The sequence below is a fragment of the Pseudoflavonifractor sp. BSD2780061688st1 E11 genome (assembly GCF_005844125.1).
Classification (GTDB): domain Bacteria; phylum Bacillota; class Clostridia; order Lachnospirales; family Lachnospiraceae; genus Sellimonas; species Sellimonas catena.
In genome coordinates this window covers 1-54968 of record NZ_SPHM01000014.1, presented here as the reverse complement: position 1 = coordinate 54968, position 54968 = coordinate 1, and the positions used below count along the sequence as shown (strand labels likewise).

The 54968-nt window shown below is 50.2% G+C and carries 69 protein-coding genes and 2 pseudogenes (1 of these 71 running past the window's edge); 30 read left to right on the top strand and 41 right to left on the bottom strand.

The window, feature by feature from the left end; translation table 11 throughout:
* The 5 genes from FGQ85_RS08340 to FGQ85_RS08320 all read left to right on the top strand — a co-directional run.
* Positions 1 to 1048, top strand: the 3' portion of a protein-coding gene (locus FGQ85_RS08340) for a hypothetical protein (protein WP_138373204.1). Its footprint begins 1070 nt before the window's first position; only the last 1048 of its 2118 coding nucleotides appear in the window; its start codon lies beyond the left edge, outside the window; it ends in the stop codon at positions 1046 to 1048.
* Positions 1045 to 3519, top strand: a complete 2475-nt coding sequence (locus FGQ85_RS08335) for a hypothetical protein (protein ID WP_087221607.1) — start codon at positions 1045 to 1047, stop codon at positions 3517 to 3519. The genes FGQ85_RS08340 and FGQ85_RS08335 overlap by 4 nt, the downstream gene beginning before the upstream one ends.
* Positions 3512 to 4144: a hypothetical protein gene (locus FGQ85_RS08330; protein ID WP_087221609.1), complete on the top strand. Its 633-nt coding sequence runs from the start codon at positions 3512 to 3514 to the stop codon at positions 4142 to 4144. Before FGQ85_RS08335 ends, FGQ85_RS08330 begins: the two co-directional genes overlap by 8 nt.
* Positions 4145 to 4485: 341 nt before the next feature.
* A complete protein-coding gene (locus FGQ85_RS08325) occupies positions 4486 to 5289 on the top strand; it encodes a helix-turn-helix domain-containing protein (protein ID WP_087221899.1) in 804 nt (267 codons plus the stop codon).
* On the top strand, positions 5286 to 5897 hold the full coding sequence (locus tag FGQ85_RS08320) for an alpha/beta fold hydrolase (protein WP_087221897.1): 612 nt from the start codon (positions 5286 to 5288) through the stop codon (positions 5895 to 5897). Before FGQ85_RS08325 ends, FGQ85_RS08320 begins: the two co-directional genes overlap by 4 nt.
* 64 nt (positions 5898 to 5961) lie before the next feature.
* On the opposite strand, the gene FGQ85_RS18800 is transcribed toward FGQ85_RS08320, so the two are convergent.
* From FGQ85_RS18800 to FGQ85_RS08305, 3 genes are all read right to left on the bottom strand, one after another.
* Entirely contained in the window at positions 5962 to 6180 is a 219-nt protein-coding gene (locus FGQ85_RS18800) for a winged helix-turn-helix domain-containing protein (RefSeq protein WP_279233656.1), read from the bottom strand.
* Between the two features lie 222 nt (positions 6181 to 6402).
* Complete coding sequence (locus FGQ85_RS08310) at positions 6403 to 6696, bottom strand: metalloregulator ArsR/SmtB family transcription factor (RefSeq protein WP_087221893.1); 294 nt, start codon at positions 6694 to 6696, stop codon at positions 6403 to 6405.
* Between the two features lie 92 nt (positions 6697 to 6788).
* Complete coding sequence (locus tag FGQ85_RS08305; protein ID WP_227604675.1) at positions 6789 to 7343, bottom strand: helix-turn-helix domain-containing protein; 555 nt, start codon at positions 7341 to 7343, stop codon at positions 6789 to 6791.
* A 169-nt stretch (positions 7344 to 7512) separates the two neighbouring features.
* Here FGQ85_RS08305 and FGQ85_RS08300 point away from each other — a divergent pair, with 169 nt between their 5' ends.
* The 5 genes from FGQ85_RS08300 (at position 7513) to FGQ85_RS08280 (ending at position 11003) form a co-directional block, all read left to right on the top strand.
* Entirely contained in the window at positions 7513 to 7716 is a 204-nt protein-coding gene (locus FGQ85_RS08300; RefSeq protein WP_058963791.1) for a PLDc N-terminal domain-containing protein, read from the top strand.
* Positions 7713 to 8630 carry an ABC transporter ATP-binding protein gene (locus FGQ85_RS08295; protein WP_058963790.1) on the top strand — a complete coding sequence of 306 codons (918 nt, stop codon included), beginning with the start codon at positions 7713 to 7715 and terminating at the stop codon, positions 8628 to 8630. Before FGQ85_RS08300 ends, FGQ85_RS08295 begins: the two co-directional genes overlap by 4 nt.
* Complete coding sequence (locus FGQ85_RS08290) at positions 8627 to 9385, top strand: ABC transporter permease subunit (RefSeq protein ID WP_058963789.1); 759 nt, start codon at positions 8627 to 8629, stop codon at positions 9383 to 9385. The genes FGQ85_RS08295 and FGQ85_RS08290 overlap by 4 nt, the downstream gene beginning before the upstream one ends.
* Positions 9386 to 9651: 266 nt before the next feature.
* Positions 9652 to 10563, top strand: a complete 912-nt coding sequence (locus tag FGQ85_RS08285) for a ParM/StbA family protein (RefSeq protein ID WP_087221891.1) — start codon at positions 9652 to 9654, stop codon at positions 10561 to 10563.
* A gap of 5 nt (positions 10564 to 10568) precedes the next feature.
* Positions 10569 to 11003, top strand: coding sequence for a hypothetical protein (locus FGQ85_RS08280; RefSeq protein WP_087221890.1), 435 nt, complete (start codon positions 10569 to 10571; stop codon positions 11001 to 11003).
* A 38-nt stretch (positions 11004 to 11041) separates the two neighbouring features.
* Here the strand turns inward: FGQ85_RS08280 and FGQ85_RS08275 are convergent, their stop codons facing one another.
* Positions 11042 to 11377 (bottom strand): helix-turn-helix transcriptional regulator, encoded by a 336-nt coding sequence (locus FGQ85_RS08275; RefSeq protein WP_058963758.1) that lies wholly within the window; start codon positions 11375 to 11377, stop codon positions 11042 to 11044.
* 92 nt (positions 11378 to 11469) lie between these two features.
* On the opposite strand from FGQ85_RS08275, the gene FGQ85_RS08270 reads away from it, so the two are divergent.
* The 13 genes from FGQ85_RS08270 to FGQ85_RS08210 all read left to right on the top strand — a co-directional run bounded on the left by FGQ85_RS08270 (position 11470) and on the right by FGQ85_RS08210 (position 22332).
* Positions 11470 to 12054, top strand: coding sequence for an SLOG family protein (locus FGQ85_RS08270; protein ID WP_138373203.1), 585 nt, complete (start codon positions 11470 to 11472; stop codon positions 12052 to 12054).
* A 131-nt stretch (positions 12055 to 12185) separates the two neighbouring features.
* On the top strand, positions 12186 to 12806 hold the full coding sequence (locus FGQ85_RS08265) for a TetR/AcrR family transcriptional regulator (RefSeq protein WP_138373202.1): 621 nt from the start codon (positions 12186 to 12188) through the stop codon (positions 12804 to 12806).
* Between the two features lie 117 nt (positions 12807 to 12923).
* Positions 12924 to 14675, top strand: coding sequence for an ABC transporter ATP-binding protein (locus tag FGQ85_RS08260; RefSeq protein ID WP_347563074.1), 1752 nt, complete (start codon positions 12924 to 12926; stop codon positions 14673 to 14675).
* A complete protein-coding gene (locus tag FGQ85_RS08255) occupies positions 14668 to 16392 on the top strand; it encodes an ABC transporter ATP-binding protein (RefSeq protein WP_138373201.1) in 1725 nt (574 codons plus the stop codon). The genes FGQ85_RS08260 and FGQ85_RS08255 overlap by 8 nt, the downstream gene beginning before the upstream one ends.
* Positions 16393 to 16418: 26 nt before the next feature.
* Positions 16419 to 17012 (top strand): MptD family putative ECF transporter S component, encoded by a 594-nt coding sequence (locus FGQ85_RS08250; RefSeq protein ID WP_087180066.1) that lies wholly within the window; start codon positions 16419 to 16421, stop codon positions 17010 to 17012.
* A complete protein-coding gene (locus tag FGQ85_RS08245) occupies positions 17012 to 17695 on the top strand; it encodes an energy-coupling factor transporter transmembrane component T (RefSeq protein ID WP_138373200.1) in 684 nt (227 codons plus the stop codon). Before FGQ85_RS08250 ends, FGQ85_RS08245 begins: the two co-directional genes overlap by 1 nt.
* 14 nt (positions 17696 to 17709) lie before the next feature.
* Positions 17710 to 19122 carry an energy-coupling factor ABC transporter ATP-binding protein gene (locus FGQ85_RS08240; protein ID WP_138373199.1) on the top strand — a complete coding sequence of 471 codons (1413 nt, stop codon included), beginning with the start codon at positions 17710 to 17712 and terminating at the stop codon, positions 19120 to 19122.
* 10 nt (positions 19123 to 19132) lie between these two features.
* Positions 19133 to 19495 carry a metal-dependent transcriptional regulator gene (locus FGQ85_RS08235; protein ID WP_138373198.1) on the top strand — a complete coding sequence of 121 codons (363 nt, stop codon included), beginning with the start codon at positions 19133 to 19135 and terminating at the stop codon, positions 19493 to 19495.
* A 753-nt stretch (positions 19496 to 20248) separates the two neighbouring features.
* A complete protein-coding gene (locus tag FGQ85_RS08230; RefSeq protein ID WP_243128517.1) occupies positions 20249 to 20662 on the top strand; it encodes a sigma-70 family RNA polymerase sigma factor in 414 nt (137 codons plus the stop codon).
* Entirely contained in the window at positions 20652 to 20834 is a 183-nt protein-coding gene (locus FGQ85_RS08225) for a helix-turn-helix domain-containing protein (RefSeq protein WP_138373196.1), read from the top strand. Before FGQ85_RS08230 ends, FGQ85_RS08225 begins: the two co-directional genes overlap by 11 nt.
* 193 nt (positions 20835 to 21027) lie before the next feature.
* Positions 21028 to 21216 (top strand): hypothetical protein, encoded by a 189-nt coding sequence (locus FGQ85_RS08220; protein WP_138373195.1) that lies wholly within the window; start codon positions 21028 to 21030, stop codon positions 21214 to 21216.
* A 203-nt stretch (positions 21217 to 21419) separates the two neighbouring features.
* A complete protein-coding gene (locus FGQ85_RS08215; RefSeq protein ID WP_006573901.1) occupies positions 21420 to 21623 on the top strand; it encodes an antitoxin VbhA family protein in 204 nt (67 codons plus the stop codon).
* A 19-nt stretch (positions 21624 to 21642) separates the two neighbouring features.
* On the top strand, positions 21643 to 22332 hold the full coding sequence (locus tag FGQ85_RS08210; protein WP_243128519.1) for a Fic family protein: 690 nt from the start codon (positions 21643 to 21645) through the stop codon (positions 22330 to 22332).
* 39 nt (positions 22333 to 22371) lie between these two features.
* Here the strand turns inward: FGQ85_RS08210 and FGQ85_RS18795 are convergent, their stop codons facing one another.
* From FGQ85_RS18795 to FGQ85_RS08030, 37 genes are all read right to left on the bottom strand, one after another.
* Positions 22372 to 22605: a winged helix-turn-helix domain-containing protein gene (locus FGQ85_RS18795; protein WP_279233657.1), complete on the bottom strand. Its 234-nt coding sequence runs from the start codon at positions 22603 to 22605 to the stop codon at positions 22372 to 22374.
* A 219-nt stretch (positions 22606 to 22824) separates the two neighbouring features.
* On the bottom strand, positions 22825 to 23535 hold the full coding sequence (locus FGQ85_RS08200; RefSeq protein ID WP_138373192.1) for a hypothetical protein: 711 nt from the start codon (positions 23533 to 23535) through the stop codon (positions 22825 to 22827).
* Entirely contained in the window at positions 23528 to 25717 is a 2190-nt protein-coding gene (locus FGQ85_RS08195) for a M1 family aminopeptidase (protein WP_138373191.1), read from the bottom strand. The genes FGQ85_RS08200 and FGQ85_RS08195 overlap by 8 nt, the downstream gene beginning before the upstream one ends.
* The gene (locus FGQ85_RS08190) at positions 25714 to 26574 is read right to left on the bottom strand and encodes an ATP-binding cassette domain-containing protein (RefSeq protein WP_138373190.1); all 861 of its coding nucleotides are present in this window, start codon (positions 26572 to 26574) and stop codon (positions 25714 to 25716) included. Before FGQ85_RS08190 ends, FGQ85_RS08195 begins: the two co-directional genes overlap by 4 nt.
* A 134-nt stretch (positions 26575 to 26708) precedes the next feature.
* The gene (locus tag FGQ85_RS08185; RefSeq protein WP_138373189.1) at positions 26709 to 27311 is read right to left on the bottom strand and encodes an alpha/beta hydrolase; all 603 of its coding nucleotides are present in this window, start codon (positions 27309 to 27311) and stop codon (positions 26709 to 26711) included.
* 35 nt (positions 27312 to 27346) lie between these two features.
* Entirely contained in the window at positions 27347 to 27976 is a 630-nt protein-coding gene (locus FGQ85_RS08180) for an alpha/beta hydrolase (protein ID WP_138373188.1), read from the bottom strand.
* Between the two features lie 31 nt (positions 27977 to 28007).
* Positions 28008 to 29528: a HAMP domain-containing sensor histidine kinase gene (locus FGQ85_RS08175; protein WP_138373187.1), complete on the bottom strand. Its 1521-nt coding sequence runs from the start codon at positions 29526 to 29528 to the stop codon at positions 28008 to 28010.
* The gene (locus FGQ85_RS08170) at positions 29506 to 30174 is read right to left on the bottom strand and encodes a response regulator transcription factor (RefSeq protein WP_138373186.1); all 669 of its coding nucleotides are present in this window, start codon (positions 30172 to 30174) and stop codon (positions 29506 to 29508) included. Before FGQ85_RS08170 ends, FGQ85_RS08175 begins: the two co-directional genes overlap by 23 nt.
* Before the next feature lie 111 nt (positions 30175 to 30285).
* Entirely contained in the window at positions 30286 to 30705 is a 420-nt protein-coding gene (locus FGQ85_RS08165) for a winged helix-turn-helix domain-containing protein (RefSeq protein WP_138373185.1), read from the bottom strand.
* A 180-nt stretch (positions 30706 to 30885) separates the two neighbouring features.
* Positions 30886 to 32241: a sensor histidine kinase gene (locus tag FGQ85_RS08160; RefSeq protein ID WP_138373184.1), complete on the bottom strand. Its 1356-nt coding sequence runs from the start codon at positions 32239 to 32241 to the stop codon at positions 30886 to 30888.
* On the bottom strand, positions 32232 to 32891 hold the full coding sequence (locus FGQ85_RS08155) for a response regulator transcription factor (protein WP_138373183.1): 660 nt from the start codon (positions 32889 to 32891) through the stop codon (positions 32232 to 32234). The genes FGQ85_RS08160 and FGQ85_RS08155 overlap by 10 nt, the downstream gene beginning before the upstream one ends.
* An 18-nt stretch (positions 32892 to 32909) precedes the next feature.
* On the bottom strand, positions 32910 to 33275 hold the full coding sequence (locus tag FGQ85_RS08150) for a YccF domain-containing protein (protein WP_077138627.1): 366 nt from the start codon (positions 33273 to 33275) through the stop codon (positions 32910 to 32912).
* A gap of 14 nt (positions 33276 to 33289) precedes the next feature.
* The gene (locus tag FGQ85_RS08145; RefSeq protein WP_138373182.1) at positions 33290 to 34042 is read right to left on the bottom strand and encodes a lantibiotic immunity ABC transporter MutG family permease subunit; all 753 of its coding nucleotides are present in this window, start codon (positions 34040 to 34042) and stop codon (positions 33290 to 33292) included.
* Positions 34035 to 34766 carry a lantibiotic immunity ABC transporter MutE/EpiE family permease subunit gene (locus FGQ85_RS08140; RefSeq protein WP_138373181.1) on the bottom strand — a complete coding sequence of 244 codons (732 nt, stop codon included), beginning with the start codon at positions 34764 to 34766 and terminating at the stop codon, positions 34035 to 34037. The genes FGQ85_RS08145 and FGQ85_RS08140 overlap by 8 nt, the downstream gene beginning before the upstream one ends.
* The gene (locus tag FGQ85_RS08135) at positions 34766 to 35473 is read right to left on the bottom strand and encodes a lantibiotic protection ABC transporter ATP-binding protein (protein WP_138373180.1); all 708 of its coding nucleotides are present in this window, start codon (positions 35471 to 35473) and stop codon (positions 34766 to 34768) included. Before FGQ85_RS08135 ends, FGQ85_RS08140 begins: the two co-directional genes overlap by 1 nt.
* 236 nt (positions 35474 to 35709) lie before the next feature.
* Complete coding sequence (locus FGQ85_RS08130) at positions 35710 to 35910, bottom strand: hypothetical protein (RefSeq protein ID WP_243128515.1); 201 nt, start codon at positions 35908 to 35910, stop codon at positions 35710 to 35712.
* Positions 35910 to 36140: a hypothetical protein gene (locus FGQ85_RS18790; RefSeq protein WP_243128514.1), complete on the bottom strand. Its 231-nt coding sequence runs from the start codon at positions 36138 to 36140 to the stop codon at positions 35910 to 35912. The genes FGQ85_RS08130 and FGQ85_RS18790 overlap by 1 nt, the downstream gene beginning before the upstream one ends.
* 48 nt (positions 36141 to 36188) lie before the next feature.
* Positions 36189 to 36605, bottom strand: coding sequence for a hypothetical protein (locus tag FGQ85_RS18785; protein WP_243128513.1), 417 nt, complete (start codon positions 36603 to 36605; stop codon positions 36189 to 36191).
* Positions 36602 to 37408 (bottom strand): DUF4313 domain-containing protein, encoded by an 807-nt coding sequence (locus FGQ85_RS08120; protein ID WP_138373179.1) that lies wholly within the window; start codon positions 37406 to 37408, stop codon positions 36602 to 36604. The genes FGQ85_RS18785 and FGQ85_RS08120 overlap by 4 nt, the downstream gene beginning before the upstream one ends.
* Positions 37409 to 37664: 256 nt before the next feature.
* Entirely contained in the window at positions 37665 to 38414 is a 750-nt protein-coding gene (locus FGQ85_RS08115) for a hypothetical protein (RefSeq protein WP_138373178.1), read from the bottom strand.
* Positions 38415 to 38439: 25 nt separating this feature from the next.
* Positions 38440 to 38670 (bottom strand): hypothetical protein, encoded by a 231-nt coding sequence (locus FGQ85_RS08110; RefSeq protein WP_087221820.1) that lies wholly within the window; start codon positions 38668 to 38670, stop codon positions 38440 to 38442.
* Positions 38671 to 38784: 114 nt separating this feature from the next.
* Positions 38785 to 39294, bottom strand: coding sequence for an adenylosuccinate lyase (locus FGQ85_RS08105; protein ID WP_138373177.1), 510 nt, complete (start codon positions 39292 to 39294; stop codon positions 38785 to 38787).
* A complete protein-coding gene (locus FGQ85_RS08100; RefSeq protein WP_087235899.1) occupies positions 39291 to 39848 on the bottom strand; it encodes a decarboxylase in 558 nt (185 codons plus the stop codon). The genes FGQ85_RS08105 and FGQ85_RS08100 overlap by 4 nt, the downstream gene beginning before the upstream one ends.
* 42 nt (positions 39849 to 39890) lie before the next feature.
* A complete protein-coding gene (locus tag FGQ85_RS08095; RefSeq protein WP_138373176.1) occupies positions 39891 to 40769 on the bottom strand; it encodes a hypothetical protein in 879 nt (292 codons plus the stop codon).
* Positions 40770 to 40970: 201 nt separating this feature from the next.
* A complete protein-coding gene (locus FGQ85_RS08090; RefSeq protein ID WP_138373175.1) occupies positions 40971 to 41639 on the bottom strand; it encodes a hypothetical protein in 669 nt (222 codons plus the stop codon).
* Positions 41636 to 41941, bottom strand: a complete 306-nt coding sequence (locus tag FGQ85_RS08085) for a hypothetical protein (RefSeq protein WP_138373174.1) — start codon at positions 41939 to 41941, stop codon at positions 41636 to 41638. Before FGQ85_RS08085 ends, FGQ85_RS08090 begins: the two co-directional genes overlap by 4 nt.
* A gap of 22 nt (positions 41942 to 41963) precedes the next feature.
* Positions 41964 to 42569, bottom strand: coding sequence for a DUF6809 family protein (locus FGQ85_RS08080; protein ID WP_138373173.1), 606 nt, complete (start codon positions 42567 to 42569; stop codon positions 41964 to 41966).
* 95 nt (positions 42570 to 42664) lie between these two features.
* Positions 42665 to 43108 carry a hypothetical protein gene (locus tag FGQ85_RS08075; RefSeq protein WP_138373172.1) on the bottom strand — a complete coding sequence of 148 codons (444 nt, stop codon included), beginning with the start codon at positions 43106 to 43108 and terminating at the stop codon, positions 42665 to 42667.
* Positions 43105 to 43293 carry a hypothetical protein gene (locus tag FGQ85_RS08070; RefSeq protein ID WP_138373171.1) on the bottom strand — a complete coding sequence of 63 codons (189 nt, stop codon included), beginning with the start codon at positions 43291 to 43293 and terminating at the stop codon, positions 43105 to 43107. The genes FGQ85_RS08075 and FGQ85_RS08070 overlap by 4 nt, the downstream gene beginning before the upstream one ends.
* Positions 43294 to 43303: 10 nt before the next feature.
* Positions 43304 to 43987, bottom strand: coding sequence for a YkgJ family cysteine cluster protein (locus FGQ85_RS08065; protein ID WP_138373170.1), 684 nt, complete (start codon positions 43985 to 43987; stop codon positions 43304 to 43306).
* Between the two features lie 89 nt (positions 43988 to 44076).
* Positions 44077 to 44322 (bottom strand): hypothetical protein, encoded by a 246-nt coding sequence (locus FGQ85_RS08060; protein WP_087235906.1) that lies wholly within the window; start codon positions 44320 to 44322, stop codon positions 44077 to 44079.
* 53 nt (positions 44323 to 44375) lie between these two features.
* Positions 44376 to 44915 carry a sigma-70 family RNA polymerase sigma factor gene (locus FGQ85_RS08055; RefSeq protein ID WP_138373169.1) on the bottom strand — a complete coding sequence of 180 codons (540 nt, stop codon included), beginning with the start codon at positions 44913 to 44915 and terminating at the stop codon, positions 44376 to 44378.
* 101 nt (positions 44916 to 45016) lie between these two features.
* On the bottom strand, positions 45017 to 45862 hold the full coding sequence (locus FGQ85_RS08050) for a hypothetical protein (RefSeq protein ID WP_138373168.1): 846 nt from the start codon (positions 45860 to 45862) through the stop codon (positions 45017 to 45019).
* A gap of 35 nt (positions 45863 to 45897) precedes the next feature.
* Positions 45898 to 46971, bottom strand: a complete 1074-nt coding sequence (locus FGQ85_RS08045; RefSeq protein WP_138373167.1) for a DUF932 domain-containing protein — start codon at positions 46969 to 46971, stop codon at positions 45898 to 45900.
* A 33-nt stretch (positions 46972 to 47004) separates the two neighbouring features.
* Positions 47005 to 47820 (bottom strand): hypothetical protein, encoded by an 816-nt coding sequence (locus FGQ85_RS08040; RefSeq protein ID WP_138373166.1) that lies wholly within the window; start codon positions 47818 to 47820, stop codon positions 47005 to 47007.
* 110 nt (positions 47821 to 47930) lie between these two features.
* A complete protein-coding gene (locus FGQ85_RS08035) occupies positions 47931 to 48338 on the bottom strand; it encodes a single-stranded DNA-binding protein (RefSeq protein WP_138373165.1) in 408 nt (135 codons plus the stop codon).
* Positions 48339 to 48611: 273 nt separating this feature from the next.
* Entirely contained in the window at positions 48612 to 49217 is a 606-nt protein-coding gene (locus tag FGQ85_RS08030; protein WP_138373164.1) for a hypothetical protein, read from the bottom strand.
* Positions 49218 to 49514: 297 nt separating this feature from the next.
* On the opposite strand from FGQ85_RS08030, the gene FGQ85_RS08025 reads away from it, so the two are divergent.
* The 7 genes and pseudogenes from FGQ85_RS08025 to FGQ85_RS08000 all read left to right on the top strand — a co-directional run bounded on the left by FGQ85_RS08025 (position 49515) and on the right by FGQ85_RS08000 (position 54906).
* Entirely contained in the window at positions 49515 to 50207 is a 693-nt protein-coding gene (locus FGQ85_RS08025; protein WP_138373163.1) for a response regulator transcription factor, read from the top strand.
* Positions 50204 to 51226, top strand: a complete 1023-nt coding sequence (locus FGQ85_RS08020; RefSeq protein WP_138373162.1) for a HAMP domain-containing sensor histidine kinase — start codon at positions 50204 to 50206, stop codon at positions 51224 to 51226. The genes FGQ85_RS08025 and FGQ85_RS08020 overlap by 4 nt, the downstream gene beginning before the upstream one ends.
* A gap of 16 nt (positions 51227 to 51242) precedes the next feature.
* Positions 51243 to 51791: a CD3072 family TudS-related putative desulfidase gene (locus tag FGQ85_RS08015; protein ID WP_138373161.1), complete on the top strand. Its 549-nt coding sequence runs from the start codon at positions 51243 to 51245 to the stop codon at positions 51789 to 51791.
* Between the two features lie 35 nt (positions 51792 to 51826).
* Positions 51827 to 52492, top strand: coding sequence for an ABC transporter ATP-binding protein (locus tag FGQ85_RS08010; protein WP_138373160.1), 666 nt, complete (start codon positions 51827 to 51829; stop codon positions 52490 to 52492).
* A gap of 12 nt (positions 52493 to 52504) precedes the next feature.
* Positions 52505 to 53647: pseudogene (locus tag FGQ85_RS19155) on the top strand (ABC transporter permease); the annotation flags it as partial.
* A 291-nt stretch (positions 53648 to 53938) separates the two neighbouring features.
* A pseudogene (locus FGQ85_RS18775) lies at positions 53939 to 54028 on the top strand (Maff2 family protein); the annotation flags it as partial.
* Between the two features lie 11 nt (positions 54029 to 54039).
* Positions 54040 to 54906 carry a VirB6/TrbL-like conjugal transfer protein, CD1112 family gene (locus tag FGQ85_RS08000; RefSeq protein ID WP_138373159.1) on the top strand — a complete coding sequence of 289 codons (867 nt, stop codon included), beginning with the start codon at positions 54040 to 54042 and terminating at the stop codon, positions 54904 to 54906.
* Positions 54907 to 54968 lie beyond the last annotated feature (62 nt).

Here is a 54968-nt window from a genome sequence, read left to right as displayed (position 1 = left end):
TCCGCGATACGACATTTTGGCAAGCGGGCTGAGTAAGGGAGAGTATGCGGAACTGTTTACCGAGCAGATGCTCCGCTCCCGTGCGGCGATCCCGCTGCGGCGCTGGCTTACGCGGTATCAGGCATTGACTGGTGCGGAGTATATTGAGTATTTTAACGAGCGCCATTGGCATACGCTTCGCAGCTTCGCTTTGCTGGTGGAGCGGAAGGAGATCGATTTGTGGCAGTTTTTTGAGCAGCACAAGGAGGACGGGACTCGTGCCCATCCGCTGGAGCTTTTACAGGAATACGCGCTGAAAATCTCCAGCTGGAGGTGCTTCCGGTTCGCGCAAAAGCTGTTCAGCCAGTACACTTTCTCCCAGCTACAGGAAATTTTCGGAGATAACTTTTATTTCCACCAGAAGTTTGTCAAGAAGGAAAGCTATTATAACAAAAAAGTCCAATCATTCTCTATGGTCCGGCCATTCTTGACAGCGGAGCAGCACCGCCAGCTTTATGACTGGATCGATGCCTCGCTCTTTCAGACAGAGCCGGAATACTATGATTCGTTTGTCCTCTGTGCCCTGAAGGCCCCGGTGATCCAGCGCATCTATGACAAACCGCTGCTGGCGTCTGTGCTGCGGCAGCTTCTGACACACGATGCCTGCGGTGGCTACGAAGTAAATCAGTTAAAGGAGCGGTTCTATTCCAAGGAAGAAATGGAGGCCGACCGAAAAGCCACCGCCGAACAGGAAGAACAGGAAAAGGAACGCCAGTGGCAGCAGCAGGTCATGAAATGTCAGGAGAAACTGGCAAGTTGCTATAATGGCAGCGCGGAATCCCTGATCCAGTTCATGCACGGATATCATTTTGGTGAGATCAGGAAAGCTGCGCTGGGTATGGTCTATGAAAAATTGCTGGAATGGCCGGCAGGCTGCGCTCAGACCCTTGAGGCGGCGGAAATGTGGAAATTTTTTGAGCTGTGCGGAAGTCTTGTGATGTATGAGCCTCGGCCGCGCAGAGAGATATTGACAATGGTGCAAACCATCGTAGGAGGTGAAGCAGCATGACAAACACATTGAAACATTTAGCCCTGCTCGCCCGCATGGAGAGCAGCGGCCTGAAATTGGGATTGACGGGAAAATTCCCGGAGGATGCCCTGGACCAGACCTGCGAGCGGGTGGAGTCTTTTCAATTACAGAACAGGCTCCGCACCGGCAATGACAATGCGCAAATTCAGAAGGAACTTGTACGGACGCCGGAATTTGCGGCGCTCTACCATGCGCTGTGCAATGATGGGGTGGATGACCGGTCGATCACAAGTATGCTCCAGTCGGCTATAACCTGCGATGAGCAGTTGACGCAGTATCCCAAAGAACAAGTGCTGGCGGCAGCGGGAACGGATATCCCTTTGTCCCTGCGATTTTATTACATGAAATTCTACCTGCCGTTTATCAAGTATGAGGAAGAAGGAGAGGCCATCATTGACAACATCAATGCCTTCCCGGCCACAGAACGGGAGGAATTATCCGCATTGACGGACGCACAGAAGAACATGATGCGGCAGCCGTTTCTCGGCCCGTACCTGTTCAACTGGAACAACAATACGCGCGAGGCGCTGGAGCTGCTGGAACAGAACCAGCCTCTTCAGCGGGTCCTGACACTGCTCTACCGGCAGGGGGTGGCGCTTGATCTGAACGCGGCACGGCTCAAAGACCTTTGCTGGGTAGAGACGGCCGATGTGATGAAATTCCGCCGCCTGCTGGCCGCCTTTGAATATGATACCGAAGACCTCGATGCCTTTTTTGAGCGGTGGCTGGAAAATCATGCGGGGCAGTATGACCTTAACTGGTTTATCTCGCACACAGCGCCGCTGGACAAAGGACAGCGGCAGGAGATCCTGCGAAATGACCTGAGCTATCTCAACGCCCTGTACTCCGGGAGGCTCCATCTGGATTTCAGCTCTATCCGGCGCCATCAATTCCCTATCCTCACTTATGCAGTGCGGCATGGGAAGAAGCATTTTCTGGATCTGGTGAGTGAGCACAGCGAGCTGTTCCTTTCGCTGGGACGGTATGCGCTGCTGTTTGAGGATAAGTTCTGTGAACACTGCAACCTCAACAGCCTCACAGCCAGGAACCTGCAGGCGTGCGATACAGTAGAACGCGGCAGCAGCCATTTTGACCTGCTGGAAGACGGCAGGCAGTACACCTTTGAAGAGATGTGGCTGCTGTGGCAGCAGGATGAAATCTATGTCCGGCTCTACGCCATGCTGACGCCCCTTTCCGTGGACAGACGGCTGCTCACTTTGCGCCAGCTATTGAAGCATGGGCTGGTCAGCCACCACATGGAAGACCAGGAACTGGAACAGCTTGCCCGGTGTCTGCTGGAAAAGCCGTTCAGTGAGTGGTATCGAGGCGCTTTTGGACACATCCGCGGCCTGACCAGGAGGACGGCCATGTGGCTTCTGCGGAAATATGAGCAGCTGCGGGTATTTATCCCGGAGATGCAGTCCGAGGCGGACGCGATCTTTGCGCTCAACAACGGGGCGGTGATTGCCGGACAGAAAAACTGGACGCAGGTTCGTGCCGCTGTTTTGACGATGGATCGGGACTGGCTTGACCTGAAAGAAAGGTTTTCCATTACCGATGAATTTGTGGAGCAGCACAGGGAGCCGGTCACCAATTTCCTGCTGCGCGGCGGCAGTGCGATGGTGCGTGCTCTGTACGGCTACCTGCAGGGTGACGATAAGGCTATCGAGGCCCTGAGAAGGATCGTACAGGCCGAACTGATGGGCCAATTCTATGCGTTGAAATATTTTGCCGATGACCTGCAGAGGGAGATTCGCTATCCCATCAGCGAGGTGCAGGAGGCAGCATGGAAACGCAATCTCACGCTGGATAGGGGGCCGTTCTCTGCGGAAGAAGCGGATGATTTCTACTTTACGATGCAGTTAGGCGAACTGCCCCACAGCACCTGCCTCTCCTGCTGGACGGGAAACCAGAGGGACTGCCTGCTGGCAGACTTCGATTCCAACAAGAAGATGATCTTGATTCGGAAAGGTGAAGACATTGTGGGCCGCGCCTGCATCCGGCTGACAAAAGGGGCGTTTCAACGACCTGCGGACTTTAATTTTTCTTTTGCTGATCTGGCTCAAGTGCAGTCGGCGGATAAAAAGCGCGCTGCTGACGAAATGCTGGTTCTGTTTTTGGAGCGCATCTATACTTCCAGATTGAACGATGAAGAAGTGAAAACCGCAATGAAGCTGGCCGTTTCCCTGGTGACGCAGAAAGCGGCGGCCATCGGCGCCATCGCTGTGCTGGCGCGGCGCTATCTGGGCTGCTATGACCGCGATCAGTATGTTGGCAGCCAGTTCTATGTGTATATCTCAAAATCCAAAAACGGACAGCAGTATCTGGATTCAATGGGAGGCGCCGCGGTGACTTCCCACAAAGAGCAATATACGGGGGCTGTTTTCCTCGTAGAACACGCGGCGATGCGCACAGCAGCGCCGCAGAAGGAGGATGAATTTTATGAATGACCGTACTCTGGTAAAATTACGATGCAATAAGGAAATGTTGGATATTCGGACTGTATCCTGGACCCGAAAATCCCCCTACAGTTTTTCCATTTTGAGAAGCGAACTCCAGCAGCTGGAGCAACGGCCACAAAACCGGCTGATTTCCGGTGACTGCGGTTCCTTTGCCGTCCTGCGGCTGACGCAGAGGCCAGGTGACATGAAGATGCTGGAGATCCGGTTCACCTGGCTTCAGGAGATCGGCGCCGGTAAAGTACACGGCTGGCAGGAGAATATTCGGCTACCCTATGAGCCGTTCCATGTCTTTGTGGAAAATGGCGAGGATATGGATGGCGCAGAGTGGCACCACCTTTCCGTCCCGGAAATGCTCATGCCTCGTTATGAGTTCCACAGCCGGAAAAATCTCCATGAGGTTGCCCGGAGGCCCGTTCTCCGGCGCAAGCTGGGACGAGTCCTGGGGCGGCATTTTCAGTGGCGCGGCACAGAAAAGATCGTCATTTATGATGACGGGCTGCCGTACAGCTTCTTCTTTGAAGAATACACGCCTTATGGCAGAGGGATCTGCGGCGGCATCATCCTGCATGGCGCCGAGGACTTGGCAAAGGCCCAGTACAGCGTACATACCTAAACAGTACGCTGATTTCGTGTAACAAGCGCAGCGCCGCCGGGCAGAGGGATTTTCCTTCTGCCCGGCGGTTTTCTTATGGATGGGATTCGACTTCCTGCTCTTATGCTATATCGGCCAGATATTTTGCTTGTTGGGGCATATCCCACCTATTTCTCTTCGTGTTCACAATTTCCATGTTTCAAAAAGTTGCTTTCGCTGATACAATTAAAGAAATAGCTGATTATGCGTTAAAAAGCAACGCCGTAATGGTTCGTTGCGGCGGTTCCCGCTTGTGTTGGTAGAAATAGGGCGTCTTATTTGCTATGATTTTCTCAAATCAAATAGCAGGAGGAAACAAAAATATGACCCTCGGAGAGAAAATACAAAAATTGAGAAAGCAGCGAGGACTTTCACAAGAGGCACTCGCTGAAAAGGTAACAGTTACACGACAGACGATTTCAAAATGGGAATTGGGACAATCGACCCCTGATTTGGATTTTATAGCCCAGCTCAGCGACATTTTCAATGTGTCCTCTGATTATCTTATTAAAGATGAAATGACCGAGCCGGATGAGTTACCATATAAGAAGCGCAATTATCGTTTGTCTGAAAGAGGCAAGCGCATTATTTTGGTAATCGTTTCTGCTGCAGCATTGATTGCTGGCTGCGTATGCCTGATCTGCGACTACTTTACTTCGGACAGGTTATCATGGTCATTGATTGTCGCTGTTTCCATCATCGCTGCATGGCTTATGTTACTTCCAAGTCTGATTTCCAGAACAAAGATCGTTTTGAAAACCTTAGTTGTAATCAGTGCTATCCCTATTCCACTATTGGCAATATTGTCCTTGCTTTTGCAAAAGTCAGTTATATTCACGCTGGGCATTTGCATAACGCTAATTGCGATTGCTGCAATCTGGGTAATATATGGAATTTTCCGCAAGTGCAAGAAAAATATGTGGAGAGCATTTGGTTTTGCCCTGTTGGTTTTGATCCCAGTGCCGATTGCGATTACCCATATTTCAGATTATTTTTTGCCACAAGTCCAGTTCGATTTTACATCTGACATATTCAACAGCGGGATTACCCTTGCACTTTCTCTTGTGTGCTTTGGGGTAGATTATTTGCTTTATCATAGGAAAGGGGATGCAGCAGACGAACAATGAAAACAGTTCTTTTACATGGATTAGGACAAACTGCACAAGACTGGAAAGAGGTAGTCTGTCAACTTTCAACTTCCAATGTTGAATGCCCGGAGCTTTTTTCTTCAACAGGAAATGAAATATCCTATTTCCGGATTTTGGCTGACTTGGAACGGCAGTATTCTAACGCTACAGAGCCGCTTCGTATCTGTGGCCTATCGTTTGGGGCACTGCTCGCCCTCGATTTTACTATTCGTCATGGGAATAAAGTAGATTCATTGATCTTAATCGGCGCACAATATAAAGTACCAACATTACTGATTGATTTTCAAAATTTCTTGTTCCGCTGCATGCCCAACAAGAGTTTTGAGAACATGGGACTATCAAAAAGGGATACGATTAAGCTATCTCACTCTATGCGGTCTTTGGATTTTACCTCACAATTAAACGGAATTACTTGCCCTGTCACTATTTTGTGCGGTGAAAAAGATAGTGCCAACCTAAAAGCATCGAAAAAGTTAAATGGACTACTTCCCCAAGCAACTTTGCAAATCATCCCCGGCGCAGGCCATGAGATTAGCAAAGATGCGCCAGAAGCTATTGCTACCATACTTAATAATTATACTGTTTAAGGAACCTGCACCGACCTATGATAAAGCAGCGCCGCCCCGGTAGAGCCGGGACGGCGCTGTTCTGTTATTTTGGTGTGAAGCGGTAGCCGTGGCCCCGCACCGTTTCGATGATACCGGCGCCCAGCTTACGGCGGAGCTTGTAGACCATGCTGGAGATTCCCGTCCAACTTGCGTCATAGGTGTCCGCGGCAACAGCCTCGTAGATCTGGCGGGCGGAGAACACCTGCCCTGGCCGGCGGGCCAGCAGGAGCAGAATGTCGAACTCCATCGGCGTCAGCTCCACCGCCTGGCCGGACCGCCATACCAGCCTGCGCTGCGGGTCGATTTGCAGAGAGCCAAAGAGCAGCGGGGCATCTGCGGAGGCGGTCACTGTGGAGAAGTTCGCAACAGAAGCAAGAGCCGTCACAGTGTTTGCAAAGATGGCGTCCTCGTCGTCGCTGAAGGATAGAATTATAAATTTCCCAATTTTCCCCCACCTCCTAATTTTTGCTCGAATAATTTACAATCACTTATTTGACTTAGCATTATATAGACCCATTAGCCACAGATACACTTCATCCAATGAGCCGCGATTGATGCTATATATCCTCCGTTTTTCTACTTGACGACAGCAAATTAAGCCACTCCTTTGCAACAGAGAAAGATGATAAGAAATCGAGGCAGGTGTTATCTGAAAATATCCTGCAATCTCTCCGGCAGAGTGCGGTTTTTGGCTTAACCGCATTAGAATTTCTCGTCTGGTTGGATTTGATAACGCATGGAATTTTTTGTCCAGTGCATTTTCGCGTTCATTCTTCATAATGTATCTCCATTATTCCCGATAACAAAATATTACCATTATGGGAATATTAAGTCAAGAGAAAACGCCCTGTGCATATAGGGCGTTTTTCTCTATTCATCCGCCTTATGTTCCGGGGAGATAATCAATCCAACCGTTCTTAATCTGCGACCCGGCTCTGGTTTATTATCTTGAAGTGGATATAAGATTTGAGCAATATCCGATACCACTTTTTCCAGTTCCTCATCTGTCAAATAAACATGAGAAAGGCTAAGACCAGACCGATCCCTTTTTATGTCAATTCCCGGTGTGTCGCAGTATTCTTGAAAAATCTTGGCGAAGGTCAAAAAATACTGAAAGAACATCTGCATATAAATGGCACCGGAATTTTCTCCGAGAACTGATGGAGGATCAGACGGGTCAAAAGTTAATGCGTAAGTCTTTTCAACTGTTCCGCGTATTGGTGTTTCATTAACGATTTTCAATAGTCCATCATCGGTCATTCGTTTCAAATTACGATATAGTGTAGTTTGAGGAATATCTGAGCATTTTTCAGCCAAATACTTTGCGGTAACTTCCCCTCGACGCATTATTTCTATCAGCAGGCGGCTCTTGGCCGGATTTGAAATACATTCCATAATCTTTTCATTCAAATTCTTGCTGCCCATGTTCAACCTCCTTTTTGAAAATATTATCACTTCGGAAATAAAAAGTCAAGGGAAGGTATTGCTTTTTTATTTCCATAGTGGTAATATAACCTATGCGGGAATATTAAGGCGAAAATGTCGAACCCCCGCAAATATCGATACGAATTATAACAATAGGAGGTAAATTGGTATGTCTTTGTTGCAGGAAATATTTCCGCTTCTTATTCCCATCTTTGTGATTGATGTGATCCTTGCCGTGGCCGCTGTCCGGCATATTCTCCGGCATCCGCATTATCGCTTTGGGAACAGGGCTATGTGGCTTGTAATCTCTCTGGTTATCCTTATGTTTGGCCCGATTATCTATTTTGTTTTTGGGAGAGGTGAGGAAAAATGAATGTGCTTTCTATCCGCAATCTATCTAAAAGTTTTGGACAGCAGCAAATTATAAAAGATCTGAATATGTCTGTTCCAGAGGGGAGCGTTTTTGGCTTCATTGGACAAAACGGTGCAGGAAAAACAACAACAATGAAAATGGTTTTGGGGCTTTTGCAGCCCGATCAGGGAGAAATCCTTGTGTGTAATGAACCGGTTCGCTTTGGGCAGACCAAAACAAATCAGTATATTGGATATTTGCCGGATGTGCCGGAATTTTATAACTATATGACTGCAATGCAGTATCTTACACTGTGCGGAGAAATTGTTGGCCTTCCCAAAGAAAGCATTTCTCAAAAGGGAAAAAAGCTACTTTCCCTTGTCGGTCTTGATGGCGTAGAAAAGCGTGTTGGCGGTTATTCGCGTGGTATGAAACAGCGCCTTGGAATTGCACAGGCGTTATTGGCTGATCCTAAACTGCTGATTTGTGATGAACCTACCAGCGCCCTTGACCCGGTGGGAAGAAAAGAAATCTTGGACATTCTTTATAAAATCCGTGGGACAACAACGGTTTTGTTTTCAACGCATATTTTATCCGATGTGGAGCGCATTTGCGATCATGTGGCACTCTTGAATGACGGTAATATTGCTGTTGGCGGAACGCTTTCGGAAATCAAAGCGTTGCATAGCCATGACAGCCTGTTAATTGAATTTTCAACCGAGGCCGATTTACAGCATTTCAAAGAATGTATGACAGGACAATCGCTCCTGAACGGATCAGAAGAAAAGGGGCGGGAAATTGTAATACACAGCCGGGAGATGAAAAAGGCCCAGCATACCATCTTCTCCACTTTAGCCGAAGCAGACCTTGTGCCGGTCAAGGTGGAACTTATGGAGCCGTCGCTTGAAAGCCTATTTTTGGAGGTGATAAAATGAAAGGCTATATTGCATTTGTAAAAAAAGAGTTTGTAGAAAATCTAAAAAACTACCGCTTTTTAATCCTGTTTGCAATCTTTGCGGTTTTCGGAATGTCCAGTGCTTTTCTGGCAAAATTCACGCCGGAAATTATAGCTGCATTTGGAGCCGGATTAGAAATCACCGAGGAACCTGTCGCCCTTGACGCATGGCAGCAATTCTTTAAAAACATATCCGGCATTGGATTTAGCGCATTTATCATTCTGTTTGGAAGCTGTATGTCCAGTGAGTATTCCAAAGGGACATTGCTACTGCTGGTGACAAAGGGATTGGCAAGGCCATCTGTGATTATGGCAAAGTACACCGTAGCAGCAGTATCTATGACGGTTAGCTTTTGGGTGAGCTTTGTAGGTGCCTATGGATATACATATTACCTTTGGCCAGATGCTTCACTTTCAAATGTTGTACCGTCTGCGTTTTTTATGTGGATGATTGGATTTCTCTATCTTAGCATCCTCATACTCGGTTGTGTTCTATTCAAGCAGACTTTTACAAGCATCCTGTTTACTGGCGGGATTGTAGCCCTGTTCTCTGTTTTAAGTGTTGTAAAACCGTTATCTGCCTTTAACCCGGTTGTCCTCACTTCACGAAATGTTGACCTGATTTCAGGTGAGATTTCAATGACGGAGTTTCTTATTCCATTTATTGTTTCAGTGGTTTTATCTGTGGTATTTTTAGCGGCAGCAATCCGGGCATTTAATAAAAAGCAGTTATAAAGCCCGAAATTTTACTCCCTCATTCCCTAAAATAAAGAAAGGTTGCTGTCGATTACACTATTGAGCCAAATTGTTGAACATACCGATATAACAGCAGCGCCGCCCCGGTAGAGCCGAGGCGGCGCTGTTTTGTTATTCTGGTGTGAAACGGTAGCCATGGCCCCGCATGATAAACATGGGTTTCAAAAAATATGCCGTCGCCTGTTGAGAAAGGCGTCATCCAGGCGTAAAGGATATGTATAAAGCAAAAAAGGAGGCATTCACCTATGTTAATTGGTGTCGATCATGGCAATAAACAAATCAAGACGGTTCACTGCGCCCCGTTCGTTTCCGGCCTGCAGCAGAGCATGACCCGGCCGTTTGGGCCGAGCCTGCAATACGGCGGTAACTACTATACGCTCTCCAACGAGCGTATTCCCTACCGTAAGGACAAGACTGGGGATGACCGCTTCTTTATCCTGACTCTGATTGCGATTGCGGAGGAATTGACGGCCCGGGGCGTTGACGAGAAAGAATTGTACCACATCCAGCTGCCGGTGGGGCTGCCGCCCGCCCACTTCGGCGCCCAGGCGGAAAAGTTCACGGCCTATTTCCAGAAGAAAGGGATCGTAGAATTCCAGTACCGGGACAAGCATTACGCCATCAGCATTGATGATGTGGCCTGCTATCCCCAGGCATACGCGGCGGCGGCCACCATGCTCCACACGCTGATGAATGAGGCCAAGGCGGTAGTGGTGGACATTGGCGGCTTCACGGCAGACTATCTGCTGATGAAAAATGGAAAAGCCGACCTCAGCTCCTGTGATTCGCTGGAAAACGGCGTGATCCTGCTTTACAATAAGATCAGGTCCAGGGGCAACGCGGAATTGGATCTGCTGCTGGATGAGGGAGATGTGGACGCCATCCTCACCGGCAAGCAGACGCAATACCCGTCGTCGGTGGTCCGGCTGGTGGAGCAGCTGGCACAGGAGTTCGTCAACGACCTGTTCAGCACCCTGCGGGAGCGGATGCTGGACTTGCGCTACTGCACGGTGGTCTTTGTGGGCGGCGGCGCCATTCTTTTGCGCCGGCAGATTGAGGCATCCGGAAAAGTGGGTAAGCCGTTGTTCGTCTCCAATATCAACGCCAATGCAGCCGGATATGAGTATCTGTACCGCCTTGAAGCTGCGGGCAGGTGACAGCTATGGCGGCCAAGAAAGAACGGGGGCGTTTTTCCCTGCGGTTCAATATCAGCGACCCGATCCATTTAGCAACGGTCGAACTGCTGGAAAAACAACCTGACCACGGGAAAGCACAGTATATCGCCAATGCAGTCGTTTTCTACGATACCCACTTTGCGGATGATCCACAACCGTTAAGAGCAGCGGCACCGGCCATAGACCGGGCCGCCATTGAAGCCATCGTGCGTGAGATTCTGCTCCAGGAGACGAGGCACTCTGAAAAGCCTGCCGCCGCCCCCGCCGCCTGCCCGGATGCAGAAACAACAACGGCCCCGGTGCCGCAGGAGCAGACGCCGGAGCCGGAATATGTGCCGGAGCTGGGAGAGGAACCGGAGGCAGATGATGCGATCCTCGGCCTGATTTCCAGCACAATGGAAGCTTTTCGTCAGGGGAGATGATATAAAAAGAGGTATGAGGGCTGCATTGCCGCTGGCGCTCATACCTCTTTTTCTTCCTGTATAGCCGCGATGAAGTTGTCGATAATATTTTCCAGGTGTCGGTATTGGCAGGGAGTCAACGACGAGACCTTTTGATTGAGCAGGCGTGTGTCGCCTTCCATGACCTGACCGCGCAGGAGATAGTCTGTGCTGATATCAAGCGCATCACAGATCTTCAGCATCGTTTCAGGCCGCATGGCTTTTGTGCCCAGCTCCGCAGTGGAAACGGTCTGGGGCGTGACATGTGCCATCTTGGCCAGAGCCTCTTGTGTCAGTTTTAGTTGTTTGCGCCGGTCCAGCATCCGCTGGCCCATTTCTTTCAAAAGTTCGCCCATTCGTAACCCTCCATGCTATAGCTATATTTTATCCGCTATAACATAAAAAATTAAGCGGCCATGGTTGAACTTCATCAGCCATAGCAAGTATAATGGGCTATATTGAGAAAAAAGTTTCTGGAGGAGATGAGATGTCCCAGTTTTACTCGTGTGCAATTACCAGTCAGCGGCCTACACGGTTCAAATTCAAGTATCAGGAATATATGACCTCGTGCAAGCGCCTGAAGAAACGGCTGCACGATGTTTTTACCGAACTGTACCGGCGCGGTGTGCGCCGGTTCTATGTTGGTGGGGCCCTTGGCGTTGATCTATGGGCCGGCGAGATCCTGCTGGAAATGCGCCGGCAGGAAGAGTACCAGGAGCTGGAGATCGTGCTGGTCTACCCGTTTCCGGGCCATGACGAGCGATGGGACCCAAAGAGTCGGGAGCGGCTGCGCCATCTGAAGGAAAACTGCGACCAGTTTGTAATGGGCAGCAAAATCGTGGGAGCCCAAGGGTATCGGGAGCGCACTGCCTACATGGTAGAACACGCTGATTGCCTGGTGGCCGTGTGTGATGATGAAACAAAGGGCAGCAGCGGAGTAGAGTTGGCAGTGAAATTAGCAGAGCAGCAAAAACTGTCCATAGTGCAAATATGTCCAAGGACAGGAATTGTAAAACGGAATTATATTGGATGAATTTCTCTCGTAAACAAGAAGCAGCAGAAAACGGTAATCCTAAACTAACACTTTTCTCTTGCATTTCTATTTCCTATGTGGTATAGTGAATGACATAAGCTAATTAGATTAACTTACGGGAAGGTTTTTATATGCCAAGAGATAAGACAGATACACATAATAAATTGCTCCCGTGTATTAAGCAGGAATTTTTGGAACATGGATATGAGAAAGCGTCTATGCAAAATATCGCAAGACGAGCAGGAATTACTGCTGCAGGGATATATCGCCATTTTCCAAGTAAAGAGGCTATGTTTACTGCAATGGTAGAACCAGTCACGAGTGACTTTTTGAAGATGTGCGATGTTTCTATGGAAGAAACATATTCTCGACTTAGTGACGATGATTTCCTCAAAAATTTTAACGAGTTCAGAACGGAAAAAAACAGGGAATCTATTAACTTCATGTATGACAATTATGATGTTTTTCGATTATTACTTGTTTGTTCAAAGGGTACACCTTATGAATCTTTTCAGGAGCGTCTTGTGGAAATCGAAATGCAAGGAATTATTGATTTGTTTGGCGTATTTGAAAAGCGAGGACTGCCCCATAAAGCAGTAACAGATAATGAACTTCATATATTGTGTACCACATTTGTCACCGCTCTTTGTGAAACAATTAAACATGAATATACAAGAGAACAGGCATTGAAGCATTTGGACTTCATCGGTAAAATGCTTTACCCTGGTATGCAAGAAGTCCTTGGCTTCTGAAAATTACATAATAAATGACTGCACTGAATTTTAGGGCGTTATCGTCCTAAAATTTTTCTGTTTTATGGGTTAGTTAACGCTAACTAAAATCATTAGCTTATATAGGAGGGATGGACTGTGAAAGTAAAGGGTAGCTTGTATTGGATTTATTCTTTTACAAGTGGATGTAAAGGCAAAATGTTGGTAGCTATTCTATTGGCTGTGATTGGGGTATTGTGTGGAATGGCACCCTATTTTGCGCTCGCAGGAATTTTGTCGGGCTTGATCCAAAACACTTTAACGGCAGAACGCATCTTTTGCTATGTGGGAATTGCTGTGTTAGGCGAGACTCTTAAAATGTTGTTTAATACGGTTTCCTCTTTGAAAGCTCACAGGGTAGCTTATCATATCTTAGGGAATATTCGATGCAAACTGGCTGAGAAAATGATGCGTGTTCCTATGGGAGTTATGGTTGATACCTCATCAGGTAAGTTGAAAGCGATGGTTGTAGATACTGTTGACAAATTGGAACAGCCCTTAGCTCACATGTTGCCAGAGATTACAGCAAATGTTTTCACACCGCTTTGCATTATTATTTTACTTTTCATTTTGGACTGGCGTATGGCACTGGCCTGTATGATTGTGATTCCTATTGGCTTTTTACTCTTAATGGGGCAAATGAAAGACTATAAGAATAGAGCTGATAGATATATTGAAGCCAGTAGCAACATGGACAGCTCTTTGGTTGAGTATGTCAATGGAATTGAAGTAATCAAGACTTTCAGCCAAACAGGGAAATCATTCCAAAAATTCTCTGATGCTGTGAAGAATTACCATGATACGACATTGGATTGGTGGAAAAATACCTGGCTATATTCAGCACTTGGTTTAACAGTAATTCCTGCTACCCTTGTGGGAGGTATTCCCGTTGGAGCATATCTTCTTATGCAAGGAAGTATCAGTTTTTCTATTTATATTACATGCCTTATTTTATCCCTTGGAATTGCCGGTCCGCTGATTCAAGCAACATATTATGCTGATAATTTTGCTGTTATTGATGCCAGTATCCGGCAAGTAGGAAATTTTCTTGATGGACAAGAACTGGTTCGGCCATCAAAAGAAGTTTTGCTAACAGATGATGGCTTTCATTTTGAGCATGTTTCATTCGGATATGATAAGAAAGAAGTGCTGCATGATATAACCTTTTCCCCTGTGCAGGAAGGAAAAACGGCCATAGTAGGACCATCTGGTTCAGGTAAATCAACCATAACAAAATTGATGGCGGGCTTTTGGGATGTAACTAGCGGTCACATCATTTATGGCGGCCAAGATATTCGCAATATTCCAACAAGCCAGTTGATGAAACATATTAGTTTTGTGTCACAGGATAACTTTCTTTTCAATATCAGTATCAAGGAAAACATTCGAATGGGAAACCCTTGTGCTACCGATGAGGAAGTCCTTGCCGCAGCAAAAGCAGCCAGATGTGATGAGTTTATCAGCAAAATGGAATATGGATACGATACTTTGGTCGGAGATGCAGGAGGAAAACTCTCTGGCGGAGAAAGACAACGCATCACGATAGCCCGCGCAATGTTAAAGCCAGCAGATGTTGTAATTCTGGATGAGGCAAGTGCCTATGCCGATCCAGAAAATGAGGTATACATTGAAGAAGCCATAAATGAGTTGGTAAAAGGCAAAACTCTTATTGTGGTTGCTCATCGCCTGGAAACGATTGAAAATTCAGACAAGATTGTTGTTGTAGATCAAGGAAAGATTGTAGCGGAAGGAACACAAAACGAATTATTAGAAAGTTGCTCTCTTTATAAGCGACTGTGGAACGAGACAATATTAACTTCAGAGCGGAAAAGAGGTGATTGCAATGCTTGAAACCATAAAGCGAATTTTGGCAATGGCGGGCAAATATCGTCACAAAATTACAATAGGAATTATCATCAGCCTATTACATTCCTTCTTTTCCGCAATGGACTTATTTGCCATGCTTTATATTTCTTTTTCTATCAATACCCTTACCCAACAGAAAATTGGAGTTGCTGCTGCGATTTTACTTGTGGGTCTTACAGGCAAGATTATTTGTAAGTATCAGATAACTGAACATATATCTGGTTCCAGCTATGATGTCTTTTATGAAAAGCGTTTGGAGGCTGGTGAAAAATTAAAGAGAGCGCCGATGGGTTATTTCAGCGAAAAGAACCTCGGTGAAATCCAGATGGCAATGACTACAGATATGAATGCTTTGGAATCCTCGGCAATGTCTGTTGTAGAAAACATTTTGGGCAGCCTGATCTATGCTGCGGTTTGTACTTTAGTATTGCTTCTTTTTAACTGGAGAATAGGGCTTATTACATTAGCGGGCCTTGGAATCGGAATTCTTTTGCTCCGTGTCGTACAAGAAAACGCAAAAAAAGTAATGCCAGTACGTTTTCAGGCTCAGGAAGAAATGACAGAGAAAACGTTGGAATTTATACAGGGCAATATGGTTATGCGCCTTTTTGGAACAGGGCGGGATGGTTTGAACAGAGTAAAAGAAGCATTCCATAAAAAACAGGAAGCAGACATTCGTCTGGAAAATACAGCAATCTGGCCAATCAGCTTTTACAGATACATATTTCGACTGGCGAGCTGTGGAGTAGTATTGATTTCCGCATTGCTCTATGTAAGACAAGAAATGGCATTTCCTATTTGTGTTATGTTCCTTTTCGCAGCTTTTCTTGTTTACTCACAGATGGATGGACTTGCCTCTAATATTGCTCTGCTACGAATTGTAGATACTGCTCTTAGTCAAGTTGAGTCTGTATTGGAAATTCCGGAGATGTCAGGTAATGACACCATAGATAGAATACAGAATTATAATATTGAACTTCATAATATATCCTTTGGCTATGAAAATCGTCCCATCATTCAGAATGTTACATTAAAAATCCCAGAACATCGAGTAACGGCTATTGTAGGACCGTCTGGCTCTGGAAAAACAACTCTATGTAATTTGATTACAAGATTTTGGGATGTGCAGCAAGGCGAAATTATGATTGGTGGCAAAAATATCAAAGAAATAGAGTTTGAGGAATTGATGAAACTGATGAGCATTGTGTTTCAGAAGGTATACCTGTTTCACGATACTATAGAAAACAATATAAAATTTGGGAAACCTACTGCCACGCATGAAGAAGTTGTTGAGGCGGCACGTCGAGCATGCTGCAATGAATTTATCGAAAAATTACCAAATGGATATCAGACAATTGTTGGTGAAGGTGGTTCAACACTATCTGGTGGTGAAAAGCAACGTATTTCTATTGCTAGAGCAATCCTAAAGGATGCTCCTATTATCATTTTGGATGAGGCCACATCCAGTGTTGATCCTGAAAACCAGCACGCATTGTTGACAGCTATCAACGAACTAACATGTGGCAAAACGCTGGTTATCATTGCCCATCGGCTTTCCACAATCAAGGATGCCGACCAGATTATCGTTCTGGATAACGGGCATGTTGTCCAACAGGGGACACATGAAACATTGCTTCAACAGGATGGCATTTACCGTAGGTTTGTAAAAATACGGCAGACAGCGTCCTCTTGGAAATTATAAAACACAAGGAAAGGATAAAGAGTATTATGGAAAACAACAAACTTAAAGTCAAAGACTTAGTGAACATTGGGATTTTTTCAGCATTGTATATGGCCATCGCAATGGTAGTGATGCTTCCTGTGGGAATCACACCAGTTCTTTGGCTGCTTTGGCCAGGAATCGCAGGTCTGTTCGGCGGAGCATTTTTTACTCTTTTGTTGGCAAAAGTGCCTAAAATGGGATCTGCTCTCCTTCTTGCAATTATCAGCGGTATCCTGTTTTTTGCGACAGGAGAATGCACATGGGTGATTATCGTTACATTTGCTGTTGCCGGCATTCTGGGAGAAATTGCAAGAAAAATATTCGGATATAAATCCTTCAAAGGCATTGCATTAGCTGGCGGTTTTTCTGCGATTGGTTTTATTGGTTCTCCTTTACCTATGTGGCTGTTTCAAGAATCTTATATGAAATCCATTGAAGAAATGGGTATGGGTGTAGAGTATGTGGAAGGGCTACAGTCTATGATCTCAGTTGGCTCATTTATTGGAATGTTGGCGGTTGCTTTTGTTGGCGGTTTTATCGGAACTTTAATTGGACGCAAAATGTTAAAAAAGCATTTTGAAAAGGCAGGAATCGTTTAATGGGTACAATGAAAAAGGGAATTTTGGTTCTTGACCCACGAACCAAAATTCTCCTGCTGTTGGGGATCAATATTTATGTTTTCACAAATAGCTATGTCTGGGCTGAAATAATTGTAATGGCAGCTTTAATTATTCTCCTGTTGTTATGTGGCGTTTATAAGGCTGCCCTAAAAAGCGCGGTTACATATATAGCTCTACTTGCAATCAAATACTTTTTGCTGCCATTTTGCCCGGAAATTATATTAACTTCGCTGAATATTGTTGTCATTACTTTCCGCAAGTTGCTTCCCTGCGTAACATTAGCAACTTTGCTCGTTCAGACGACACCTATTCGGTTGCTTATGCACGCATTGCAAAGGTGGCATTTACCTCAGACTGTAATTATACCGTTAGCAATCACAGTACGCTACTTCCCTACTTTGCGTGAAGAACAACAGGCAATCAGCGATGCGATGAAATTGAGAAATGTACATGGTGTTTTTCAAAAATTGGAGTATATCTATGTACCGCTCATGTTATCAGCCTCGACAACAGCAGATGAATTAAGTCAGGCTATTACTGCACGTGGTATAGATAATCCACGCCCTAAAACCTGTGCCGTATCTATGCAGTTCCATATACAGGATTATGTACTCTGCTTTGTCGCTATTGTACTTGTTATTATTGCTTTTGTGTTGCTTTAAGAAGGGGGGATTTTATGATAACATTTGAAAACCTGTCATTTTCCTACGGAAATACAGGTGAAGAACAGTTAAATTCCCTTGACCTGCAAATAAAAAAGGGGGAATTTGTCCTTCTTTGTGGAAGAAGTGCCTGCGGTAAGACAACTGCAACCAAGTGCATCAACGGATTGATTCCGCATTTCACAGAAGGAAAATATTCTGGCTCTGTTGTTGTTAAAGGAAAAGAAATTGCCAAAACGCCAGTTTATGAAATATCAGAAGATGTAGGCTCAGTTTTTCAAAATCCTAAAACTCAATTTTTTAATCTTGACTCTGATAGCGAACTGGTTTTTGGAATGGAAAATTTAGGAATAGAGCCAAACAAAATAAATGCCCGCGTTCAAGAAGTAGCTCACGATCTTATGATTGAAAATCTGTTGGGTCGAAGTGTTTTTGGCCTTTCTGGTGGCGAAAAACAGATACTTGCTCTCGCTTCTATTTATGCCGTAAATCCGGATATTTATGTCCTTGATGAACCAACGGCAAATATTGATAAAGATGGAATTGACCGGCTGCATGAAATTCTTCTCAAATTGAAGCAAATGGGTAAAACGATTGTGATCTCAGAACATCGCTTATATTTTCTCATGGATTTAGTGGATAAGGCTGTTTATATTGAACACGGCGCTATTCAGAAAGTATATACAGGCGATGAATTTCGTGCGTTAGCGGATTCAGAACGTATTAGGCTTGGATTGCGCTGCTTTACCTTGGACAACGAAAAAGATGAGGTGCCTACGAAGTGTAATTCAGGCATATTGGAGATTGATAATTTATCCGTGAGCTATAAAAATAGAACCATTTTCAGCAACGCATCTTTTGCAGCGGCTCGCGGGGATATTATTGCAGTTACTGGACGCAATGGAAGTGGAAAGTCCGCTTTTCTGCGTGTGCTTTGTGGGCTTATGAAAGAAAAAGCAGGGAGGATTGTGTTTGATGGAAAGCCATATCCATATAAGAAGCGCCGAGAACTGTGTTACATGACGATGCAGGATGTTGTCCATCAGTTATTTTCGGATAGTGTATGGGAAGAATTTTCTCTTCTCAATAAAACTGTTGATGAACAGGAAATCGCAAAAATTCTAAGACGACTGGACTTATTGGATTACAAGGATAAACATCCTATGACACTCTCTGGAGGTCAAAAGCAGCGACTTGCTCTGGCAGTAGCCACTCTTGCAAATAAAGATATTATGATTTTTGATGAACCGACCAGCGGCTTGGATTATGGCAACATGATCAAAGTTTGTGAACTTATCAAAGAGTTATCTTCCAATAGAATAGTATTTGTGGCGACACATGATCGTGAGTTAATGGGATTGTTGTGTACTCGTCGAATGGAAATATCAAATGAATCAATCTCTGTTTACGATCTCACGACTAAATAAGGAGGTTCAGATGAAACTCTATGCGTCCGGGGAGGACTATCTGGAAACCATCCTTGTTCTCCAAAAGAAAATGGGCATGGTGCGTCCAGTTGATATTGCCCGGCACATGGGATTCACCAAGCCGAGCATCACCCACGCCATTACAACACTGCAGACCGGCGGATTTGTCGAGCGGGACGAGGACGGCTTCATTCGCCTGACCGATGTGGGCCGCGAGGTGGCCGAGCGCACCTATGAGAAGCACTGCTTTTTCACCGAAATGCTCATAGAGGCCGGCGTGGATCAAGAAACGGCTGAGGCAGATGCCTGCCGGATGGAACACGCCATCAGCGAGGACAGCTTTCAGCATCTGAAGGTCAAGCGCCAGGGATAAATCTTGTTTAGAAAGGGCGGGCGGAGAAATCAGATCTTTGCCCGCCCCTTTTCTCTGTGTTGAAGCTGCGAGATTTTTGACGGAAGCAACTGCCTGATGGGAAAAATTGCCGTTCAGTCAAAATCCAGCGATCTTTGCCATTTACACTTAATATGGCATTTTGAAGCCATATACGGGTAGAAAGAACGGGAGGGATGTCTATGAGACGGAGAAATCAAAATAGCAGAGGTAATTTCAAGTTACAACAGGCGGTCTTATTCCAAAGAGAATGAGGCCGCCTTTTCTTTTATAATCCGACAAAAATCAACAAAGTTTTCGGAACAACACTGCACCTAAGATGATTGGCAGGCCCGCCGCCTGCTGGTAGCATCGGCGGGCTCGTGTGCAAAGTGTGGTCCAGATGGCAGGGAGCCAGAAGTGCATGATGGAAAGATGGATCATGCACATAAAGAGGTTCGTCCATCTGCTTACATTTCGACACACAGCTTACTTTACAATACGGTTCTTCCGCCGCCCTTTTCACGGGAGTAGGCGGGAACATCGCAAATCGAGCGATAAGCCTCCTCCTGCGGGCGCCGGAAGTCATGACGGACTTCTTTATGTGTATCACTCGGCCGGCAGCTCACCTTTGCGGTGTGCGGCCGGCCGCGTTTCTTTATATGGCAAGGCAAGACGCCCGTTAGTTCGGTGCCGGTCTCCGCCAAAGGTTCAAGAATTCCCTTAAAATTCTTGAACTATTTGGAGGATAAGGCCATGTGGCAACGAAATAATGGACGAGCAGAGGAAGAACTGCAAATCAAGTTTACAGGTTACTTAATCCAGGCAGTCAGGCGCACCCAGCGGGATTATCTGAAGGCCCTTTATGCGTACAGCAATCAGGAGACCTTGACGGATACGATCTTTGCTGTGAGCCGGACGCTGGAGCAGGAAGTGATGGAGCGGCTGCCCCTCTGGGAGAAAATTGAGAGCGGTGCGCTCCTGTATGCCTTAAAACAGCTGGACGAGCGGGAACGGTATGTGTTCCTGGCCCGCGTGCTGGACAAGCGCCCATTCGATGTGATCGGCGTGCAGCTGGGATTGTCGTATAAGGGCGCGGCCGCGGTGTATTACCGGGCCATTCGGAAGTTGAAGAAGAGCATCGAGGGGGTGAACGGATATGACATTTGAACAGATGCTGCGGCGAGCCAAGGGCGGTGACCATGAGGCCATCACGAGCATTTTGCTCATGTACCGGCCCCTGCTGCTCAAGTATGCCGTGATCAACGGCAGACTGGACGAGGATCTGTACCAGGAGCTGTGCATCACGCTGATGCGGGCGATTGACCTGTTCCGGATTTAAGTCTATGAGAAAGGCCCTGAGATCGCTGTCTCAGGGTCTTTCCCGTGGGCTTAAAATGTATTTGCCACCTGAGAATACCTTGCGTTGCAAGCTTTTCCCGTTCAGCAAGTTTACAATTCATCTATTCCAAAAAGCAACTGGTCATAGTATAATAGAGCCAACGATAAAGCTCAATTTAGGGGGATATAGCAATATGAAAAACAATAGATACTTAACTATTGGCTTATTAACAGGATTTATTATCGGTGGTTGCATGGGTGTATTGGGATGGGCGTTTCTGCAAAATCTTTTTGCTATTCCTATTTGTGCGGGTATTGGAATGTTGATTGGAATTGTTATAGGTACATTGATTGATTATGGAAAAAATCATCAAGAGAAATAGCAAAAAAGCGTTATGCTTTTATACTCATCGAGCCACCCTGATCCAAACTTTCAAAATTGAGTACCAACCGCCCATCGGCGGCATCACCGAGCAGGAAATCATTGAGACCTGTTGCTAATTCAGCAAGATTCGCATTGGCCTCGCCTATTGGAAACAGCCCTGTTCTGTGTTATACTAAAATCAATGAAGGGGGTGAAGGCGCGATGAGTCCATTGGAAAAGAAACGGATTGCAGCAGTCAAGACCGCCGACGCGATCAACGCCATCGAGGGTGCGCCGATTTCCAGCTATGCACGGTCACTGTCTGCCAGCTGGGCCCGCGGTGAGCTGACGGGCGAACAGATGAAGCAGGCATTGCTGGCACATCATCGCCGGATCGCGGAGCAGGAGCGCCAGAGCCGTGTCTGACCCGTACCTGTATGAAGATGTGCCTGTCTTGAAAAACAAGCTGGGCATCAAAAAAGAGCAAACACTGGATCGCATCGAGGCTGAGCAATCCAGAGCCAATATGATGCTGTTATACGAGCAGGGCTTTCAGGATTTTTCTCCAAATGGCCTGCGGGAGATCCATCGAACCCTATTTGGCGACATTTACGAATGGGCTGGCCAGTACCGCATCATCAATATCGAGAAGCGGGAGAAGCTGCTGGCAGGCCGAAGCGTTTGGTACAGCAACGACGACAGGATAGAGGAAGATCTCGACGAGGCTTTTGGACGGCTGGGAAATACTCGCTGGGATGGTATCAGCCGGGAACAATTTGTTCATCAGCTTACCAGCCTCTTTCCGCCAATCTGGCAGGTGCATCCTTTCCGGGAGGGCAATACCCGAACGGTTATAATGATGATGACATTTTTTGTGGAGCATCATGGATACTTTATGGATCAGGAGCTGATGGCTGCCAGTGCCGGTTATGTCCGCGACTCCTTTGTGATGGCCTCCCTGGATCAGTTTTCAGAATTTGAGCATTTGGAGCGCATTTTGCTGGACGCTGTTTGTGATGAGCCGATTGATTACAGTGCGGAAAGCCTGGAGGAGCCTGCCGAAGTACCGGAAAAATATCGCAAATACCAGAAGGAGCCCTATGTGCCGGAGCCGCATTACCGGCGTGAGGAATAAAAAAGCGCACAGCGGAAGAAGATCCGTTGTGCGCTTGTCTTATTTTAGTGAGGTGCCTGGGGCGACGAATTTGTAGCCGTGGCCCCGCACTGTTTCTATGATGCCAGTCCCCAGCTTGCGTCGGAGTTTATAGACCATGCTGGAGATCCCCGACCAGCTGGCATCAAAGGAGTCCGCCGCGACAGCTTCATAGATCTGGCGGGCAGTGAACACCTGCCCTGGCCGGCGGGCCAGCAGGAGCAGAATATCAAACTCCATCGGCGTCAAATCCACCGTCTGGCCGGACTGCCACACCAGCCTGCGATGCGGGTCAATTTGCAACGAGCCAAAGAGCAGCAGTGCGTCTGCGGAGGCGGCTACTGTGGACAAGTCTGCGACAGAAGCAAGGGCCGATATTGCTTTGCTAAAAAGGGCTTCTTCATCGTCCCTAAACGATAGAATTATAAACTTCCCAAGCAGCTCACCTCCAATCGTTCAAACTTCGCCCGCTTATTATCTTTTGGAATGTGCGGGACGAATCATCAACAGGACTATGCCCACGGCAAACAATGCGCACTGGACGATAAGAACTGCAGCCGGCATAGAGAAGCCAGGGTCTAAAGTCCCATGCGTTAATGGGTACTCGCCAAAGAACTGTCCATTCCAAATTTTCAAGGCGTCAGGCAATGGTAGGGCCATGCACCCGAAGGGAACTACCATCCATACATAGACCAGCCAAGGCCGGACTTGGCCTAACAGCCAGCCGCTTCCGAGCGCAAATATCAGCGTCGGAACCAGTGTGATCAAAGCCGGGAAAAGCAGTTGTCCCCAACTGTACCAGCTAAAATACTGTCCGTAAAAGAAAACGGTCTCCGCGATACAAACCAAAGCCAGTAATACGGTTCCGGTTAGGGCTGCGGCGCATCGAGCCAGGGCATATCGTCTCGGAGAAACTGGGGTGGCATCCGTAAGGATGTTTACCCGCTGCGCTTTACCGGATGTGAAGAATGTCAAAAAGAAGAGGGCTCCAATCCACAGCAGTGGAATCATGCGGCTCAGGTAATCCCCGAAACTCCAGGGAGAGAAAGGGGCGGTGTGAGACACCCCTAAAATGGTCACGCTGTTCAGCACCTGCCACCCATAGAACAGCAGGATCAGCAAAAGGCCAAAAAAGAATTTGTTCCACAATAGGCGTTTGCACTCATATTGAAATATCTTAATCAAGGTTCAAATCCTCCTCTGCCAGCCCGCAGGCGTTTAAGAAATCCTGATAGGTCAGATAGGGGTACATGGGGTCCAGTTCCCGATTGAACAGACTATTCAGGATTTGATCAAAAGCATCTTCGCCGCCCACCAGCTGCTCTGCTTTCAAAATTTTCAACGGCATCTCGCAGTATTGCCGCACATAAGTCAGGTTACCTGTAATCTCCAGCTGCTTGTCTTCCGGCAGATTCGCCAGGTAATCGGGATTGCGCACATAGAAATCCAAATAGTAGTCGTCCACAGCCTGCTGCCATTGGTCGATGTAATGTTCCTGGGCGTAGGCTTCCCCGTATAGTTCTTTGACGATACGGTAGGTGGTGTAGACGGTCAGACCTTCGGCCGACCAGGGACTTGTGGAATCCGAAGTGTCAAACATATTGCCAAGGCCCCACCATTGGTGGACAAGCTCATGGATCATCACTTCGCCGGCGCCGCCACCCTTATCCGTATTTCCAAGATTATCTGCGGTGAAGTCTGCTTCGTCAAGCAAGCTGGCGCCGTTCGCGGCATAGCCGCCGCCAGTTACCCGGCTTTGGATGAGTTTGAGAGTTTCACCTGTTCCAAAAGACAAAGAACCATAGTGCTCGGTACAATAGTCCACCACAGATTTAACCGCCTCTACTGCACCCGCGGCTTCCATAACAGATTGGTGTTTGCGGCCGTAGTAGAACTCAATGGTCATGCCGCCAGCCTCAATATTCTCACAAATATAATCGCCGGCATAAAGGATGCCGCCAGTGCCATTGGCCTCATAACGCCAGGTTTTGGTGCCGTTGTCGTGCTCCGCAACCACCTCTGCTTCGCTGGAGCCGAACGGGATCGCAGTCATGGACGCAGGCAGCGTAATTTCAATGGTGGCAGGGTATCCATTTTCACCCGGCATAACATTCATCAGGCGCGGGGAAAGAGCCGAGTTCTCCAGACACAGATATTCTGTGCTGATCTCTTTGCTGCCCTGCATCGTGGACATATTGCGGCTCTCCTGTGGAAAACCACTGTATTCCATGACCAGCTCCGCTTGTTCATCGGCGGGAAGGGTCACTTCCAGCATGGCCTCATTGTACTCCTGGTACTCGCTCACCAAGAAGGGTACATCTGCGCCGTTCACCTGCACATTGGAGATGGTATATCCGGGATTGATGCCAAAGGCCACATTTTGCTCCTGACCCGAAGTGTTCTGGAATTGATAGGATGCCGTGCCGGAAAGAGAACCGGTGGAAGTATTGGGGAACACTTGGGCGCTGCGTCTAGTGCAAACTACATTTTCTGCGTAGGGCACCTCATAAAAAGTCATCGCCATTTCGTCCGGATTGCTTTGGTCAACCAGCGGCTGTGCGGCATAAGCAGTGCTGGAGCAGACTAACAGGAGCAGGGCAATGGCTGGACGGTAGATTCGCCGTACACTTGCGGCCAGAGAACCAAGTGCCCCCTTCCCATATTGCCGGATGCAGAGATAGGAGACCGTCCAAACCCCGGCCAGGGCCGCCAGCCAGGTCAGGCGCATCCAGGCAACCGAGCGGAAGATGCGGAAGTTAGAGAAATCGTCCGACAATGCCCAAACACAGGGATTGAGCCAGCAGAGCTGCCAATCATCCGCCCAGACGGTCAGACTCAGAGCCGCAAAGGCAGCAAACAGCACCAGAGACAGGTCAACCCTCCGTGTAAACTGATAGGCGGCTGCAGCGGCCAGAATGGACAGCGGCAGGGCCAGCCCCATCAAAAGCAGATAGGCCAGGACATAATCCATGCCGCCAAATACTGAACCAATGAGGTGCATACTGATGGGGAGCCAAACCAGCATCGTAAGGGCCACAGTTACGACCGCCGCTGCCAGTAGAGCCAACAGGCGAACCAGGGCCATAGTCAGAGGGGATACTGCCGCGTCCATCAGAACATCCGCCCGGCTGCGGCTGACACGATCCAGTTCAAATATTGTGAGCAGGCCAAACAAGATGCCGCCAACAACACCGCCAGCGATGGCAGGATTGGCAAGATAAAGGGAGAGCATTGTGGTGGCTGTGGCCGGCTTGTAGAGGAAAAGACCAGCTGCCGGGGAGACCACAGTCAGCAGAACAATAAGCCAGGTCAGCCGGTTTTGAAGCAGCCGTCCAAACTCCAGGGGGAAAAGGCGGATCGTCTTCATTGTGCCACCTCCCGGGAGATGAGATAGAGGTAAGCATCTTCAAGGGAGGGCTCATCCGCCTGCGCATAGGCCGGGAGTTTATCTGCGACTGCACGGCAGCGGATTCCCTGACTGGTATTGACACGGGCAGTAATATGTAGCCCCTTTTCCTGGACTTCGTCCTTCTCCCAAAAGACGCCCACATGGCCGGCAGCAGACTGAATCAACTGTTCCGGCGTTCCGGTGAACAGGATATTTCCGTGATTGATGACCACGATCTGGTCGCACACCGACTGCACATCCTCGATGATATGGGTGGAAAGCAGCACCAGCCGGTCTTCTGCTGTGCGGGAGAACAGATTGCGGAAGTGAATACGCTCTTCCGGGTCCAAGCCCACCGTGGGCTCGTCAAAAATCAGGAAGGGCGGATTCCCCAGCAGAGCTTGCGCAATGCCTACCCGCTGACGCTGGCCGCCGGAGAGGGTGCGGATTTTGGATTTTGCCTTTTCCTCCAAATTGACCGCTTGAATTGTCTTTTGGATAGCGGCCTTGGGATTTGAGATCCCTTTGAGCGCGGCCATGTAGTCGAGAAATTGTGTGACCGTCAGCTCATCGAACAAGCCAAAGTCCTGCGGCAGATAGCCGAGTCTCGCCTTCAAAAGCCGGTCCGTTTTGGCAAGCGGCTGCCCATCCACCAGGATAGAGCCGCCGGTGGGCATGAGGGCCGCCACCAGGAGCTTCATCAGGGTGGATTTTCCGGCCCCGTTGGGGCCAAGCAGGCCGATGAGGCTTGGAGCTTTCAAATCCAAATTGAGATCCTTCAGCGCTTGTTTTCCGCTGGGGTATGTCATACTAACATTTTGAATATTGATTTCCATATTGTTTAATTCCTTTCTGCTTGGGATGAGAAAAGGATACCAGGGCAATATGGAGCGAAGATGGAGGGAATTTGTGATTTGTATGGAGAAGGGCAGAAAACGGGGCAGGCACATTGGCCTGCCCCGTTCTAACGCTATAAAATTACTCTTTTCACCCAGTTATCCAGATAAGCCAGCTGCTCCTCCGTATGGAACCAGTGCTCACCATTCTCCAGGACGGTGAGCCCGGCTCCGTGTTCTGCTGCGAACCGCTCAACGGTCTGGCGGGACACCAGATGATCGCCCCCTGCATAGAGGATCTCTGTGGGCACCTGCCAAGCGATGGGGTGCTCCCGGACATAGCGCAGGTATTTCCAGGAAAGGGTTTCTCCGAAGTTTGTAGGGATCTCGCCCTTTTCCCGCAGCATTTGCTCTGATACCCCCGCCCAGCCCATCATGTCCAGGATTAGCCGCTCCATGTCAAGCACAGGCGACACGAACAGCGCCTTGTCCGGCTTCTGTTCTCCCAGAGCCAGCATAGAAAAATAGGCGCCGATGCTGTTGGCCAAGAGTATGATGTGTTCATACTGCCTGTTGGCCTCATCATAGGCCGCCGCGATCTGGGGCGCCGCCTCCCAGGGAAACTCCCCTTTGTAGTCCACCCCAAGCACATCGAAACCGGTACAGATGGCACGGAAACGGTCTGCTTCTTTAGCGCTGCCGCCCTTGCCGTGGATGTATAAAATTGCGCTGTTCAAAACCTTCCCTTCTTTTCTGTCTGTGTTTTTTACTCTCAGAGATGCCGCCCATAAAATTCGTTCAACTGCTCTGCCAGCGCCTTCGGATTTTCCTCATTTACCACATGGCCGGTGTTTTCCAGCACCTGCAATTCCGCACCCGGAATGTGTTGGGCCAGGAAATGGGCTGATTTCAGGTTCGCGCTGTCCTTCTCCCCGCAGAGGATCAGGGTGGGGCAGCGGATCTCACCCACCCTGCCGCTGAAGTCCAGATCCTTCATAGTGTTCCCCAGGGCAAAGGTGTTCTTCTTGTCAAAGGCCATAGACTTGAACATGGACTTTGGCAAAAGACGGAACACCATATTCTGGAGGGCAAAGGCCCCCTTTGGAACCTTGTGGGGCGTACCGATCAGCACCAGGGTTCTGACATTTTCCGGGTGCTCCAGCGCATAGTCCAGAGCCAGGATGCCCCCCAGGGAGAGGCCGCACAGGTGGACCGGCCCGCCGATCTGGGCGCAGTATTGGGCGAAAGCAGTACGGAGGTTGGAAAAGCTGGCCTCCCGCCCGTCCAGAAGGTTGGACAGCTCCGGGCTCAGGATGTCCTCCCGGTGCTCCAGATACGAGATGGTCTCTTTCCAGCTGTCCGCCTTGTGACCAGAGCCGTGAATCAAAATTGTTTTTTTCATGGGTGTTTTCCTCAAATTGAATCAGTTTGGTTCATTCTACCATATCCTCGGCGGAAAGTCCAGAAACCGAACCTGCCTCAAACCGCACCACCGCCCGCACTCCATCCGGTATATTCTCAATGTTACACGCCGCTCCGTGTCGTTTCAAGATTATTTTCACCAGATACAACCCCAAGCCGCTGCCGCCAGTAGCCCGGTTCCGGGAGGTTTCCTCCCGGTAGAAGGCTTCAAACAGATGGGGCAGGGCCTCATCACGGATATAGACCCCGGTGTTCTCTACCGTCAGGGTCGGTCGGCCATCCAGGAGGCCGCACCAAACTCGTACCTCCGCTCCATCCGGGGAGTAGAGGGATGCATTGGAAAGCAGATTGCCTGCCATCCGCCCAAGCAACGAGGCGTCCCCAGTGACAACGGTTCCCGATGTCAGATCCTTTACCAGACGCTGGCCTCTTTGTTCCAGAAGAGGCATGTCCAGAGCCAACTGGCGCTCTATGATGGCGGACAGATCCACCGGCTCCCGTTTCACAGCCACAGATCCACTCTCCATACGGGAGATAGCCAGCATCTCCTGCACCAGATTTTCCATCCGTCCTGTTACCTGAAGAGAGCGAAGCAGGTACTTGTCCCGATCCTGGTAGATGCCCACACCCTCCAGCATACCTGAGAGCTGTCCTTTCAGGATGGTCACCGGAGTTTTCAATTCGTGAGAGGCAGCGTTGAAGAAGGCCATCCGCTGGCGGTCTAGCTCTCGTTCCCGTTCCACCTCTCCCCGGAGGGCCTGGTTGGCGCTCTCCAGGTCGGTGAGAGCAGTATCCAACCGGCGGGCCAGCTGATCCAGGCTGCGGCCCAGCTTACCGATCTCGTCCCTGCGCTTTTCTCCACATTCCCAGTGGAAGTCCAGCTCTGCCATTTTCCCGGCGATGCCGCTCATGCGCACGATGGGCCGGGTAATGTATCGTGAGTAAATAAAGGCGCACAGCAGGGAAAATATCAATAACACCAGCAAAAGCCAGGGGGCCATCTGAACCAGTGCCCGTACCGCAAGATTTTCCGCCTCAATTCGTGGGGTAACATAGAGAGTATAGCTTTCGCTCTGGCCGGCAAAGGCTACCTCAGCGGTGATTGTGGCCTGCTCCGACATAGTGACAGCTACCGTATCGTCTTCCCGAGTGTCCCGGCTGTAATCGCTGACGGCGCTCTCCTGCTCCGAGGTAGTGATGATCATGGCGTTATCTTCATACACGGCTTGAACCGTCAGCTTTGCCCCAGTATCCACCAGCCGCCCATCCGGCCCCACCAGCATGGCGTTGGCCCCGGAGGAAAGTACAAAGTCATCCAGCAGCTCACCGCAGTCCGCAGGAGTCGTATCCGCCAGTTTCCCCACCAGGTCATCTACCTGAGCGGTAAGGTCATCATTTACTACGGCGGTATAGGTACTGGGGGAGGCCCAGGCGATAAAACTGAAGGTGACCGCCCCGGCCGCGAGCAGGACACCGGCGGTAATGAGAAAGATACGGGCTGTCAGGCTTTCAGCGATCCTCTTTCGCAGCACGATAGCCCACCCCCCTCACTGTATCAATATAGTCCCGTCCCAGCTTGTGGCGAAGATTTTTGATGTGGCTGTCCACCACCCGTTCATCTCCAAAGAAGTCATAGCCCCATAGTTTCGCCAGCAGCATCTCCCGGGTGAACACCCGGCCCGGCGCAGCCAGAAAGGTGTGGAGCAGTTCAAACTCCCGGGCGGTCAGGTCCAAGAGCTGGCCATCCAGCAGGGCCTCCCGGGTGTCCAGGTCCAAAGTCAGGTCCCGGTAGCGCAGGCGGTTGTCCTCGCTGGTATTTCCACGGCGGCGGAGGATGACCCGGATCTTCTCCAGCAGTACCGGCATGGAGAAGGGCTTGGTCACATAGTCGTCGATGTCCATACCGAAACCCCGGAGCTGCGATTCTTCCCCGTCCAAGGCGGTGAGCATCAAAATGGGAACCTGGGACTGCTGGCGGATCAACTCGCAAACTCCAAAACCATCGATTTTCGGGAGCATCAGGTCCAACAGAACCAGATCGAAAGTCTGTCCGCCAAACAGGGCCAGGGCTGCCACGCCATCCCCAGCTATGGCGGTCTGATAACCGGCGTCCTCCAGGTAGGCACGCAGCAAATCCTGGATGTCCGGCTCGTCTTCAACAATCAAAATGCGTTTCATTAGTAATCACCCAATCGAAGTATATCATGGGATTGTGAATTTATCATGGAGAAAAGAAAGTAACCATCAAAAAGAAGCGCACAGCGGAAGTAGATCCGTTGTGCGCTTGCTTCATTTTGGTGAGGTGTCTGGGGCAACGAATTTGTACCCATGCCCCCGGACGGTTTCGATGATACCAGCGCCCAGTTTGCGCCGGAGCTTGTAGACCATGCTGGAGATCCCTGTCCAGCTGGCGTCAAAAGAGTCCGTGGCAACGGCCTCATAGATTTGGCGGGCAGTGAACACCTGCCCTGGCCGCCGGGCCAGCAGGAGCAGAATGTCGAACTCCATCGGCGTCAGGTCTACCGTCTGGCCGGACTTCCATACCAGCCTGCGCTGCGGGTCGATTTGCAGATTTCCAGCCAATAAAGTAAAAGCAGTGTTTTCTTGAATCTCAATATGCTCTGCCCGAAATGCCCGCACGAGCCGCTGGAGCAAAGCATCTTGTGCCTTTGTTGGATTCGTTATTCGAATAATGACGGTCTTTTCCATCCTGACGCCTCCTTATGAGCCGTCGTGATGTAATAAGGCACGAAAAAGGGCTGCTGCACGACGGCTTTTTTTCTTTTGCCGTCGTCTGGCAGATGATTTCTTATGTGGTTATCATAAATCGGAATTTTGAAGATTTCATAAAGATTTGAAAAAAAGGGCGGCTTTGAGCTGCCCTTAACATCAATATGGAATTGAGATTGTGACCTGTGCGCCGCCAGTTTTTTCGGAATTGCTCAAAATAAGCTGACCTCCGTGTTGAGTAACAATAGAGTTTGCCACATAAAGCCCTATCCCATAATGAGATTTAGAATTTCTGCTTTGATTGTCCATATAAAACTGTTCTGTTGCTCGTTTCAATGCTTCAGAAGAAAAGCCACTTCCCGTATCGGTGATAGAGAATAGTATTGCATTATCTTTTTCATTCACATTAAAGAAAACGGTTCCTTTTGCTGGAGTATATTCTACGGCATTTGAGAGGATATTGACAAAAGCCCTTATCAGTTGTTCCCTGTCCGCAGAGATATATTCCTGATTGAAATTCTGATCCCATTCCAAATGAACATTTTTTACAATGCACAAGCCTTTTGCCTGTGTATGGATTTCCTGCAATAAGGAAGATACTTTCACATTTTGGCGACAAAAAGGAAAATTCTCTTTTGTTTTCGTCATTTCGATCAAGGTTTCAACATAATCCTGCATTTGGATAACGCTGCCCTCGATATAGTCCGTACATTCTTTCTGATTTTCAGCAAGTTCCGTATCATAAAGCAACTCTGCGTTTCCGCGAATGATGGTTAGTGGTGTTTTCAGATCATGGGCCAAAGCCGAAATCTGATCTTGCCGCAATTTATCCGCCTGCCACTGTTCCGCAAGTGACATTCGTAATGCCTGTTTCAAATGTTCCAAAGCATATAAAGCACGGTCTACTTCAAATATACCGCTGCTTTCAATCTTAAAATCCAAATCCTGTTGCTCAATTTTTTGTGTTATGAAAAGCAGCTTGTCGATTTTTTTACCAGTATATTTCCCGAACCAATGGGAAATAAGGAACAAAAGAATGATAACCTCAACAATTATCAATCCGACAAGCAATAGATCAGTTGTCGGACAGATCCGCCGGAGTGTGGCATTACTGAATTGTGAAGTCAAACGGTAGCGCAAAAGAATAACTTCATCTCCACGGTCAATAACCAAAACACGGTATGGGGTAATCCGATCCTTTCCATTTGTGACAGCTTCAACCCAAAAAGTGTTGGCGGTATCTTCTGATAAAGAACCATCCTGAAATACACCCGTAGGAGAATAAACGGCATAGTCGCAAAAGCTGGGGATGTCGGCTTTGTTGAACAATTCATCTGTTTGTATGCTTTCTGCGGCAGCAGCAATCCTATCCTCTATCTGCATAGCGGGGATAATGACCCCAGTGCTTACACAGAGGGAATATAGCCCTAAATTGATGGCGATAATTAAAAGGATGCCGCCAGCAACTGCGAATATATACCGCATGAAGATAGAACGTAGTTTTTTTACTCCCATTTATAGCCCACCCCCCAAACTGTTTCGATAGGGGATAATTTAACAGCAGCCAATTTACCTCGGATATTTTTTATATGGGTGGCAATTACGCTGTCATCACTTTCCCCATCAAAACCAAAAACGGCTTCGTAAATCTGCTCCCTGGAAAAGACCTGACCTCGATGCAGGGCCAGATATTCACAGATTTCATACTCGCTTTTGGTTAAGGGGAGTTTATTCCCATTTACTTCCGCTTCCTTTGCATTGATGTGAAAAAGTATTCCTGAAATAGATACTGCGTATTTCTTTTCTCTGGTATCTCTGCGTAAGTGTGCATTGACACGGGCAAGCAGTTCATTGGTGCCAAAAGGTTTGGTAATGTAATCGTCGCCGCCAATCCCCAACCCACGAACAATGTCGCTTTCCTGCGTTTTTGCGGTCAAGAAAATAATGGGGCAATCTACACGGGAACGAATTTGATTGCACAATTCAAAGCCGTTTACATCAGGCATCATAACATCCAGCAAAATCAAATCGTATCGTCTGAAATCCATATCCAGAACAGCCTTTGCATCTGCTTGAAGTGTTACAATATGAGCGTCTTTTTCAAGAATACGCTTAATCAGTTGCAGCATTGCATTTTCATCATCAACCACTAAGATATTTGCCATGTCGTTCTCTCCCTTCCCTTAGATTTCTATTACAGTGGCCCCAAAAGGCATGAGGGCGAGTTTGGCAATCTTAAAGCATTGCATCCCAAACGGTATGCCGATGATTGTGCAACAAAGCAGAACCCCATTTAGAGCCGCTGATATAGCAAGGGGAATACCGCTTATGACAAGCCATAAAATATTTGCCAAAGTAGACATCGCACCGCCGCCATACTGAATTTCCTTTCCAAAAGGGAAAAAGGCAAGAGATGCAAATTTGAAGCATTGCCGTCCAATCGGTATGCCGATAATAGTTATACACCATAGGATACCCGATATTGTCCATGACAAGCCTTGCCAGAGTCCTCCAAATAAAAACCAAATTACATTTCCTAAACAACCCATATTCGACCACCGAATCAATCATTTGCACATTTTCCGCCATATTTTGAAAACCAAATAAGCAGAATGGCAATAAACAGAACCGTCATACCCAAACACATACCTATCCCCAATTTAAGTTCCGCATTGATGGTTGGCAAAACTTGCAGGACGAATTTAAGCGAAAAATCCGTTAAACGTATCCCAAAACCATACGGCAGTACAAACCACAAGCCGGTGCCTAAGCCTGTTTGAAGAAGTGCAGCCAATAAACTGCCAATAGCGCCTATACCTATGCAGATCGTTCTTCCGAACCGAAAAGCCAGAATGATGTGAACCGCATATAATAAAATATTACTGCTCCACAAAGTCAGAACTGGCAACATAAGGGAAGATACTGGCAAAATCAGTTTGGTTCCTGTCACGGGAAGTACCATAATTAACAGGAATGTACTGAACAATATTGCGAACAAGCCGGCGAAAATAAGCAAGAGGAATTTGGATAAAATGGCCTTGGTTCTGGAACGCAGCACTAAAATATTTTGACAGTGCCCGGCCCGGATTTCCTGCTCTGCGGCAATCTCGCAAACGATACTGATAACAAAAGGATATGCGATAGCAAAAAGCTGAAAAAATACCGCAATTTTATTTATATCACTCACAGCCGCAAAGACCGCATAGAGCAACACAAGTGCTACCCCGGAAATTGGAAATAAAATATGCGCCCCCAAAAACGAGGAATTCCGCAACTTGAAAAAATCGCTTTTTACATAATACCATAACTCAATCATGTTTTCTATCTCCCTTAGCGAATAGCCATGCTGTAAGCCAGAAACACAGTACCGCTAAAACTAAGCTGATCCCAACGACGGGAATGACCGCTCCTGTATTCAAAAGAAAAGAACCGTTTTCAATGGGAATCCCATTAGGGTGCATTTTGAAAAAGGGGCATACAATACGCGCTGGAATAGCAAACGGATTGAGATAAAACAAATTGCTTTCCGCTCCAATCATGGACAAAACAATATTGCAGCCAAAGGAAATCAAAACAGCAATCAGATAATTTGCTTTTTTTGTGAGCCACATAATAAGTGGAAGCTGCCAAATGTAGGTAAGGAACAGCAACATACAGCCACCTAATCCGTTAAGCGGATCAATGTTCATCACAGTAAAAATACCAAAGGCTGTGCAGCCGCCCCACATGACAAGGCTGGTTAAGAAAAGTAATACAGTAACCGCCAGCAGTTTACTGAACCAGACTTTTCTCATGGCAATCGGCAAGCATAAAATGTTCTGATACTGTGTGCGTTTCTCACAGCTAATAATGTTGGCGCACCAAATAGCAATCGTAATTGGCAAGATTAAAGTGTACCACCAATTATAGGCGGTAAGCTGAACAGATTTGCCACTCAAAAAATATCCTAACCCCAAAGTGACAACAGGGGCAGCGATGAATAGCTTTAATGCAAATGTATGACGCATCTTTAATAGTTCGGAGCGGATAAGATGAAACATTAGTTTTTCCCCCTTTCACCATTAGCTGCCACAACACGCATAAAAATTTCTTCCAGATCAGTGTTCTTGTCTATTTTATTTTCATATCCCAATTTTCCAGCAGCAATAATTCCAATGTGATCTGCAATCTGCTCTACCTCGGATAGAATGTGGCTGGACAGAATTACCGTTATCCCATGTGCCGGAAAAGAACAAATAAGTTCCCGTAGTTCTTGAATACCGATAGGGTCTAATCCATTCGTTGGTTCATCCAAAATCAACAATTTGGGAGATGCCAGTAAAGCAAGGGCAATTCCGAGTCTCTGCTTCATGCCTAAAGAGAAATGTCCTGCTTTCTTTTTCCCTGTGTCTGTAAGATCAACGATGTGTAAGACTTCATCAATGCGAGTATTCGGAAGTCCAAGAGCAAGGGTTCGCACTTTTAAATTTTCATAAGCGGTCAAGTTTTCATACAGAGGCGGCATTTCAATCAGTGCGCCAATATCCTGCAAATCGGCACGGCTCCATGCGTGACCGTCCATTTCAATACTGCCGGAACTCGGCTTGAGGATGCCTACTATCATTTTCAGAATAGTAGACTTGCCCGCGCCGTTTGGCCCCAACAAGCCATAGACGGAATTTTTCTGAATGTTCAGCGATACATTATTTACGGCCATCTGCCCTTTGAAGTTTTTGCAGAGGTCAGTTGTTTTCAAAATCATATCCATGCTTTCAAGTCCTTTCTTTGCTTTGCTAAAATGAGAATATCCAAAAATTTTGAAGAAATCATAAAGATATAAAAAATTGAAATAGAAATATTGGACACAATAAGTCCCGTGGCACATTCCAACATTGCTATTTGCGCTCCGTCTACTTTTTTAAAAGGACGCTTAAAAAAGGAAGGTATTTATAATAACAGCCGCAGGCTGGGAAATCCCCAACCTGCGGCCTCGCTGCGGTAAAATTACTCTGCCGCAATCTCCCATTCTTTCAAATTAAACTCGCTCAGCGGATAAATTTCCGAGGCAGATGCCTCAAAGCCAAGCGTAATATCCCCGTTGCTGTTGACGCCCTCCAGGACGCGCTCGGTAGCGCCGTCATCATGGCGCAGCAGCATTCCAGCTTGAATTTCTGTACCATGCTTGTCGTAGTATCTCAGCCGCATTACTTGCCTCCAACAGCCGCCTTATCGTAATAGTGAACATGGACATCGTAATCCCGGGACCGGGTAACCATCCGAATCCAGATATACAGGTAGTCGGTTTCGGAATAAAGGTTGAACTCCGTCGCCACGCTGGTTGCCTGCGCGTACCTGCAGAACCGCCGCATGGTGTCCAGCGTCTTGAAAGCCGGCAGCTTGAACAGGGCGTTCTGGAATTCGTCGATCTCCTTCACCAGCTCCGGCGCCGGCTTTTTTTCAGGCCCATCGTGCCAGGTTGTCCATCACCGATAGCCGTCATAATCCGAGCGGGAGTAAACTACCTCGCTGACAGGCCGGCCAGTAAGCTGCATGGGCGGCGTATTGGTGTGCTGGAATACTTCCTCGAAGGTGCAGGAGGTCTTCAAATAGCAGACACGCTCTTGTGCGGGCGCCGGAAGTCTGCCGCGCTTCACTGCATCCCATTCTGTGAGGGGCAAGGGGGCATGGGCGGCATCCCGAAAGGCCTCATCCATGCCGCAGGCTTCACAGATCTGCACATCCGCATAGCGGCTGAGGGCATTGACCATCAGATGGGCTGCCAGAGGGGCGCCGCACCGCAGGCATTGGGGCGGCTCTGCGGCATCGCCATTTGCGTACAGCTTTCTGTCCTTGCACCAGGCCGCTTCTAACAAGTCCTTGGGATATAATTTGATCTTCATGCTTTAGCACTCCTTCTTCTGGATTTCTTTTTTGCCGCCTTCTGGCGGACTTCGGTTGTTTCTTTGAATGTCTGAGCAAGGGACGGGTCATGCCTTGCGTCACTTTTCCTGCGGCGTTCTTCAGACCAGGGCATATAAACAGGTAATTCGTCTTGATACAGAGCCAGCAGGTCAGACGCCATATCTTCCCGGCGGCGATACAGACTGCTCCGCGCAATATTGGTGTCACAGTCTGTGATGGTGGTTCGCAGCATGATCCCGCGCTGCTCAAAGGTAAAGCGCCGGTGATGTGCCGGATCTTCGGCCTCGATCCGCAGCGGGGGCGTGTCATTGGAATTTTGCAGCCTGCGCCACCCGCTATAATCGGTGTAGTGGAAATCCGGAATGTGGTTTGCCAGCCGCCGAAGTGCCTGATAGAGCCGCTCATATTGCCGGCCGAGTTCTCCCTTTAAGCGCCGTGCATAGTAGGTATAGCCGTCTGGGTCCAGCTTTTTCAGCTTTTTGGCATTGAAGAGGTATTCCACATATTCCACGCCGTCCTCCATCTGGACCTGGCCGGTGCGTTCCCCCAGGCCATTGCGCTTGATCCAGGCATAAAAGCGTTTGCCGGTGGATTTGGTATTGATAAATCCACAATCCTTGGGACACAGGCCGCCCAGATTGACCGTGAGGCTGTCCCAGAATACCAACTGGCCGAAGCTTTCCTGATAGAGTTTGATGGCGAAATTGCCCTCCGGATAGGTGGCAATCTTGATGGTCAGGGCATATTCCGTTCCTTTCATGTTAAATGGTATTGGTTTCATGATTTCCCCCAGAACGAAGACCAGCAGGCCGCAAAGCGCAGCCTGCCGGTCCTTGTGATAAGCCTGCCGTCGAGGGCAGGGTGGAGGAGGCGTTCAGAACGCCCCCGTTTTCTTTGAAGTCTAAAATGGTATTGGGGCATTGCTTGCTGGCCCTTTTGATGCAATCATCAGGCCGCATCAACAGTGCTTTCAAAAAAGCGGAACCCCGGGACACCCATCCTTTACTTTGCCAATGCGGCATAGACTTCTTTGTACTTCATGCGCTGCACCTCCCCGCTGCGGGAGGCCCGCCGTCAGAAGCATCGTCTGTCAGGCCGAGTTTCCAGCACAGGGCAAGAACCTCGGAATCAGAAACACGATAGAGCTGCCGCTTGGCGTACTTGGGACGAAAGCAGAAAATGCCATTATCAAACAGGAATTTCCCGTCCTTACTGCCATAGGTGCAGCTGCAGCCCGCCAGCAGACATTTCATCCGGTCAGCATCTTTTTCGATCTTCTCATGGTCGTACCAGATGCTGTACTGGACGGCAACATCCAGATTGCGGTTTTTCCGGCAGCGGTGTTCCAGAAATTGCAGCAGCCGCCAGCAGACCTCGGCACGCTTTTCCACAGTCTGGTTCTCGTTGAAGTTCAATGTAAAGTAGGAATAATCCCGTCCGGACAGGCCACAGCCATGAAGCGTATTGCTGAAATCATTGCACCAGAAGAAGAGATCCCACTGACAGCTCCCGAAAGGCGCCGGCTCGGTATCCTCATACTGATAGCAGACGAAATTTTGGGCGATGGCGTCCATAACGGGCTCCATAATAGAATTTCGTACCTCAGCAGCCATAACCAGGGCTTGGCCCTCATCAGCCGCTGTATGCGCACGGCGGTTGGCTTTCTTCTGTTCTTCCGTATAGACAAATTGAAAGCGCACGGAATGAACATCGTACATAGCGTAGCCCCGTTCGACCCATTCCGGTCCTGAAGGCGAAATATAGGACTTGTCATGCCATAAGTTCATATTTATCTCTCCCTTGTGGTAATGGTTAAAATTCTCTCCATCCGGTTGTTTTTCCGGTCTTGTTGTGCCGTGCCATGATCAGGCGGGTAGTCGGTGCTGAGGGCTGTACCACCAATTCCCCTTGCTTGTAGGCAGCTTCGGCTGTTTCCAGCGCATGGGAAAGGTCATAAGCCTCCACGGGAAACTCCTGAACGATCTGTTCTTCAATCGTTACGGTGTATTTCCTCAGCATTGGGTGAGATGGTTTTTTCTTCATATTCGACTCCTTTATAAAGAAAGGGACCGGCAGACCGCAGCGGTACGGTTTGTCGATCCCTTTGTAATGATGCCCTCTGCCTATTTGGCAGAGCATTTGGCTGGCGCAGGAAAGCTAAGGCTGTGAAGCCTCCAAATCCTCGGATTTGAGTACACGGCCCTGTTTCTCCCGCAGCTGGGCAATATGTGCCTTCCATTCCTTTCGGGCCTGTTCTGCGCGTTGCAGTTCCACGACCTGTTGCTCCGGTGTGAGAGCGGAAAACTCATATTCCCGTTTGTCAGATTCTAAATCACGAATGACCTTCCGCATAATGGCGAGCGCCATTTCAGAGATGGTGGGAGGATGGTTTTCTATTGCTTCTCTGCCACGGCGGAACAGATCTAAATAGGCATGATACTGCGCCTCGGTGATGAAATCCCAGCCGTAAGCATCCTGAATTTCCGCCTCGCTGTGGTACTGCATGGCGGCTTCAAAGTCAGCTTGTCTTGCGGCGGTCTCTTTATCGATTCTCCGCTGCAGTTTGGCGGATATGCGCTCCATGTCTTTAAGGACCAGGGAGCAGGCCTCCGCCTCCCGCAAATAGCCGTGAGCCTCGCTGCTCAAGTATTTTTGCGGCCGCTTCATGCCGCTTCCTCAGACGGCGCAGGCACCTCATAAATAATCTGCACAGGAATCAGTTCTCCGGGGCGGATATGCTCCGCAAGCTGCCATTCCCCGTTCCGCAAGACCTGTGAAGTGACATCATTATAGATCTCCGGGGGAGTGTGGTAGTCATTCATACACTCCGTAGGAACATACAGGCAGAAAAGCGGCAGGCTGAACACATGCAGGCTCTGCAAAACTACTTCACGGAGCTGCCTTGCCAGTGCCGCGATCTCATCCATGTCCTGTCGCTCAAAGGCGGCCTCGGAGATCTTTTTCAGGTACGGAGTATCTTTGATTGCCTCATTTATGTATTTCACGGCCTCGTCGCCGTAGTGGCTCTTGACGCGGATACCACCGAGGGAAATGTACTGAGTGTATGCGGTGGCAGTCTTACAGATGTTATCTTTCAGGTCTTTGAATGGCTTTGCGTATTTCGCTTTCAGATCTTCCATCGAAACGACCTCCAGGTTGCGCCGGAGCGTATCCAGATGGAATTCCAGGTCTTCACGCAGCTTCTTTTCTTTTTCGTCCATGTAGTCAAACCTCCATTCTATTATAATTTATGTGTCACAGCGTCAGCAGGAGCTATGTTCTGCGGATTGCTGGCGAATCTCTTTCAGCAGAGTGCGTGCCACATCGGACACCGCCTGCCAGTAAGCTTCACCGTAGGCGCAGCTGTGTTCCAGTTGGTTGGCGATCCGCTGCGGCAAATCGGGAGAACGCAGCAGTGCTTCTTTCTGTGTATCAGAGAGCTCTTGAAAATCGTCACGGTTCTCAATATGCTCCCTGAAATCATCCCGCAGGCATTCTGCGCGGTACAATTCTGCCGTGCTGCGGCAAAATGCAGGGGAAAGAGGCAGCGCCCGCTGTTCCAGCGCAATCGAAAAATGGTTCTCACAGTATTCGCCGTCCAGATAGCACTCATAGCTGTTGTCAGACTCTTCTTCGACGAATTGGCTGCTTTCTTTCCAGCGTGGAATGCTTCCAACCAGAAATTCTTCTCGAAGGTCATTGTGAAATTGATGTAGGGCATCGGTGCGCTCCGTGAAGATCGCTTCATAGGAACCATACTCCCCATCGGTAGCCCAGTGGACGACGACTATATAGAGCGTCCCTGCGGGATATACCTGGGCCGGATGCTCAAGGGGAACAATCATTTCAGGCCCCATAATGACCATATCCAGGCCCAGATCCTCGATGTGTTTCTGCTCATGGTAAAGCTGTGAAAAGGTCTGCTCCAGCGCAAGACGGTCCGCAGAGAGCACCGGTGCTTCAAACGCGCAGTAGATGTCCGGCGTGTCGTTGTCCGTCTCCCGGTCATCCTCGGTGCGAATTTCAAGGATATTTCCGAAGAGCCCTGCGTAATCGCTCGCTTCATTGGCGACGATGCGCCCGCCTACTTTGTAGCAGACGCCCTCATGCCAAAATTCTTCTCCAGGCTTCTTGTAAATCATTTCATTCTCTCCTTTGATGTGCGGGTCCAGAGCAGCAGCTTGAACCCGCCTATAGATTGCTGTCACCCGCGCCGGAAGTGGCGGCACCGCTCATGCACATAGCGATGCATGGCAGCAAAAGTGCGGTACGCCTGCAGCCTGCCAGCTTGAGGGTCAGGCCGCCAGCGGAATCGGCTGGAAGTGCCGCCTTTGGGGGCTTTTTTAATCATCATCGTCTTCTTCCCAAGGGGAGTCTGTGTCATCTGCATCAGCGTCCTTTCCTGAAATCAAGCATTTGGCATCCGGTTCATAATTGCTGTGGGGAGTGGGGCCGCCTATCGGGTCGGAGCCTGAACGGTATCCTAAAACGGTGAATGTGTTCCAGCGCCCACAATGGGGGCAGGCAATCTGGCCCATATAACTACGGTTAATCTGTTCCTGGGTAACAGCTCCAGGTTCAGGGCAGCATTCCATGCGCACAAAGACAATGTTCGCAGCGTCCCAAACCTCTGGCCGGTATCTTTTGTTGAAGGGCAAGTATCCGACCCACTGGGGATTATCAAAGATCCGGCTCGTATGGAGCTGCAGGGCTTCTTTGCGTATTTCAGCAGCGGAGTCTCCGGTGAAATTGTGTTCCGTACACCACTGAATCAGTTGTTTCAGCAGATCTGTTTCGCCGGCTCGCTCAATGACGGCCTCTGCCAACTGGCACCAGTCATGTTCTTCGATCTCTCCCAGTTTTGTTTTTGCGCCGCGCCACGGAAAATACTTTTTATCCCGGCCGGCGCCGGTGCTGTTGCAATGGAACACCCCATATTGCCAGCGGATGTCCTCAAATGTAATGGTAGAGAGATCTCTGCCGCCGGGTAGTTTATAGTCCCCATGCTTCATATCCACCGGTCCTCAGTCGGCGCCACAGATGACGGTAATTCTCCGCTTAAAACCGAGGGGAATACTGCGCTCCATAGCCTCAGCGGGATCGGCTGGTGGTCTATTTCCCGCAACGCTTCGTCCATCCAGCACTTTTCGCAGATATATACATGAGCATATCGGCTCAATGAGTTTAAGAAAAAGTACCTGCCGGTATAGAGCTCATGAAGGCCGCATCTTGGGCATAGGGTCTGTTGCTCCGATTCCTGAAGCGGTAAAAGGCACTCAAGGATTTTTTTGATTTCATCTTCGGAAATGTTCATGCTGCATCCTCCTTTGACTGTCCTATTCACACCAGTTCGGCCGGCGCCGGTATAAGGTCAGGCCATTGATGTGGTGGCTCTCTTTGTCATTGGTGACCCGGATGAATCCCTTTTTATAGGCCACCACTTTGACTTTCTCGTTCATTTCAAGGCAAAACACCCATTCTCCATTCATTTTTCTGAGTTCCTGCGTTGTAAGAGGAAGTTCAGCAGCATTATTGCCTTCAGGCCACGCGAGTCCGGCCATCAGCATCTGCATCGCAGTCCGGTAACCGGATTCAAAGGCCTGCTCGGTAACGGCGCCGTGCTGCTCCCCAACAGCGAGCTGATATGCCTCAAACGCTTTTAAAGCCGCCGGAGATTGCTGCAGGACATCCCGCAGGGCCGCTTCGGCTGCGGAAACCGCCTGATTCAGTTCCTTCTGCCCGCTGCTCTGCTTCTTGAACACACTCGGCTCATAGTCGCCGTAGTAGAGATCATGCAGAAAATTGGGATCAGGGGCGATACCCTGCGGCGGGGCAGTTTCCGTGTGGGCAAGGCCGTCGGCAATGCATTCCAGAGCCTTGATGAGATGAGGCAGCTGGGCGTCAAAAAAGCGGCGGCCGCATATCGTTTCGTGAAAATTCAAAGATTGCACCTCCTGTCAATGAAAAGCCCGCCGGCGGCATATGAGCTGCGGCGGCTGTTGATTCAGGCTCCGATGGGGCATGGTTTCTTTCTGGATCAGTCGAAACAATCGTCCTGCATAGCCTTTTCACAGGCCAGAGCCAGGCCATCCAGCAGTTGCGGAACAGCCTCCATATACTGGGCCGTAATGCCCAAAGCATCAAGCGTTTCCTGCACATCGCCGGTATAACTGTACTCATGGTTCTCCAACTCCTGGAGGAACATATCACAGATAAAACCTTGCCCGGTTTTGTCGCCAGCAATGGCATTTTCCAGTTCTTTTCGGTGTCGGGTGAACATTTCATTCAGTTTTGCGACATCGCTTTTACGGCAGTAGCCGCCTCCAAAAATGCTGCATACCTGGCGGGTATCCGAGGGGGACAGGCCCAGCTTGCGCATCCCTTCAGCAAACTGCTGTTTATTAAAAGCGAAGAACATGGGAAATGCGTTTACTTCCGCCTGCTGGCGGTTGCGCATCTCCTGGTATTGATTGGTACTCATGCGGCACTCCTTTCTTCCGGTACGCCTGTTGCCAGAGAAATTACCCTCCATTCCTCCGGCCGGCGCTGGTTTTGGCAGACCTTTTCTAAAATTTCATATTTTCCGCAGATAGCGTACTGTATCCAGCATCGACATGGGCGGCCGCCGGTTCCCTGCGCTGAAAAGTGTTCCAGTGCATACAGCATAGGCGCCGCCTCAGTCCAGAAGCGCCGGCTGACGAAGATCATGCAGCAGGCTGCGGTTGTTCTGTTCATACTGGGGCAGGAACGGCTGATCCAGGTCGAAGTTGTAGTAGTGATAGAACAGGATCTTGAACACAGATGCCCGGCGCAGTTCCTCTGGTATGCGGCGCATCAGCTTGCCGATTTCCGGGATGGCCCGGTACTGCTGCTTCAGGAATTCCTTATCTTCCCGGGAGAAGTTGTAGTACAGCCAGTCTTTGACAAGTACCTTCCCGCCGTTGAAGTGATACTGCTGGTTATCATCAAAACAGAGGCAGTATTCAAAATCCCGGCCGCGCTCACCGGGCCCCGCCGAAAATGGGTAAAGGCGGCAGGTTCGAGGACGGGCGGCATAGATATTACACTGGTTGCCCTGAAGAAAAACACAGGATGCTTCTGCTCCAACTGTTTTGAGTGTGTAAATGGGATACCCTTCATCGGTGAGCGGTGTGGGCTCGCAGTATTGGAGAAGCACATCATCCGTACTGCTGACACCGCAATGCTGCTCTCGAAGGTGTTTTGCCATTCGGTAGGCGTCCAGGCTTTCCACCATGACGCAGCCCTCGATGCGGCGGCAGCAATGGCCACATTGGCTGCACTGGTATGTGACAGACTCCTTGGCGCTTACGGAAACAGCAAGGGTTTTGGATTGTTCCATACATTCCTCCATAAAAAAGGCCGCGGCAGACAAGTGCGCCTGCCACGGCCGGGACCTATGGGGCATTACCCCTTATTATTTTGACTTCTCTACGCGCACGCGGCCAGAACCGTCGGGAGCGGGCTGGCGGCCGCCAGCGGGAAAGGGTCCATCGAAAGGAAGTAGTTGGAGTTGAGCGTTTCAAAATGCACCAGATCCCCGGACTGCTGATGGATCGCCACAACGGGCGAGGTCCGGTAGTCGGAGCCGTTGGCACGCAGGAAGGCGCAGTGGCCGAGAACCAGCGGGCACAAAAGCATTCCGTGCATTACAATGGATTTTTTCGATTTCGTCATAATAATCAGCCTCCATTCATTTTTGACATTGGCCTGCCAGGGACGACAGGCATTTACTCATAGCACAACTCCAGAAACACCGCGCGGACCTCTTCCAGAAGCTCCTTGATGCGTTTCATGGGGAGTTTTTCACGGCTGGCGATCTCACGGATGCCGTAGCCGCAGCCCTTCATGCGGACGATGTTCATTTGCTGCCTGGAAACACGGCCAGCCAGGTCATGAAGCAGCTGCTTCATCTCAAATTCCTGCATCAGATCATCCTGCGCCGGCAGCAGTTCCTCCAGGGGCACGCCGTCCGGGTACAGACCGATGTGAATGCTGAGGATTTCAGCGTTGCGCTTTTTACGGGCCAGCGTCTTAAAATGGTTTGACAGATTACGGGACATTGCTCTCCAGGCAATCGTGGCAAAAGAATACTGACGCAACACTTCTCTGGAAAAATAATCTTGGACGGCTTTCAAATAGCCAAAGATGACCACATCATAAAACTCGTCTTCCGGAAGATGGTTGTCGTTCAAGAATCTATAGACCAGGCCGTGATGTTCAGCGGCAAACTCCTGTTGCTCCTTTGTTAACGGTACTTCACATAACATATATATTTCCTCCAGTCTAAAGCAAAAAAGGGATACCCCCGGCGTAGGCCGAAGGTATCCCTTGATGACATGTCATGCGGCTGAGGCCGCAACAAAACTCATTACGCGGGCAGCTTCTCGTAGTTGCCGTCGATCTCACCGACTACGTAGCTTCCATCGGGGCTGCCGGGCGCTGTAGCGGACTCCGGGATCACATAGTCACAGTCGTTGGTACGCTGCTCCTCGTTGATCAGCGCCCGCTGGATGTTGATGGCCTTGATCTGCTCCTTAAAGCCATTGGCATAGGCGCGGATCTGAGCCAGTTCCTCGCCCTCAAAGTCGCGTAAAAGGCGGAAGGTGGCAACGCTGTAGTCGTTGCTGCCGTTGTTCTCCTTCTTGAGCCCGATCTGGATCAGGCTGCCATAGGTGGCGCGCCGGCGGTAGACAAAGGCCCGGTTCAGGAACTCCTTGAACGGCTTGATGCTGGTAGGCGGCAGAGAAATCAGCAGAGGCATGTATTCGCCGCTGCGCAGCAGGTAGATGTCCCGCATATTCTTGCAGGCCTTGCCGCGGCCGCCGTCTCTGGCCGAACCGTATGCGTTCATCGGGCAGGTGGCGCAGGCGCCGCCCGGCTCACCGATGCCGGTCTTGCCGTCCACGGAAGAGCAGAGCGGCTTGGTGTCCTCATCATACTCGCTGCCTTCCGGCCACAGGGTATAAGCAGAATGATTGTAGAGCACGACACCCTCCAGAGTCCGGGCATAGTCCGGATTGTCGGGGTCTTCCGTGGGGATCTCGAACTGCAGGGCGCCGCCGGCGGGAATTTTCACCCGCTGGAAACTCATCATCTGCAGACCGTCCGCATCCTCCGCAATCTCATCGCTGCTGAAATCACCCTCCACCATCGCAGGGAGCAGGAAAGTGTTCCGCTCAGGAGTGTTCATCATAGAAGTGTTCTGTTCGTACATAGTTCGTTCCTCCTTAAAATTGGATGGTTGGCCACTCAGGCGGCCAGCTGATTGATACGGCTCCACTGCCTTGCCGGCATGGAGAGAATGTTGTAGCCGATGCCCTCAAGCGCGGTTGCTCGGTCATAGTCCGGGACATCCTGGCTGTGGCGGGTCACCGCATTGGATAAACCATAGAGCGTCAGGTCGTTGCCCTCGATCAGCCGCTGCAGCACACCGGAGCTTTCCTCATCAGTGATGTGGAAGTCCCTGCTGACCAGCTTGACAATGCCGGGGACATCGGTGGTATTCATGCGGGCCTCCTTGGCCTCCCGCATCATGTTGATTACACGGGTAAAGCGCACCTCGTCTACCACAGCTCGCACCGTGTCCTGGATCTTCATGGCAAAGGCTTTGTCATCGGCCTCCAGCGTCTTTTCCGAATACAGCTGATAGTTCTCCGAAGCCTCATTGACGCGGCCCACATGGTTGCGGCGCGTCTGGGCATCGTTTACTACCATACCGTTACTGCACACCAGCCGGTAGACCAGCGGCTGGATGTTCACCGAACCGAGGCCCACCTCGCTGTTGCTGATGATAATGCCGGACTGAACGATGTCGCCCGGCACGACCTCGGCCTCCAGGCGGGTGTTGACTACCTTGATATACATGCGGCTTTCCGTGAGCTGGCAGCTCTCAAAGTGCATTCCCTCCATATCCTGCAGGACGGGAAGGACGATGCTCGCAATATCAAGGTTGTCAATGCGCCGGTAGCGGTTGCTCAAAAATGCCCGTGCCGTACCCTCAATGGTGCGGATCATACGGACAGAGGGCTCCCGCTGGAACCAGGCGTTCACATTCTGCGCCAGCAGCTGGGGATATTCCTCCAGCATCTTGTCATAGTAGGCTGCCGGGATCTTCAGGTGTGTGCCGATCTGCCGGTGGGCAATGGAATTGACCTCCAGCGGTTCAAGCGCCGGGACACCGGACTGGTCATAGGCGTTGAGGTACAGCTTCGAGTCAAAAGGCTCCAGACGAAGGCTGCGGGTGTCCAGCATATAGTCGGCTTTCAAATCAGCCTGGCGCTGGATCTCCTTTGCCATGTCTACAAGACTGATCCCTGATTTCATTGTGATTTCACTCCCCTCTCTGGGTGATGGCGGTCACCAGGAGACCTGGATGCCCTGCGCCGTGGTTTCAGCCGACAGGCCCTTGCTTTCAAACACTTCCACCAAGCGGGGCCAGTAGACCTTCGCGGGAAAGTTCGCAAGATGTTCCTGCGGCACCAGTTCATCGTCCTGCTGGATACAGATGTCGCCGTTTTCCCGCAGCGTGAGCTTGCTGTGTCCACGGGAATTCAGGTCGGCGATCAGCGTTTCCATGACTTCGCGCCCGCAGTTTTCATACCAGATGCGCGGATCAATGGGCTGCTTGTTGGGCGGGATATTGGCCTCATCGCCCTGTTCTGTGCCAGCCTTGGACAGAGGCACGATTTTGAGCAGGTCACACTGAATGGTCGCGTCCTGCCCGAATGTGATGTCTGCATGGTCGAATCCATCTACATTGTGAAGCCGGATGCGCCCGGTGCCATTGGTGCGGATCAGCTCTGCCGGCCGCTTCTCACACCACTCAAAGCAGGCATCAGAATACGACGAGCGCAGATAGGCCAGAATCCGGTGGTTGGCATAGCGGAGCAGCAGGTCTTCTGAAACAGGTTCCTCCAGTTCCGGGACCTGGAATGTGCTCTGTGCAATGCCTTCAGAGTGTAGCCGGCGCTCTCTCTGCTGGCGCTGCCGGCGGCGTTTGGCCTGCTGCATATACGGGAGCAGGAGGATCAGAACGACCCAAAGCCCCCAAAGGGTGAATACCCCAATCAGCAGCCACGCCTGCCACGGCCCGCGCACCAGAGCCATGATGGCGATGACAGCACCGATCAAGATGGTGATACTGCCGCTCAAAAGTCCCTTGTCATTACTCATTTTCTTACCGTCCTTCCTTTAGATTTTTGCCTGAAAACAAAAAAAGAGGGACCGCACCAAGCTTCAGATCATTCTGAAAACTTGATACGGTCCCTCTTGGATGCCGGGAGCTATTCCGGCAGGGGTTCACGGTCGCCGTTCATCACCTCGGGAGGTGACGGAACAGGCGCCGCGTCGTCAGGGTCATGCTGTCCACTTTTGGATTTTGCTTTGGAGGACTGCCCGGGGAGAAATCCAAAGTCCGTCAGCCATATTTTCAGCTTCTTGACTGTGGTTCCGTCCTTTTGGCGAACATCCACCAGTTTTTGCGATCCGGTGAGCCAGATCATGCTTCCCTTTTTGACCTTGAGCCGCATGAGCCGGGTAACATCGTCACCGCGGGCCCATACCTGATAGTAGTCCGGCGGGGTGTTGCCGGAACGCTCCATCAGGTCGAAACAGACATATTGCTGTTTTGACTGGCCCTCTTTCGGGACAAGCTCGTGCATGACTCGGCCAAATACAACGATTTGTGCCATAACACTTCCTTTCTTCGCCGTTGGCGTTCATATCTATATATAAAAAGTGCCAGCAGATACCAGCCCCGAAAGGGCGCGGCAATACCACTGACACTTGATACAGCATACAACCTTGACTGCGTGTGCAATGCAGATTTTTAATCTGCGGTACAGAAGCTTAGTCTGTATCCCACATGGGGAACGCACAAAAATCAATTACAAAGTAAGTGTAACACTATATCTTGTATTTGTCAAGCGGTAAAATACTATATATAGATATTTGAGCAAGGCGAATCACAATATATGGTTCATGTAGCGGTAGTAATCATCCAGCAGATAGAATCTGAGTGTACGGGCTGCCGGCGTCCCGTAGCCGAATGTCAGACCATAGAGATTGCCTGTCCCATCCACGCCGAGTGGACCGAGCCAGCGGGCAGCGGTGTTGCCGTTGAGATACCAGAGCTGAATGTCCCGGTAATCATCTTCACTGACAAGCCCGGAAGAAGCCAGACGATAAGCGTCTTCCTCTTCGATCATGGAGTGGGAAAGAAAATGGCGGTAGAGCTCGTCCGACAGCCCAAGAGCCTGCTGGTAGATCAGGGGATTGGGGTGATCCAGCCACCAGCGGGTAATATCTTCAAAGGTGTGCAGACGCGGTTTGGGATCGAGGGCCCGGAAACGCCGGATGAAATCTTTGATTTCTTCCGGGGCGGCCGGCGGCGGGAGCGGGATCTCACGCACTTCGTCATCCAAAAAGCCGAAAGCAAGCTGCTCGCCGGTTTCATCCTCCAGCAAGAGCGAGGTGCGGGACAGCGGTGAAACCAGGAAATGCTCCATCGCAAAGCTTTCGTCCAGAAAACGCTGGATCTTGTATTGCTCAATGGTGTGGGGCTTATACATTGGGGTGGACCTCCTTTTAAGTATTCCGCCTATTAAATAGGGAGAAATAGCGCAAATTCTGCAGTGCATCAAGAATTTTCGCTTTTTCTTTAATGTTGAGTTGAATATCATGGCTATTCGTTGACGGCTGTTTCCTATGAGTTGTATAATAGTCAATGCCATGGCTGAAAAAGTTCAACCGATGGCTATGATTCACCAAGCAGCAGAGATAATCTTCTTTTTAAATCAATCTGATATTTTACAAAGAGAAATCATTTGCTATAATGCTAAAGGAATTCTCTGTTTGAGGTATAAAGGATGGAACGAATCTTAGTGGTAGAGGATGACCTGGCTTTGAGCACAGGTCTTTGCTTTGAGCTGGACAATGCAGGATATTTGACCGTGGCCGCATATAACTGCACCAAGGCGCGGTATCTATTGGAACACGAAAACTTTTCTTTGGCACTTCTTGATGTGAACCTGCCGGATGGAAATGGATTTGATTTGTGTCTGGAAATCAAGGCTGCACGGCCGGAACTGCCTGTCATTTTCCTCACGGCCAATGATCTTGAAACAGATGTGCTGAACGGTTTTGATATGGGGGCCGAGGACTATGTGACCAAGCCCTTTAATATGCAGATTTTGCTGCGCCGGGTGGAAGTGGCCCTTCGCCGGGCGGGCAGCGCCACGGCTGCGCCTGCCGCGGACAAATGGAGCGACGGCTGGCTGACACTGGATTTTTCGGCCCTGACCGCGGTGCGGGGGACAGAAAAGCTGGCGATCACCCCCAATGAGTACAAGCTGCTGAAAACCCTCACTGCCCATGCCGGGCAGATCTTGACCCGCCAGCAGCTGCTGGACCGCCTGTGGGACAGCGGCGGCAATTTCATCGATGACCACACCCTGACCGTCACCATGAACCGGCTGCGGGCCAAGATCGAGGATGACGCCCATCCCTATATCAAAACTGTACGGGGCATGGGCTACATCTGGACAGGAGGAAAGGCATGAAACATCGCAGCATGACGGTCCTGCGCGCCGGGATGTTCCTGCTCTCGGCGGCACTGTTTGTGTCGTTGGTCTGGCTGTTGTGGCAGACGATCCCCTGGGCGGCGGTGCGCTGGGGCATCCTGGGGCTGTGCGCCGCCATCTTTGCCGTGGTGGGCCTGTGGGCCTGGTATCAGCGGCGGCAGGTCAGTCTGTTTGCCGACGATTTGTGCGAGACGCTGGACGCCCTGATGTCCGGCCGGACGGTGGAGGGCTACCAGCCCTACGAGGACAGCCTGACTGCCAAGGTGCAGGGCAAGCTGATGCAGTATTTTGACATCATGAACGAGGGCAAGCGCCAGAGCCAGCGGGACAAGGAGACCATCCAGAGCCTGGTCAGCGATATTTCCCATCAGGTCAAGACGCCCATTGCCAACATCAAGATGTTCACCGGCATCCTGCGGGGCCACGATCTCCCTGCCGAAAAGCGGGCGGAGTTTCTGGCCACGATGGACGGGCAGATCGACAAGCTGGATTTCCTGATGCAGTCTCTCATCAAAATGTCCCGGCTGGAGACGGGTACTTTTACCCTTCATGTGGAGGAAGCCCGTCTCTCCGACACCATCGCCCAGGCCATGAGCACCGTCTGGGCCAAGGCGGAGTCCAAGGGGATCGACCTGTCGGCGGAATGCAATTCGGCCATCACGGTGCAGCACGACCCCAAATGGACGGCGGAGGCCATCGGCAACATCCTGGACAACGCCGTGAAATATACGCCGTCCGGCGGCAAAGTGGCGGTGACCGTGCGGCCCTGGCAGTTTTACACCCGGGTGGACATCACCGACACTGGCATGGGCATCCCGGAGGAGCACTACAACGATGTGTTCCAGCGGTTCTACCGTGCCCAGGAGGCGGCCGGGCAGGAAGGCGTCGGCCTGGGGCTGTATCTGGCCAACGGCATCATCACCCGGCAGAAGGGGTATATCAGTGTGAAGTCGAAAGTGGGAGAGGGAACCACCTTCTCAGTTTATTTATTGAGTTGACAGGAGGGATGGAACTATGTTCACAGACGGAAGGAGTAAAAAGGTTATTTTCATTGCTCATTGCTTGTTGAACCAAAATGCCATCTCGGACGGTACCGCAGTCTATCCGGCCGCCTTTCAGGAACTGATTCAGAGACTGCTGGAGCAGGATGTGGGAATCGTCCAGATGCCATGCCCGGAATTATGCTGTCTGGGTTTGGATCGTGGTGATCCAGCAGGCGCTGCACGCCCCGTTGTAGAGGAGAACACACGGATTCGAGGCGAGATGGAGAAAGCCGAGACTCACACTCGACTGATGTCCCTGGTTGAGCAGGTGATGTGGCAGATTACGGAATATCGCCGACACGGCTTTAAGATATTGGGAATCATTGGAGCCAATCGCTCTCCTAACTGTGGTGTGGATACCACATCAGACCATAACGCAGAAACGCCTGGACGAGGGCGATTTATGGAGGAGCTGCACAAGAGACTTCAGGCGGCTGGCATGGAACTGCCCATGGTGGGATTGAAAGCCTCGGACTGCCTGGAAGACAAGCTATCTACGCTGTTTCCCATCGAGAAGTAAATCGCAGAAAAACGCAAGGAGCGAGACATCCACCTATGAATATCGTAACCGTACATAACCTGAAGAAATATTTTGGTAAAGGAGAAAACCAGGTCAAGGCCCTGGACGGCATTGATCTGGAGATTGAAAAAGGCAAGTTCACCGCCATCATCGGTGCCTCCGGCTCCGGCAAGACCACCCTGCTGAACATGATCGGCGGCATGGACATCCCGGATGAGGGGGAAGTCATTGTGGATGGCGTGAACCTGCGGGGGCTGAAAGAAAAGGAGCTGGCGGTGTTCCGCCGCAGCAAGGTGGGCTTCGTGTACCAGAACTTCAATCTGGTATCCACTTTAACAGTTAAGGAGAACATCCTGTTCCCCCTGAGCCTGGCAGGCAGCACCCCGGACCCGGTATTCTTTGACGAGATCGTAGAACTGCTGCACCTCAAAGAGCGGCTGAATGCCTATCCGGGCGAACTTTCCGGCGGCGGTCAGCAGCGGGTGGCCATCGCCCGTGCGCTGATTGCCAAACCGTCCATCCTGCTGGCCGACGAGCCCACCGGCAATCTGGACAGCAAAACCGGCCAGAATGTGCTGGGCCTGCTGAAGCTGTCGGTGGAGACCTACCGCCAGACCCTGGTGATGATCACCCATAACCTGGAACTGGCGCAGATGGCCGACCGGGTCGTCCGTATTGAGGACGGGCGCATCCGCGTGTAAGGAGGTCCGGCCATGCTTGCAAACAACAACCTGAAAGTCTGCTGGACGCTGGTGCGGCGGGATTTCCGCTTTCACCGGGTCAAAAATGCAGTGTTGGCTCTGGCGGTGGCGCTGGTCACCGGCCTGTACGCCTTTGTGTTCCTGCTGGGCGGGGCGGTGGAGGATGCGTTCCTGCTCAACTACCAGTACACCTACGGCTCCACCAGTCATATTCTTTACAGCGGCCTGACCGAACATCAGGCCGATTTGCTCGCCCAGCATCCCAATATCAAAAGCTCCGTCCGATTGAGTACCATCGGCACCCTCTCTGACCCGATGATGGGCCAGCGACTGGTAAAGCTGGCGGTGACCGATCAGGACTATGCCGAAACCGTCCTGTCCGTCCCTACCACCGGCCGTCTGCCCCAGCAACCCGGCGAGATCGCCCTGGATGAGTTTACAATGGGGTCGCTGGGTATTCTGAAGGAAATCGGTGCGCCGGTGACGCTGCAATGGACGGATACCGGGGGACAGCTCCATACGGACGAATTTACCCTGTGCGGCTGGTGGGCCAGTCCCACCAACTTCACCGAAGCCTGTGCCTGGATCACAGCGGAAACCGCCCGGACGCTGGTGCCGGATTATGACAGCGAGAACGCCGCCAACCTCACCCTGGGCGTCACCCTGCACCAGCCCCGTGACCTGGAGACCCAGGCGGCTCAGATTTTGACCGACCAGGGCCTGCCGGAACTGTCCTTTACCACGAATCTCTCCTACAACGACGCCCGGATGGATCTGGCCGACCAGCAGGCCCGTCCCTACTATGCCCCGGCGCTGCTGGTGCTGGTGTGCGGTTTTCTCATGATTTTTGCCATCGTGCAGGTCACCGCCGAGCAGGACCGGGCCTATTTTGCCGGGCTGAAGGCCCTCGGCCTGTCGCCCCGGCAGCTGCGGCGGTATCTGCTGGAAAAGGGCGTCGCTGTGACGGCGCTGGGCCTGATTCCCGGCTTTCTGATTGGATTCCTGCTGAACCTCGCCATCACGCCCAAGGTGGTGGTGGGCATGGAGCAAAACCCGGCCCTCTACTTTTTGAGCTGGCAGCCCTTCGCCCTGGCGGCAGTGTGTGCTCTGGGCACCACACTTCTGTCCTATCTGCTGCCCACCCTGCGGCTGGCCCGGCTGACGCCCGCCCAGACCCTTCGCCTGAATGCGCCCCAGCCCTCCCACGGCAGCAGAGCCAAAAACGGAATGGTCACATTGCCGCGCCTGGCCCTGCGCACCCTGGGCCGGAGCAAGGGCCGCATGGTCCTGTCAGTGGTCATCCTGCTGGCGGCGGTGCTGCTGCTCACGGACATCCGGCTGCAATATGTGAGCTTACAGGAAGATCTGTACCTGGCGGCGTTTTCTCCCTGGGATTATTCCATTGCCGATGCCTCGGCGGCCACGTCCTATCAGCGGTACAATGAGCAGAACCAGGGCATCACCCAGCTCATGGCGGGCGGCGGCATCATCCTGCTGGGTACTACCCTGATCCCTCTGCTGAGCGGCCTGTTTTAAGGTAACGGCTTATGGGATTTCTCACCGACTGGCTGACCGACTGGCTCAAAAGCCTGCTCATTGAAGGCATTTTAGGCAATCTGAGCGGCCTTTTTGATACGGTAAATGCCCGAGTCGGGGAGATTGCGGGAGAGGTGGGAACAACTCCGGCGGCATGGAACGCCGGAGTTTTCTCCCTCATTCGCCAGATTTCCGAAACGGTAATTTTACCGATTGCCGGGTTAGTCCTAACCTATGTGGCGGTGTACGAGCTCATTCAAATGCTCATAGACCGCAATAATTTACACGACATCGACACTTGGATGTTTTTCAAGTGGATTTTCAAAACGGCGGCGGCCATCCTGATCCTCTCCAACACATTCAATATCGTCAACGCGATTTTTGATGTGTCGCAGAGCGTGATTGCAAGCTCGGCGGGGGTGATCCAGGGCTCCACGGATATTTCGCCGGATATGCTGGCGGATTTGGAGGCCACGCTGGAGACAATGGGGCTGGGTTCCCTTTTGGGCCTGTGGCTCCAGTCGATCTTTATCGGCTTTACCATGACCGCACTGAATATCGTGATTTTCGTTCTGATTTATGGCCGTATGCTGGAAATCTATATGCTGACCAGTTTAGCGCCCATCCCAGTGGCTACCCTGTCCAACCGTGAAATGGGGAGCATGGGGCAGAATTATCTGAGGTCCCTGTTCGCCATCGGTTTCCAGGGGCTTTTGATCCTGCTGTGCGTGGGCATCTATGCGGTGCTCATTCAAGGGATCGCCACAGGCGGAGATCCCATCGGCGCAATATGGGGAGCTGTGGGCTATACAGTTCTGCTCTGCTTTATGTTGTTCAAAACCGGAACGATTTCAAAAAGCATCTTTAATGCCGGGTAATTAGTTATGCCGATAAATATGTGATGAAGCCTGTAAAATCGCCATGCTAAACAAAAAGTATC

Coding starts and splice junctions, on each gene's coding strand:
- FGQ85_RS08335 (WP_087221607.1), top strand. CDS start 1,045: ATGACAAACACATTGAAACATTTAGCCCTGCTCGCCCGCATGGAGAGC.
- FGQ85_RS08330 (WP_087221609.1), top strand. CDS start 3,512: ATGAATGACCGTACTCTGGTAAAATTACGATGCAATAAGGAAATGTTG.
- FGQ85_RS08325 (WP_087221899.1), top strand. CDS start 4,486: ATGACCCTCGGAGAGAAAATACAAAAATTGAGAAAGCAGCGAGGACTT.
- FGQ85_RS08320 (WP_087221897.1), top strand. CDS start 5,286: ATGAAAACAGTTCTTTTACATGGATTAGGACAAACTGCACAAGACTGG.
- FGQ85_RS08310 (WP_087221893.1), bottom strand. CDS start 6,696: ATGAAGAATGAACGCGAAAATGCACTGGACAAAAAATTCCATGCGTTA.
- FGQ85_RS08305 (WP_227604675.1), bottom strand. CDS start 7,343: ATGGGCAGCAAGAATTTGAATGAAAAGATTATGGAATGTATTTCAAAT.
- FGQ85_RS08300 (WP_058963791.1), top strand. CDS start 7,513: ATGTCTTTGTTGCAGGAAATATTTCCGCTTCTTATTCCCATCTTTGTG.
- FGQ85_RS08295 (WP_058963790.1), top strand. CDS start 7,713: ATGAATGTGCTTTCTATCCGCAATCTATCTAAAAGTTTTGGACAGCAG.
- FGQ85_RS08290 (WP_058963789.1), top strand. CDS start 8,627: ATGAAAGGCTATATTGCATTTGTAAAAAAAGAGTTTGTAGAAAATCTA.
- FGQ85_RS08285 (WP_087221891.1), top strand. CDS start 9,652: ATGTTAATTGGTGTCGATCATGGCAATAAACAAATCAAGACGGTTCAC.
- FGQ85_RS08280 (WP_087221890.1), top strand. CDS start 10,569: ATGGCGGCCAAGAAAGAACGGGGGCGTTTTTCCCTGCGGTTCAATATC.
- FGQ85_RS08275 (WP_058963758.1), bottom strand. CDS start 11,377: ATGGGCGAACTTTTGAAAGAAATGGGCCAGCGGATGCTGGACCGGCGC.
- FGQ85_RS08270 (WP_138373203.1), top strand. CDS start 11,470: ATGGGCTATATTGAGAAAAAAGTTTCTGGAGGAGATGAGATGTCCCAG.
- FGQ85_RS08265 (WP_138373202.1), top strand. CDS start 12,186: ATGCCAAGAGATAAGACAGATACACATAATAAATTGCTCCCGTGTATT.
- FGQ85_RS08255 (WP_138373201.1), top strand. CDS start 14,668: ATGCTTGAAACCATAAAGCGAATTTTGGCAATGGCGGGCAAATATCGT.
- FGQ85_RS08250 (WP_087180066.1), top strand. CDS start 16,419: ATGGAAAACAACAAACTTAAAGTCAAAGACTTAGTGAACATTGGGATT.
- FGQ85_RS08245 (WP_138373200.1), top strand. CDS start 17,012: ATGGGTACAATGAAAAAGGGAATTTTGGTTCTTGACCCACGAACCAAA.
- FGQ85_RS08240 (WP_138373199.1), top strand. CDS start 17,710: ATGATAACATTTGAAAACCTGTCATTTTCCTACGGAAATACAGGTGAA.
- FGQ85_RS08235 (WP_138373198.1), top strand. CDS start 19,133: ATGAAACTCTATGCGTCCGGGGAGGACTATCTGGAAACCATCCTTGTT.
- FGQ85_RS08230 (WP_243128517.1), top strand. CDS start 20,249: ATGTGGCAACGAAATAATGGACGAGCAGAGGAAGAACTGCAAATCAAG.
- FGQ85_RS08225 (WP_138373196.1), top strand. CDS start 20,652: ATGACATTTGAACAGATGCTGCGGCGAGCCAAGGGCGGTGACCATGAG.
- FGQ85_RS08220 (WP_138373195.1), top strand. CDS start 21,028: ATGAAAAACAATAGATACTTAACTATTGGCTTATTAACAGGATTTATT.
- FGQ85_RS08215 (WP_006573901.1), top strand. CDS start 21,420: ATGAGTCCATTGGAAAAGAAACGGATTGCAGCAGTCAAGACCGCCGAC.
- FGQ85_RS08195 (WP_138373191.1), bottom strand. CDS start 25,717: ATGAAGACGATCCGCCTTTTCCCCCTGGAGTTTGGACGGCTGCTTCAA.
- FGQ85_RS08190 (WP_138373190.1), bottom strand. CDS start 26,574: ATGGAAATCAATATTCAAAATGTTAGTATGACATACCCCAGCGGAAAA.
- FGQ85_RS08180 (WP_138373188.1), bottom strand. CDS start 27,976: ATGAAAAAAACAATTTTGATTCACGGCTCTGGTCACAAGGCGGACAGC.
- FGQ85_RS08170 (WP_138373186.1), bottom strand. CDS start 30,174: ATGAAACGCATTTTGATTGTTGAAGACGAGCCGGACATCCAGGATTTG.
- FGQ85_RS08165 (WP_138373185.1), bottom strand. CDS start 30,705: ATGGAAAAGACCGTCATTATTCGAATAACGAATCCAACAAAGGCACAA.
- FGQ85_RS08160 (WP_138373184.1), bottom strand. CDS start 32,241: ATGGGAGTAAAAAAACTACGTTCTATCTTCATGCGGTATATATTCGCA.
- FGQ85_RS08155 (WP_138373183.1), bottom strand. CDS start 32,891: ATGGCAAATATCTTAGTGGTTGATGATGAAAATGCAATGCTGCAACTG.
- FGQ85_RS08150 (WP_077138627.1), bottom strand. CDS start 33,275: ATGGGTTGTTTAGGAAATGTAATTTGGTTTTTATTTGGAGGACTCTGG.
- FGQ85_RS08145 (WP_138373182.1), bottom strand. CDS start 34,042: ATGATTGAGTTATGGTATTATGTAAAAAGCGATTTTTTCAAGTTGCGG.
- FGQ85_RS08140 (WP_138373181.1), bottom strand. CDS start 34,766: ATGTTTCATCTTATCCGCTCCGAACTATTAAAGATGCGTCATACATTT.
- FGQ85_RS08135 (WP_138373180.1), bottom strand. CDS start 35,473: ATGGATATGATTTTGAAAACAACTGACCTCTGCAAAAACTTCAAAGGG.
- FGQ85_RS08130 (WP_243128515.1), bottom strand. CDS start 35,910: ATGCGGCTGAGATACTACGACAAGCATGGTACAGAAATTCAAGCTGGA.
- FGQ85_RS18785 (WP_243128513.1), bottom strand. CDS start 36,605: ATGAAGATCAAATTATATCCCAAGGACTTGTTAGAAGCGGCCTGGTGC.
- FGQ85_RS08120 (WP_138373179.1), bottom strand. CDS start 37,408: ATGAAACCAATACCATTTAACATGAAAGGAACGGAATATGCCCTGACC.
- FGQ85_RS08115 (WP_138373178.1), bottom strand. CDS start 38,414: ATGAACTTATGGCATGACAAGTCCTATATTTCGCCTTCAGGACCGGAA.
- FGQ85_RS08110 (WP_087221820.1), bottom strand. CDS start 38,670: ATGAAGAAAAAACCATCTCACCCAATGCTGAGGAAATACACCGTAACG.
- FGQ85_RS08105 (WP_138373177.1), bottom strand. CDS start 39,294: ATGAAGCGGCCGCAAAAATACTTGAGCAGCGAGGCTCACGGCTATTTG.
- FGQ85_RS08100 (WP_087235899.1), bottom strand. CDS start 39,848: ATGGACGAAAAAGAAAAGAAGCTGCGTGAAGACCTGGAATTCCATCTG.
- FGQ85_RS08095 (WP_138373176.1), bottom strand. CDS start 40,769: ATGATTTACAAGAAGCCTGGAGAAGAATTTTGGCATGAGGGCGTCTGC.
- FGQ85_RS08090 (WP_138373175.1), bottom strand. CDS start 41,639: ATGAAGCATGGGGACTATAAACTACCCGGCGGCAGAGATCTCTCTACC.
- FGQ85_RS08085 (WP_138373174.1), bottom strand. CDS start 41,941: ATGAACATTTCCGAAGATGAAATCAAAAAAATCCTTGAGTGCCTTTTA.
- FGQ85_RS08075 (WP_138373172.1), bottom strand. CDS start 43,108: ATGAGTACCAATCAATACCAGGAGATGCGCAACCGCCAGCAGGCGGAA.
- FGQ85_RS08070 (WP_138373171.1), bottom strand. CDS start 43,293: ATGCTGTATGCACTGGAACACTTTTCAGCGCAGGGAACCGGCGGCCGC.
- FGQ85_RS08065 (WP_138373170.1), bottom strand. CDS start 43,987: ATGGAACAATCCAAAACCCTTGCTGTTTCCGTAAGCGCCAAGGAGTCT.
- FGQ85_RS08060 (WP_087235906.1), bottom strand. CDS start 44,322: ATGACGAAATCGAAAAAATCCATTGTAATGCACGGAATGCTTTTGTGC.
- FGQ85_RS08055 (WP_138373169.1), bottom strand. CDS start 44,915: ATGTTATGTGAAGTACCGTTAACAAAGGAGCAACAGGAGTTTGCCGCT.
- FGQ85_RS08050 (WP_138373168.1), bottom strand. CDS start 45,862: ATGTACGAACAGAACACTTCTATGATGAACACTCCTGAGCGGAACACT.
- FGQ85_RS08045 (WP_138373167.1), bottom strand. CDS start 46,971: ATGAAATCAGGGATCAGTCTTGTAGACATGGCAAAGGAGATCCAGCGC.
- FGQ85_RS08040 (WP_138373166.1), bottom strand. CDS start 47,820: ATGAGTAATGACAAGGGACTTTTGAGCGGCAGTATCACCATCTTGATC.
- FGQ85_RS08035 (WP_138373165.1), bottom strand. CDS start 48,338: ATGGCACAAATCGTTGTATTTGGCCGAGTCATGCACGAGCTTGTCCCG.
- FGQ85_RS08030 (WP_138373164.1), bottom strand. CDS start 49,217: ATGTATAAGCCCCACACCATTGAGCAATACAAGATCCAGCGTTTTCTG.
- FGQ85_RS08025 (WP_138373163.1), top strand. CDS start 49,515: ATGGAACGAATCTTAGTGGTAGAGGATGACCTGGCTTTGAGCACAGGT.
- FGQ85_RS08020 (WP_138373162.1), top strand. CDS start 50,204: ATGAAACATCGCAGCATGACGGTCCTGCGCGCCGGGATGTTCCTGCTC.
- FGQ85_RS08015 (WP_138373161.1), top strand. CDS start 51,243: ATGTTCACAGACGGAAGGAGTAAAAAGGTTATTTTCATTGCTCATTGC.
- FGQ85_RS08010 (WP_138373160.1), top strand. CDS start 51,827: ATGAATATCGTAACCGTACATAACCTGAAGAAATATTTTGGTAAAGGA.
- FGQ85_RS08000 (WP_138373159.1), top strand. CDS start 54,040: ATGGGATTTCTCACCGACTGGCTGACCGACTGGCTCAAAAGCCTGCTC.